General features: G+C 73.6%; 49 protein-coding genes and 3 pseudogenes (1 of these 52 only partly in view). 22 read left to right on the forward strand and 30 right to left on the reverse strand.

All coding sequences use genetic code 11. The features are described 5' to 3' along the window. Window positions 1-991, reverse strand: the 5' portion of a protein-coding gene (locus ORI94_RS15020; RefSeq protein WP_266075415.1) for a trans-sulfuration enzyme family protein. Its footprint begins 173 nt before the window's first position; only the first 991 of its 1,164 coding nucleotides appear in the window; its start codon is at window positions 989-991; its stop codon lies off the left edge, out of view. Between the two features lie 59 nt (window positions 992-1,050). On the opposite strand from ORI94_RS15020, the gene ORI94_RS15025 reads away from it, so the two are divergent. Both ORI94_RS15025 and ORI94_RS15030 read left to right on the forward strand, forming a co-directional pair. Further along, window positions 1,051-1,542 (forward strand): Lrp/AsnC family transcriptional regulator, encoded by a 492-nt coding sequence (locus ORI94_RS15025; RefSeq protein WP_266075417.1) that lies wholly within the window; start codon window positions 1,051-1,053, stop codon window positions 1,540-1,542. Window positions 1,543-1,574: 32 nt separating this feature from the next. Further along, entirely contained in the window at window positions 1,575-3,263 is a 1,689-nt protein-coding gene (locus ORI94_RS15030) for a DUF885 domain-containing protein (RefSeq protein ID WP_266075419.1), read from the forward strand. A gap of 48 nt (window positions 3,264-3,311) precedes the next feature. Here the strand turns inward: ORI94_RS15030 and ORI94_RS15035 are convergent. From ORI94_RS15035 to ORI94_RS15060, 6 genes and pseudogenes are all read right to left on the reverse strand, one after another. After that, window positions 3,312-3,530: pseudogene (locus ORI94_RS15035) on the reverse strand (hypothetical protein); the annotation flags it as partial. A 75-nt stretch (window positions 3,531-3,605) separates the two neighbouring features. After that, on the reverse strand, window positions 3,606-6,599 hold the full coding sequence (locus ORI94_RS15040) for an AAA family ATPase (RefSeq protein WP_266075420.1): 2,994 nt from the start codon (window positions 6,597-6,599) through the stop codon (window positions 3,606-3,608). Beyond that, window positions 6,596-7,759 carry an exonuclease SbcCD subunit D gene (locus ORI94_RS15045; RefSeq protein WP_266075422.1) on the reverse strand — a complete coding sequence of 388 codons (1,164 nt, stop codon included), beginning with the start codon at window positions 7,757-7,759 and terminating at the stop codon, window positions 6,596-6,598. Before ORI94_RS15045 ends, ORI94_RS15040 begins: the two co-directional genes overlap by 4 nt. Window positions 7,760-7,902: 143 nt before the next feature. Further along, window positions 7,903-8,529, reverse strand: coding sequence for a YigZ family protein (locus ORI94_RS15050; protein WP_266075424.1), 627 nt, complete (start codon window positions 8,527-8,529; stop codon window positions 7,903-7,905). 112 nt (window positions 8,530-8,641) lie between these two features. Beyond that, window positions 8,642-9,238, reverse strand: a complete 597-nt coding sequence (locus ORI94_RS15055; protein WP_266075426.1) for a SixA phosphatase family protein — start codon at window positions 9,236-9,238, stop codon at window positions 8,642-8,644. Further along, on the reverse strand, window positions 9,235-10,065 hold the full coding sequence (locus tag ORI94_RS15060; RefSeq protein WP_266075428.1) for a hypothetical protein: 831 nt from the start codon (window positions 10,063-10,065) through the stop codon (window positions 9,235-9,237). Before ORI94_RS15060 ends, ORI94_RS15055 begins: the two co-directional genes overlap by 4 nt. Before the next feature lie 145 nt (window positions 10,066-10,210). Here ORI94_RS15060 and ORI94_RS15065 point away from each other — a divergent pair, with 145 nt between their 5' ends. Both ORI94_RS15065 and ORI94_RS15070 read left to right on the forward strand, forming a co-directional pair. Further along, window positions 10,211-10,624 carry a CoA-binding protein gene (locus tag ORI94_RS15065; protein ID WP_266075430.1) on the forward strand — a complete coding sequence of 138 codons (414 nt, stop codon included), beginning with the start codon at window positions 10,211-10,213 and terminating at the stop codon, window positions 10,622-10,624. Between the two features lie 147 nt (window positions 10,625-10,771). Beyond that, window positions 10,772-11,320 (forward strand): FAD-dependent monooxygenase, encoded by a 549-nt coding sequence (locus ORI94_RS15070; RefSeq protein ID WP_266075432.1) that lies wholly within the window; start codon window positions 10,772-10,774, stop codon window positions 11,318-11,320. Between the two features lie 239 nt (window positions 11,321-11,559). Here the strand turns inward: ORI94_RS15070 and ORI94_RS15075 are convergent, their stop codons facing one another. Then, window positions 11,560-11,919, reverse strand: a complete 360-nt coding sequence (locus tag ORI94_RS15075; protein WP_266075434.1) for an ArsR/SmtB family transcription factor — start codon at window positions 11,917-11,919, stop codon at window positions 11,560-11,562. Between the two features lie 61 nt (window positions 11,920-11,980). On the opposite strand from ORI94_RS15075, the gene ORI94_RS15080 reads away from it, so the two are divergent. Beyond that, window positions 11,981-13,120 carry a cation diffusion facilitator family transporter gene (locus ORI94_RS15080; protein ID WP_266075436.1) on the forward strand — a complete coding sequence of 380 codons (1,140 nt, stop codon included), beginning with the start codon at window positions 11,981-11,983 and terminating at the stop codon, window positions 13,118-13,120. Between the two features lie 70 nt (window positions 13,121-13,190). Here the strand turns inward: ORI94_RS15080 and ORI94_RS15085 are convergent, their stop codons facing one another. Next, complete coding sequence (locus ORI94_RS15085) at window positions 13,191-13,748, reverse strand: YbaK/EbsC family protein (protein WP_266075437.1); 558 nt, start codon at window positions 13,746-13,748, stop codon at window positions 13,191-13,193. 127 nt (window positions 13,749-13,875) lie between these two features. Further along, the gene (locus ORI94_RS15090) at window positions 13,876-14,640 is read right to left on the reverse strand and encodes an acyltransferase (RefSeq protein ID WP_266075559.1); all 765 of its coding nucleotides are present in this window, start codon (window positions 14,638-14,640) and stop codon (window positions 13,876-13,878) included. Window positions 14,641-14,753: 113 nt separating this feature from the next. Between ORI94_RS15090 and ORI94_RS15095 the strand changes: the two genes are divergently transcribed. Continuing rightward, complete coding sequence (locus ORI94_RS15095; protein WP_266075439.1) at window positions 14,754-15,287, forward strand: gamma carbonic anhydrase family protein; 534 nt, start codon at window positions 14,754-14,756, stop codon at window positions 15,285-15,287. Between the two features lie 32 nt (window positions 15,288-15,319). Here the strand turns inward: ORI94_RS15095 and ORI94_RS15100 are convergent, their stop codons facing one another. Together ORI94_RS15100 and ORI94_RS15105 are read right to left on the reverse strand one after the other, a co-directional pair. Next, entirely contained in the window at window positions 15,320-17,698 is a 2,379-nt protein-coding gene (locus ORI94_RS15100) for a phosphoketolase (protein ID WP_266075441.1), read from the reverse strand. Between the two features lie 172 nt (window positions 17,699-17,870). Then, window positions 17,871-18,815 carry a universal stress protein gene (locus tag ORI94_RS15105; protein ID WP_266075443.1) on the reverse strand — a complete coding sequence of 315 codons (945 nt, stop codon included), beginning with the start codon at window positions 18,813-18,815 and terminating at the stop codon, window positions 17,871-17,873. A gap of 344 nt (window positions 18,816-19,159) precedes the next feature. On the opposite strand from ORI94_RS15105, the gene ORI94_RS15110 reads away from it, so the two are divergent. Next, a complete protein-coding gene (locus ORI94_RS15110; RefSeq protein WP_266075445.1) occupies window positions 19,160-19,624 on the forward strand; it encodes a Crp/Fnr family transcriptional regulator in 465 nt (154 codons plus the stop codon). 49 nt (window positions 19,625-19,673) lie between these two features. On the opposite strand, the gene ORI94_RS15115 is transcribed toward ORI94_RS15110, so the two are convergent. Next, window positions 19,674-20,126 (reverse strand): DUF4442 domain-containing protein, encoded by a 453-nt coding sequence (locus tag ORI94_RS15115; RefSeq protein WP_266075447.1) that lies wholly within the window; start codon window positions 20,124-20,126, stop codon window positions 19,674-19,676. 268 nt (window positions 20,127-20,394) lie between these two features. Between ORI94_RS15115 and ORI94_RS15120 the strand changes: the two genes are divergently transcribed. Continuing rightward, complete coding sequence (locus ORI94_RS15120) at window positions 20,395-21,420, forward strand: hypothetical protein (RefSeq protein WP_266075449.1); 1,026 nt, start codon at window positions 20,395-20,397, stop codon at window positions 21,418-21,420. 129 nt (window positions 21,421-21,549) lie between these two features. Next, window positions 21,550-22,851: an MFS transporter gene (locus ORI94_RS15125; RefSeq protein ID WP_266075451.1), complete on the forward strand. Its 1,302-nt coding sequence runs from the start codon at window positions 21,550-21,552 to the stop codon at window positions 22,849-22,851. On the opposite strand, the gene ORI94_RS15130 is transcribed toward ORI94_RS15125, so the two are convergent. Together ORI94_RS15130 and ORI94_RS35530 are read right to left on the reverse strand one after the other, a co-directional pair. Then, a complete protein-coding gene (locus tag ORI94_RS15130) occupies window positions 22,813-24,078 on the reverse strand; it encodes a fused MFS/spermidine synthase (RefSeq protein ID WP_416237828.1) in 1,266 nt (421 codons plus the stop codon). The two genes, ORI94_RS15125 and ORI94_RS15130, sit on opposite strands and share 39 nt — an antisense overlap. A 9-nt stretch (window positions 24,079-24,087) precedes the next feature. Further along, window positions 24,088-24,579 (reverse strand): annotated as a pseudogene (locus tag ORI94_RS35530) (EF-Tu/IF-2/RF-3 family GTPase); the annotation flags it as partial. A 163-nt stretch (window positions 24,580-24,742) separates the two neighbouring features. Here ORI94_RS35530 and ORI94_RS15140 point away from each other — a divergent pair. The 3 genes from ORI94_RS15140 (at window position 24,743) to ORI94_RS15150 (ending at window position 26,848) form a co-directional block, all read left to right on the forward strand. Next, window positions 24,743-25,519, forward strand: a complete 777-nt coding sequence (locus ORI94_RS15140) for a TVP38/TMEM64 family protein (protein WP_266075453.1) — start codon at window positions 24,743-24,745, stop codon at window positions 25,517-25,519. A gap of 168 nt (window positions 25,520-25,687) precedes the next feature. Next, window positions 25,688-26,563: an undecaprenyl-diphosphate phosphatase gene (locus ORI94_RS15145; protein ID WP_266075455.1), complete on the forward strand. Its 876-nt coding sequence runs from the start codon at window positions 25,688-25,690 to the stop codon at window positions 26,561-26,563. A gap of 105 nt (window positions 26,564-26,668) precedes the next feature. Beyond that, the gene (locus ORI94_RS15150) at window positions 26,669-26,848 is read left to right on the forward strand and encodes a hypothetical protein (RefSeq protein ID WP_266075457.1); all 180 of its coding nucleotides are present in this window, start codon (window positions 26,669-26,671) and stop codon (window positions 26,846-26,848) included. 48 nt (window positions 26,849-26,896) lie between these two features. On the opposite strand, the gene ORI94_RS15155 is transcribed toward ORI94_RS15150, so the two are convergent. Next, on the reverse strand, window positions 26,897-27,637 hold the full coding sequence (locus ORI94_RS15155) for an SDR family NAD(P)-dependent oxidoreductase (RefSeq protein ID WP_266075459.1): 741 nt from the start codon (window positions 27,635-27,637) through the stop codon (window positions 26,897-26,899). 168 nt (window positions 27,638-27,805) lie between these two features. On the opposite strand from ORI94_RS15155, the gene ORI94_RS15160 reads away from it, so the two are divergent. Next, window positions 27,806-28,294 carry a nuclear transport factor 2 family protein gene (locus ORI94_RS15160; protein ID WP_266075461.1) on the forward strand — a complete coding sequence of 163 codons (489 nt, stop codon included), beginning with the start codon at window positions 27,806-27,808 and terminating at the stop codon, window positions 28,292-28,294. A 79-nt stretch (window positions 28,295-28,373) separates the two neighbouring features. Beyond that, window positions 28,374-29,951: an apolipoprotein N-acyltransferase gene (lnt, locus tag ORI94_RS15165; RefSeq protein WP_266075463.1), complete on the forward strand. Its 1,578-nt coding sequence runs from the start codon at window positions 28,374-28,376 to the stop codon at window positions 29,949-29,951. Here lnt and ORI94_RS15170 read toward each other — a convergent pair. Together ORI94_RS15170 and ORI94_RS15175 are read right to left on the reverse strand one after the other, a co-directional pair. Next, entirely contained in the window at window positions 29,872-30,780 is a 909-nt protein-coding gene (locus tag ORI94_RS15170; RefSeq protein ID WP_266075465.1) for a Gfo/Idh/MocA family protein, read from the reverse strand. The genes lnt and ORI94_RS15170 overlap by 80 nt on opposite strands. Beyond that, a complete protein-coding gene (locus tag ORI94_RS15175) occupies window positions 30,777-32,072 on the reverse strand; it encodes an FAD-dependent monooxygenase (protein ID WP_266075467.1) in 1,296 nt (431 codons plus the stop codon). Before ORI94_RS15175 ends, ORI94_RS15170 begins: the two co-directional genes overlap by 4 nt. A gap of 112 nt (window positions 32,073-32,184) precedes the next feature. Between ORI94_RS15175 and ORI94_RS15180 the strand changes: the two genes are divergently transcribed. The 3 genes from ORI94_RS15180 to ORI94_RS15190 all read left to right on the forward strand — a co-directional run bounded on the left by ORI94_RS15180 (window position 32,185) and on the right by ORI94_RS15190 (window position 34,080). Next, window positions 32,185-32,814, forward strand: a complete 630-nt coding sequence (locus ORI94_RS15180; RefSeq protein WP_266075469.1) for a TetR/AcrR family transcriptional regulator — start codon at window positions 32,185-32,187, stop codon at window positions 32,812-32,814. Between the two features lie 69 nt (window positions 32,815-32,883). Next, the gene (locus ORI94_RS15185) at window positions 32,884-33,393 is read left to right on the forward strand and encodes a DinB family protein (RefSeq protein ID WP_266075471.1); all 510 of its coding nucleotides are present in this window, start codon (window positions 32,884-32,886) and stop codon (window positions 33,391-33,393) included. Window positions 33,394-33,591: 198 nt separating this feature from the next. Beyond that, window positions 33,592-34,080, forward strand: a complete 489-nt coding sequence (locus ORI94_RS15190) for a hypothetical protein (RefSeq protein WP_323056057.1) — start codon at window positions 33,592-33,594, stop codon at window positions 34,078-34,080. Window positions 34,081-34,093: 13 nt separating this feature from the next. On the opposite strand, the gene ORI94_RS15195 is transcribed toward ORI94_RS15190, so the two are convergent. The 5 genes from ORI94_RS15195 to fabG all read right to left on the reverse strand — a co-directional run bounded on the left by ORI94_RS15195 (window position 34,094) and on the right by fabG (window position 39,021). Then, complete coding sequence (locus tag ORI94_RS15195; RefSeq protein WP_266075476.1) at window positions 34,094-34,624, reverse strand: hypothetical protein; 531 nt, start codon at window positions 34,622-34,624, stop codon at window positions 34,094-34,096. Window positions 34,625-34,757: 133 nt separating this feature from the next. After that, entirely contained in the window at window positions 34,758-35,441 is a 684-nt protein-coding gene (gene ung / locus ORI94_RS15200) for a uracil-DNA glycosylase (RefSeq protein WP_266075478.1), read from the reverse strand. Window positions 35,442-35,519: 78 nt separating this feature from the next. Next, window positions 35,520-37,115 carry an ABC transporter substrate-binding protein gene (locus tag ORI94_RS15205; RefSeq protein ID WP_266075480.1) on the reverse strand — a complete coding sequence of 532 codons (1,596 nt, stop codon included), beginning with the start codon at window positions 37,113-37,115 and terminating at the stop codon, window positions 35,520-35,522. A 243-nt stretch (window positions 37,116-37,358) separates the two neighbouring features. Then, window positions 37,359-38,117: an SDR family oxidoreductase gene (locus tag ORI94_RS15210; RefSeq protein ID WP_266075482.1), complete on the reverse strand. Its 759-nt coding sequence runs from the start codon at window positions 38,115-38,117 to the stop codon at window positions 37,359-37,361. 139 nt (window positions 38,118-38,256) lie between these two features. After that, entirely contained in the window at window positions 38,257-39,021 is a 765-nt protein-coding gene (gene fabG / locus ORI94_RS15215; protein WP_266075484.1) for a 3-oxoacyl-ACP reductase FabG, read from the reverse strand. 306 nt (window positions 39,022-39,327) lie between these two features. Here fabG and ORI94_RS15220 point away from each other — a divergent pair, with 306 nt between their 5' ends. Next, window positions 39,328-39,771 carry an excalibur calcium-binding protein gene (locus tag ORI94_RS15220; protein WP_266075486.1) on the forward strand — a complete coding sequence of 148 codons (444 nt, stop codon included), beginning with the start codon at window positions 39,328-39,330 and terminating at the stop codon, window positions 39,769-39,771. 147 nt (window positions 39,772-39,918) lie between these two features. Here ORI94_RS15220 and ORI94_RS15225 read toward each other — a convergent pair whose 3' ends face one another. The 3 genes from ORI94_RS15225 to ORI94_RS15235 all read right to left on the reverse strand — a co-directional run bounded on the left by ORI94_RS15225 (window position 39,919) and on the right by ORI94_RS15235 (window position 41,631). After that, on the reverse strand, window positions 39,919-40,329 hold the full coding sequence (locus tag ORI94_RS15225; RefSeq protein WP_266075488.1) for a DUF3037 domain-containing protein: 411 nt from the start codon (window positions 40,327-40,329) through the stop codon (window positions 39,919-39,921). Continuing rightward, complete coding sequence (locus ORI94_RS15230; RefSeq protein ID WP_266075490.1) at window positions 40,326-41,096, reverse strand: HipA family kinase; 771 nt, start codon at window positions 41,094-41,096, stop codon at window positions 40,326-40,328. Before ORI94_RS15230 ends, ORI94_RS15225 begins: the two co-directional genes overlap by 4 nt. Before the next feature lie 292 nt (window positions 41,097-41,388). Further along, window positions 41,389-41,631, reverse strand: coding sequence for a DUF6411 family protein (locus ORI94_RS15235; protein WP_042176115.1), 243 nt, complete (start codon window positions 41,629-41,631; stop codon window positions 41,389-41,391). A gap of 327 nt (window positions 41,632-41,958) precedes the next feature. On the opposite strand from ORI94_RS15235, the gene ORI94_RS15240 reads away from it, so the two are divergent. Together ORI94_RS15240 and ORI94_RS15245 are read left to right on the forward strand one after the other, a co-directional pair. After that, window positions 41,959-42,456 (forward strand): Rieske (2Fe-2S) protein, encoded by a 498-nt coding sequence (locus tag ORI94_RS15240; protein ID WP_266075493.1) that lies wholly within the window; start codon window positions 41,959-41,961, stop codon window positions 42,454-42,456. A gap of 360 nt (window positions 42,457-42,816) precedes the next feature. Beyond that, a complete protein-coding gene (locus ORI94_RS15245; protein ID WP_266075495.1) occupies window positions 42,817-43,284 on the forward strand; it encodes a pyridoxamine 5'-phosphate oxidase family protein in 468 nt (155 codons plus the stop codon). 39 nt (window positions 43,285-43,323) lie between these two features. On the opposite strand, the gene ORI94_RS15250 is transcribed toward ORI94_RS15245, so the two are convergent. Beyond that, window positions 43,324-44,661 (reverse strand): aminotransferase class I/II-fold pyridoxal phosphate-dependent enzyme, encoded by a 1,338-nt coding sequence (locus ORI94_RS15250; RefSeq protein WP_266075497.1) that lies wholly within the window; start codon window positions 44,659-44,661, stop codon window positions 43,324-43,326. A gap of 35 nt (window positions 44,662-44,696) precedes the next feature. On the opposite strand from ORI94_RS15250, the gene ORI94_RS15255 reads away from it, so the two are divergent. Then, the gene (locus ORI94_RS15255; protein ID WP_266075563.1) at window positions 44,697-45,398 is read left to right on the forward strand and encodes a pyridoxamine 5'-phosphate oxidase family protein; all 702 of its coding nucleotides are present in this window, start codon (window positions 44,697-44,699) and stop codon (window positions 45,396-45,398) included. A gap of 89 nt (window positions 45,399-45,487) precedes the next feature. Here ORI94_RS15255 and ORI94_RS15260 read toward each other — a convergent pair whose 3' ends face one another. The 3 genes from ORI94_RS15260 to ORI94_RS15270 all read right to left on the reverse strand — a co-directional run bounded on the left by ORI94_RS15260 (window position 45,488) and on the right by ORI94_RS15270 (window position 48,397). Beyond that, on the reverse strand, window positions 45,488-46,444 hold the full coding sequence (locus tag ORI94_RS15260) for a DMT family transporter (protein WP_266075499.1): 957 nt from the start codon (window positions 46,442-46,444) through the stop codon (window positions 45,488-45,490). Window positions 46,445-46,695: 251 nt separating this feature from the next. Further along, entirely contained in the window at window positions 46,696-47,709 is a 1,014-nt protein-coding gene (locus tag ORI94_RS15265; protein WP_266075565.1) for an EamA family transporter, read from the reverse strand. A gap of 130 nt (window positions 47,710-47,839) precedes the next feature. Further along, window positions 47,840-48,397, reverse strand: coding sequence for a Clp protease N-terminal domain-containing protein (locus tag ORI94_RS15270; protein ID WP_266075501.1), 558 nt, complete (start codon window positions 48,395-48,397; stop codon window positions 47,840-47,842). Between the two features lie 96 nt (window positions 48,398-48,493). Here ORI94_RS15270 and ORI94_RS15275 point away from each other — a divergent pair. After that, window positions 48,494-48,944: pseudogene (locus tag ORI94_RS15275) on the forward strand (PhzF family phenazine biosynthesis protein); the annotation flags it as partial. Window positions 48,945-49,012: the final 68 nt, after the last annotated feature.

Raw genomic sequence — 49,012 nt, forward strand, 5'->3', positions numbered from 1 at the left:
AGTCCACGCTGCCGAGGCTCACCGCCGGGGTGATCAGCCGTACGCCGCCGATCACCGCGTGCGGGTCCCCGCGCACCTCGAAGGAGACCATCGCACCGCCGATGCGCGGGTAGTGCACACGGGCCACGCGCGGGTCGGCGGTGAGCCGGCGGGCGAGTTCGGCGGCGTTGGCGGAGGCGGCCCGGACCCGTACCGGCAGCGTCGACAGGCCCCGCAGCAGCAGGTAGCCGGCCAGCGGATGCAGCACTCCACCGGTGGCGAACCGTATCTGCCGCAGCCGCCCCGCGAACTCCTCGTCGCAGGCCACCACCCCGGCCAGGACGTCACCGTGCCCGCCGAGGTACTTGGTGGCGCTGTGCAGCACCAGCCGCGCCCCGTCCTCGGCCGGACGCTGGAGGACGGGAGTGGCGAAGGTGTTGTCGACGAGCAGCGGTACGGAGCCGCAGTCCCGGGCGAGTGCCCGCAGATCGACCTCGGTCAGGGTCGGGTTGGCCGGTGACTCCACCAGCACCAGACCGGTGTCGGGGCGCAGCGCGTCGGCCACCCCGGCCGGGTCGGTCCAGGTCACCTCGGAGCCGAGCAGTCCTGCGGTCAGCAGGTGGTCGCTGCATCCGTACAGGGGGCGTACGGCGACGACGTGGCGCAGGCCCATGGAGCCGCGCACCAGCAGGACGGCGCTGAGCGCGGCCATGCCGCTGGCGAACGCGACGGCGGCCTCGGTGCCCTCGAGGCGGGCGAGGGCGGTCTCGAAGCGGGCGACGGTCGGGTTGCCGAGCCGCCCGTAGACGGGCGGGCCCTCCGGTTCCGCGCCGGTGGCGGCGAAGGCGTCGATCCGGGCGGCCTCAGCACGGCTGTCGTGGGCGGGGTAGGTGGTGGACAGGTCGATCGGCGGGGCGTGCAGCCCCTGCCGGGCGAGGTCGTCCCGGCCGGCGTGCACGGCCTCGGTGGCGAGTGCTCTCGTGGTGCTGCGCGTGCCCATGCGTACGTCCATGCCCGAAGAGTGAACACCTGCCGGGCGGTGGGAGCCGATCTCCGTGTTACGTTCGGCCGATGAGCGATTCCGTCGTACTGGATGCGGTGGATCTTCATCTTCTGCGGCTGTTGCAGAACGACGCCCGGACGACGTACCGGGACCTCGCCGCACAGGTGGGGGTCGCGCCGTCGACCTGTCTGGACCGGGTGACCCGGCTGCGCCGCTCGGGCGTGATCCTCGGGCATCGGCTGAAGCTGGACCCGGCCAAGCTGGGGCGAGGGCTCCAGGCGCTGCTGTCGGTCCAGGTCAGACCGCACCGGCGGGAGCTGGTGGGGCCGTTCGTGGAGCGGATCCGGGCGCTGCCGGAGTCACTGACCGTCTTTCACCTGACCGGACCGGACGACTATCTGATCCATGTCGCGGTCGCGGACATGACGGATCTGCAGCGGCTGGTGCTGGACGGGTTCACGTCGCGGCGGGAGGTGGCGCGCGTGGAGACTCGGCTGATCTTCCAGCAGTGGGACTGCGGTCCCCTGCTGCCGTCTTCGCCCTCGGCTCAATCGGGGTGACGTCCGGCGGGCCGCGTACCAGGATGGTCGTCATGTCTGAGACCAGCAACCCGCTGCCCCGCGAGGTCGCCGACGCCTACGTCGACGACCTCATCGCCCTCGACCCGGTCACCGGTACGTACCTCGGCGTGCAGGAGAGTTCCAGCCGCCTGCCCGACCTCTCCCCCTCGGGCCAGGCGGCGCTCGCGGAGCTCCGGCGGGCCACGCTCGCCCGGCTCTCCGAGGCCGAGACCAGGCCCGGCGCGGACAGCGACATCGAGCGCCGCTGCGCCCGGCTGCTGCGGGAGCGGCTCACCGCGGAGATCGCCGTGCACGAGGCCGACGAAGGTCTGCGTTCGGTCGGCAACCTGGGCACGGTCGCCCACTCGGTGCGTGAGGTGTTCACCGTGACGCCGACGCAGAGCGAAGAGGACTGGGCCGCGGTCGCCGAGCGGCTGCGCGCCGTGCCGGCCGCGCTGGCGGGCTACCGGGAGTCCCTCGTGCTCGGACTGGAGCGCAGGCTGTACGCGGCTCCGCGGCCGACCGCCACCTTCGTCGGGCAGCTCACCGAGTGGGCGGACACCGGCGAGGGCCGCGGCTGGTTCGAGGACTTCGCCGCGGACGGTCCGGACGCCCTGCGCGCGGAGCTGGACGGGGCGGCCGGGGCGGCCACCGCGGCCGTGGTGGAGCTGCGGGACTGGATGCGCGACGTGTACGCGCCGGCGATCGAGGGCGCACCGGACACCGTCGGCCGGGAGCGCTACGCCCGCTGGTCCCGCTACTACAACGGCACCGACCTCGACCTGGACGAGGCGTACGCCTACGGCTGGGCCGAGTACCACCGGCTGCTCGGCGAGATGAAGAAGGAGGCCGAGAAGATCCTGCCGGGTGCCGGGACGCCGTGGGTGGCGCTGGCGCACCTCGACGAGCACGGCCGGCACATCGAGGGTGTCGACGAGGTGCGTGAGTGGCTGCAGGACCTGATGGACAAGGCGGTCGACTCGCTCGACGGCACCCACTTCGAACTCGCCGAGCGGGTGCGGAAGGTGGAGTCGCGGATCGCCCCGCCGGGCAGCGCGGCGGCACCGTACTACACACCCCCGTCGGAGGACTTCTCCCGGCCGGGCCGTACCTGGCTGCCGACCATGGGGCTGACCCGCTTCCCCGTCTACGACCTGGTGTCGACCTGGTACCACGAGGGCGTGCCCGGCCATCACCTCCAACTGGCGCAGTGGGCGCACGTCGCCGAGGACCTGTCCCGCTACCAGGCCTCCGTCGGCATGGTCAGCGCCAACGCGGAGGGCTGGGCGCTGTACGCGGAGCGGCTGATGGACGAGCTCGGGTTCCTCGCGGACGCGGAGGAGCGGCTCGGTTACCTGGACGCGCAGATGATGCGGGCCGTCCGGGTCGTCGTCGACATCGGCATGCACCTGGAGCTCGAGATTCCGGCGGACTCGCCGTTCCACCCGGGCGAGCGCTGGACGCCGGAACTGGCCGAGGAGTTCTTCGGGGCGCACAGCAGCCGTCCCGCGGACTTCGTGGAGAGCGAGCTGACCCGCTATCTGACGATCCCCGGCCAGGCCATCGGCTACAAGCTCGGCGAGCGGGCCTGGCTGCTGGGCAGGGAGAACGCCCGCAGGCGGCACGGCGATGCCTTCGACCCCAAGGCGTGGCACATGGCGGCACTGTCCCAGGGCTCACTGGGCCTGGACGACCTGGTGGACGAACTGTCGGCCCTGTGAGCCGGGCCGCCGGGGCAGGCGGCAGGCGCCGGGACGGCTCCCCCGGCGTCAGCGCCGGAGGCCGCCCTCGGAGTCGATGACCTGACCGGTGCCCCTTCCCCGAGCTCTCAACTCCGTTCGAGCAGGAGAGACCCCGATCGCCTCGTCCGTGGCCGGCCACGCGATGAGGCGGGCCGGGTCGTCGGGCACCCCCCGCCGCCCGCCGGGGAGGCGTGCGGCGACGGCGTCGGAGGTCTCGCCGGTGAGGTGGCCGGTGTCCACCGGCCCGGCTGCCCGCGCCCGGCCGCCGCTCACGTTTCCGCTGCCGCCCCGACTTCTTCCACTCGGCCGGCCGCGCCTGTCTCAGCCCACGCCGTGCGTGCGTACCGTCGAACCCGATCGGCCCTTCACCACCGCGAGTTGGGCGTGGATGCGTCGGCGCAGGTCGGCGACGTGGCTGACGATGCCCACGCTGCGGTCGCGTTCCCGCAGGGAGTCCAGGACGTCCAGCACCTCGTCGAGGGTCTGGTCGTCGAGGCTGCCGAAGCCCTCGTCGATGAAGAGGGTGTCCAGCCGGACCCCGCCGGCCTCGTCGGTGACGACGTCGGCGAGACCGAGCGCGAGGGCGAGCGAGGCGAAGAAGGTCTCGCCGCCCGAGAGGGTCGCGGTGTCCCGCTCCCGGCCGGTCCACGCGTCCACGACGTGCAGACCGAGGCCGCTGCGGCCACGGCCGCTGCGGTCGTCGGAGTGCACCAGGGTGTAACGGCCGGACGACATGCGCTGCAGCCGGGCGGTCGCCGCGGCGGCGACCTGTTCCAGGCGGGCGGCCAGGACGTAGGACTCCAGGCGCATCCTGTGCTCGTTGTCGGCGGAGGTGCCCGCGGTGAGGCCCGCCATGCGGGCCACCCGGTCGTACTCCTCGCGCAGCGGTGCCAGCCGCCGCGCCGAGGCGGTGGCCCGCGCGGAGAGCCGGTCCAGTTCGGCGCAGCGACGGGCGGCGGCGTCGCGGGCGGAGGACGCCTCGCGCACCCTGCGGTCCGCGTCCTCGGCGGTGCGCTGTGCGGCGGCGAGGTCTGCGGGGGGCTGCTGGGCGGCGGCCTCGGTTTCGGGCTCGGCGAGCACCGCGCGGACGGCGGCCTCCTGCTGCTGCCGGGCTTCCAGGCGGTGCTGCAGCGCGCGGTGGTCGGCGGGGTCGAGGAGGGCCTCGGCCGCCGCCCGCGGGGTGTCGAACCCGGCCCGGAAGGCGGCGTCCGCGAGCCTGGCATCGGCGTGTTTGAGCCGCTGCGCGGCGCCGTCGGCGAGCCGGGCGGCCTCGGCGGCGTCGGTGAGCCGCGCCGCGGCGCGCTCCAGTTGGGCGGCGCGCGCGGCCACACTGTCCGCGGGCCCCCGCGCCGTGGTCAACTCCTTCTCCAGCGCGGCCTGTTCCCGGTCCAGGCGCTCGCGGACGCCCGCCCGCGCGGCCGTCCGGACCGCCGCCTCGCGCTGTGCGGTGACCCGCCGCTCGTGCTCGTGCTCCGCCTGCCGCAGCTGTTCCTGCGCGGAGTGCAGTACCGAGGCCGCGTCCCGTGCCCGCGCGTACCGCGCCTCCAGCTCCTCCACCTCGTGGACGAGCCGGCCGGTCGGCGTGTCCCCCGCCTCCGCTCCGGCGGCGGCCAGCGCCTCGCGGACGACGCCCAGGCGCCGTTCGTCGTCGGCGCGGCGTTCCTCCGCGCTCTGATGGGCGGCGAGGGCGCGCTCCTCCGCTTCTCGGTCGACATGACCGGCGTCCTTGCGGGCGGGGGCGGGGTGTTCGGTGGCCCCGCAGACCGCGCAGGGCGTGCCGTCGGTGAGGCCCGCGGCGAGTTCTGCGGCGATGCCGGCCAGTCGCTGTTCCTTGAGGTCGAGCCAGTGCTGCTTGGCCGCGAGTGCCTGCTCCTGGGTCCTTCGGGCCTGCTCGGCGGCACGGTCGGTGTCCCCGGCCAGCTGGTCCCGCAGCCGTGCGGCGTTCAGCCGCTTGTGCGCGGGGTCGCGCTGCACCGCGAGTTCACCGGCCCTGGTCGCGGCCTCCTGCGCGGACTCGATGCGGGCCTGGAGCGCGGTACGTGTCTCGTCCCATCCGGTGAGCCAGGCGTCCGACTCCTCCAGCACGTCGTCGTCGGCGCGCTGCTGGCGGTCCAGGCCGGCCCGCTCGTCGAGGAGCTCGGCGAGCCGCCGCTCGGCCCGGCGGGCCGACCCGAGGCCGCCCAGTTCCTCGGCGGCCCGGCGTGCGGCGGCGGCGAGCCCGGCCGCGCCCGCCTCCTGATGGGCCGCGGGGAGCAGGGCACGCGTACGTGCCTCGACGGCGACCGCGTCCCGGTGTTCGGCATCGGCGGACTCCCGCAGTTCCAGGGCGGGGGCGACCGCCTCGGCCTTGCGGGAGCGGTCCAGGCGGTTCTGCGCCTCCTGCCGGGCGCCGTCTCCCTCCGCCAGCCGCGCCGCGCTCTCCCGTGCCTCGGCGAACCGGCGCTGGAGCCGGTCCCGTTCGCGTACGTCGTCCAGTGACCGGTCTGCGGCGGCCTGGGCCGATTCGGCCGCGGTGAGACGGCAGCGGGCGACGGCGAGCTGTTCGCGGGCGGTGCTGCGGGCGACGGCGGCCGCGGTCAGCACGCTCTCGGCCAGTCCCGGTTCGCCCGGCGCGAGGTCGTCGAGGGGCATGGCCTCGCCCGCTGCCTGCTGCATCCGGTGCGCTTCGGCGAGCAGGTCCGCGTCGCCGTCCCGTACCTGGGACTCGGTGGCCCGGCGACGCTCGGCGAGGTGCTTCTCCACGTCGGCGAAGCGGCGGGTGTCGAAGAGCCGGCCGAGGAGCTTGCCGCGGGCCTCGGCGTCGGCGCGCAGGAACCGCGCGAAGTCGCCCTGGGGCAGGAGGACGACCTGGCAGAACTGCTCCCGGCTCATGCCGAGGAGCTGGGTGACCTCCTCGCCGATCTCCTGGTGGGAACGGCTGAGGTCCTTCCAGGAACGGGCCACCGGGTCGTACTCGCGCAGCCAGGTCTGTGCCTTGTCGAGGGTGGTGCCGGTACCGCGCTTCTTCGGACGCTGCCAGGGCGGTTGCCGGGTGACCTCGAGCCGGCGTCCGACGACGGTGAGGTCGAGGGTGACCTCGGTACGGGTGGCGGGGGCGGCGTGGTCGCTGCGCAGGGTCATGCCCTGCCCGCTCTGCCGGGGGCCGGGGACGGAGCCGTACAGCGCGTAGCAGACGGCGTCGAGCACCGAGGTCTTGCCGGCGCCGGTGGGGCCGTGCAGCAGGAAGAGGCCCGCGGCGGACAGCTCGTCGAAATCGACGGTGAGCGAGCCGCCGAAGGGCCCGAAGGCGGTGATGTCGAGCCGGTGCAGCCTCACCGCGCCACCTCCCGTACGGCCTGGTCGGCACGGACGGCGTCGACGGCGTCCCGCAGGACGGCCCGCTCCCGCTCGTCGGGGCCGGTGCCGCGCACATGGGCGACGAAGTCCTCCGCGATCTGCTGGTCGTCGCGGCCGGCGAGGCGGCGGGCGTAGGACACCTTCGGGTCGTCGGGCGCGCGGTCGGGCTCGAAGACGAGGCTGAGGGTGTGCGGGAAGCGTTCGCCGAGCCGGGCCATCGGGTCGGCCGGGCGGACCGGGTCGGTGAGGGTGGCCTCGACCCACGCCTCGCGGTGCGGTTCGAGCCCGGGGTCGGCGAGCAGCTCCTCCAGGGTGCCGCGGATCCGGGCGAGGGCGCGCGGCACCGGGCAGTCCACCCGCTCGGCGGTGACGCCGCCGTCGGCGGCCAGGTCGACGATCCACATGCTCTTGCGGTGGTCCGCCTCGGAGAAGGAGTACGGAAGCGGGGAGCCGGAGTAGCGCACGCGCCCGGTGAGGGTCTGGCAGCCGTGCAGATGCCCGAGCGCCACGTAGTCGACGCCGTCGAAGACTCCGGCGGGTACGGCGGCGACCCCGCCCACGGTGATGTCCCGCTCGCTGTCGCTCGGTGCGCCGCCGGTGACGAAGGCGTGCGCGAGGACGACCGAGCGGGTGCCGGGCGGGCGGGCGGCGAGGTCGGCGCGGACCCGGTCCATGGCGGCGGCGAGCACCGTCTCGTGGCCCGCCTTGTCCAGTCCGAACCCGTCCTTGACGAGCGCAGGTTCCAGGTAGGGCAGTCCGTAGAAAGCGACCTCCCCGTGGATGTCGGACAGCATCACGGGGGTGCCGCTCGCCGAGGGGTCGGTCCGCAGGTGGATGCCCGCACGCCCGATGAGTCCGGCACCGACGCCGAGGCGGCGGGCCGAGTCGTGGTTGCCGGAGATCATCACCGTCGGCACGCCCAGGCCGGCGAGGCGGTGCAGGGCGTCGTCGAACAGCTCCACCGCGGCGAGCGGCGGCACGGCCCGGTCGTACACGTCTCCCGACACGACCACCGCGTCCACGGCGTGCTCGCGCACGGTCTCCACCAGGTGACCGATGAACTCGGCCTGGGCACCGAGCATGCCGACCCGGTGGAACGACCGGCCGAGGTGCCAGTCGGAAGTGTGCAGCAGTCTCATGATCCCCGAGAGTAACGGCCGGGTCCGACATCACAGCCGGAAACTTCTGTATCGCCCCGTCATGACCGGGGCCGTTCAAGCCCGTTGTACGGGCGAGGCACCCGCTGTGGCGTCATGAGCCGACGGGCGCACGGTTGCGGTCGTCACACGTCGCCGTACGTCTCACCGCCCGGTTCGAAGCGGGCGGTCCCGGCGGTCGCGTCCGCGAGCCAGGACCGGAAGGCCTCCACATCGGCGTCCGGGAGGGCGATCTCGATCGTGACCTCCTCGCCGTAGCGCACGTCCCGCACCTCGCGCCCCGTGGAGCGCAGGTCGTTCTGGACCTTGCCGGCCCGCTGGTGGTCGACGGTCACCGAGGCCAGCCGGAACCGGCGCCGGGTGAGCGTGCCGACGCTGTCCAGCGCCTCGCCGACGGCACCGCCGTACGCCCGGATGAGCCCGCCCGCGCCGAGTTTGACCCCGCCGTAGTAGCGGGTGACGACGGCGACGACGTACCGCATGTCGCGGCGCAGCAGCATCTGGAGCATGGGGACGCCCGCGGTGCCGCCGGGTTCGCCGTCGTCGCTCGCCTTCTGGACGGAGGCGTCCGCGCCGATGACGTACGCCCAGCAGTTGTGGGTGGCGTCGGCGTGTTCCTTGCGGACGGCGGCGACGAACTCCTGTGCCTCCCGCTCGGTGGCCGCCGGGGCGAGCGCGCACAGGAAGCGGGAGCGGTTGATCTCGGTCTCGTGCACACCCGCGCGGGTGACGGTGCGGTACTCGTCCTGCATCCGGCCACCCTATGCGCAGCCGTCCGGGCGGCAGGTCACGGGCTGCGGGCGAGGGGCCGGGCGGCGGGCGAGGGAGGGGCGGGGACGGGCCGGGACAGGCGGGCCGCCGGGCCTAGCGCGCGGTGCCCCGGGGTACGGTCATCGCGGTCAGCAGGGCGGTGCCGGGGGCGAGGTCTGTCCAGGCGGCGCCGCGCCAGGAGAGCACCGCGACCGCGGAGGTCGGGAACTTGGCGCGGACCCGGTCGAGCGTGTCGTCCACGTCGTCGCCGGCCAGCGTCAGGACGAGGTCGGCCAGACCCGGGTTGTGGCCGATCAGCAGCAGGGTGCCGACCTCGGCGGGCACCTCGCGCACCACGGCCAGCAGGTCGGGAACACCGGCGGCGTAGAGCCGCGGCTCGTACCGGACCGGCGGGGGCGTGTCCCACTGGGCCGCCACCGGCTCCCAGGTCCGGCGCGCGCGTACGGCGGTGGAGCACAGGACGAGGCCGGGCGGGCCCACGGTCCCGGCGATCGCGCGTCCGGCGGCGGGCGCGTCGCGTTCGCCACGCGCGGCGAGCGGACGGTCGTGGTCGGGCACGCCCTCGGGCCAGGCGGACTTGGCGTGCCGCAGCACGACCAGCCGACGCGGCGGCCCCGTCCCGGTGTCCCCGGTGCGTTCCGTGGAGCCGGTGCGTTCCGTCGGCACGGTCCCGCCGGAGGTCCCGGTCATGCCGGGGCCCCCAGGTCCCGGGTGAGGTCGAGGCCGAGCAGCCGGTCGGCGTAGGCGTACGTCTCGAAGCGGGCGCCGTCCGGCACCTCCGCGTCCTGCTCCACCGCGCGGAGTACGCGGAGCACGCCGACCGCGTCCAGGTCGTCCTCCCAGGCGGTGCGCAGGGCCACGCGCACCGTGTCGGGGACGGGCCGCGAGGGCCGGTGCGCCCAGGCGGCGACCGCACCGCGCCAGCGCCCGAGGGTGCCCGCGGCCTCGTCCAGGGCGGCGGGGTCGAGCCGCAGCGGACGGCTTCGGGGGTGCGTGAGCAGGGCGAGCCGCAGGACGGCCGGCTCGGCGAGGTCGTCCGGGGCGGTGAGGCCTGCGGGGCCGGGGGCACCAACGGAATCGGCGCGGTCGGCGCCCTCCGACGCGTCACCCGGCCCTTCCTGGTGGACGGGTGCGACGACGACACGCACTCCGTCGGGTGTCGCGCCGCCCTCGCTCACCACGTGCAGGACCTGGGCCTCCCCCAGCCCCGTACCGGCGTCCCGGTCGTCCTCGAAGGGCCGTACGCCGAGGGCGGCACCCGCGGCACGCAGTTCGGGCAGGTCCCGTTCGCCGTCGAGCAGCGCCCACACCGGGGTACCGCCGAGTTCCAGGGCGCGCACGAGCAGGTCGGCGACGAGCAGCACGCGCAGGTTCGTCGGATCGAACCCGCGCGTGTGGGCCTCGACGCGGGTGAGGCCCCGCCGGGCGGGGGTGGCGTCCACGAGTTCGCCGGTCCGGGCGTCGGTGATGCGCAGCACGAGGCGAGCGTAGGCGCACAAGCGGGTCCGCGCAGTCATCCCGCACGCTTTCGGGGGACACCGTGGCTCCGGGACGTTCCCCGTGTCCCCGGGAATCACCCCGCGCTCCGGTTCGTTGCCCAAAGGACAGCTCCCTGACGACTGCTACGGCACGACTACGGCTACGCCCCCCAGGAGGCCCACGGTGTACGGCGACGAGGCAACGGTCCGCAGGATTCTCACCGGGCTCGGCGACACCTGGGCCGTGGTGGGCCTGTCGTCGAACCGGCAGCGCGCGGCGTACGGCGTCGCCCAGGTGCTGCAGCGCTTCGGCAAGCGTGTGGTGCCGGTGCATCCGAAGGCCGAGACGGTGCACGGCGAGCAGGGGTACGCCTCCCTGGCGGACATCCCCTTCGAGGTGGACGTCGTGGATGTGTTCGTGAACAGTGAACTGGCCGGGGCCGTCGCGGACGAGGCGGTTGCCAAGGGTGCCGAGGCGATCTGGTTCCAGCTGGACGTCATCGACGAGGCGGCCTACGAACGGGCCCGCGCGGCGGGCCTGGAGATGGTGATGGACCGCTGCCCCGCGATCGAGATACCGCGGCTGGGCCAGGCCTGAGGTCCACGCCGTCCCAGGCCGTGAACAAGGGCACGACGCCTCGGCCGCAGCCGAGTGCCGTGTCGTCATGATGACCGGGTGTCGCAGCCCTTGCCCTCTCCTCTTCACACCAACTCCCTTGCTGCCCAAAGGCTTTCGGTCGCCATCGTGGGTGCCGGTCCGACCGGGCTCGTCGTGGAGTGCTCCTTCACGGCGTGCTGCGACGGGGCCCGCGGGGCGACGCGGGCCCCGTCGCGGCCCGCCGGAGCGGGCGCGTGTGGCGCGGCACGACTACGGCATCGGCCGGCCGGCGCTGCTCGCCGAGGCGCCGGTGACGGCCTGGTCTTCGGCTGCCCCCCGGACGGGTTCGCCGGCCAGAGGCCGCGCGGCCCCGAGGCGACCCGCTCCTTCCTCCAGTGCCCGCCGGGCTCCGACCCCGCAGACTGGCCGCACGAGCGGGTCCGGACGGAGATCCGGCGGCGGCCCGGTGCGGCCGGCGCACCCCCTCCGGTCGAGGGGCGGCTGATCGAGAAGCGCGTGCTGGGCATGCACGACTACGGCACCGAGCCGATGGCGTCCGGGCGCCTCCTCCCCTCCGGGGACGCGGCGCGTCCGGTCGCGCCGATCGCCGCCAAGGGCATGGTCCTCGCCCTGCACGACGTCTTCCTGCTCGGTGACGCGCCGGCCGCCCGCTTCACGACCGGCGACGACAGCTGACTGACCGGCCACTCGCAAGCATGCCTGCGGTGCGTGTGGGACCACCAGGAGTTCTCGCAGCGGCTCTCCGAGCTCTGCCACGGCACCGCGGCGGGCGAACCGTTCCGCGCGGGCACCACCCTGGCCCGGCTGCGACGTCCGTTCACGTCCCGCGCCGCGGCCGCCTCCTTCGCCGGGCAGTGTCCGGGCACGGCCGCCGCGTACCGACCGGGCGAGCGCCGGGCGCCTCTCCGGCTGCCTCAGTCGTGCGGGGGCCGGTCGTTCAGCCGGTGGTCGGCGACGTTCAGCGCCTCGTCCACCAGCCGCCGCAGATGTCCGTCGCGCAGTGAGTAGATCACCCTGCGGCCCTCCTTGCGCGTGTCCACGAGTCCCGCGAGGCGCAGCCGCGCCAGATGCTGGCTGACCGCGGGCCGCGCCGCCCCGCACACCTGCGTGAGCGTGCCGACGTCGGCCTCACCCCCGGTCAGCGCGTGCAGCAGGGTCAGCCGGGTGCGGTCGCCGAGCAGGGCCAGGAGTTCCGCGGCGAGCGCGAACTGTTCGTCGCCGGGCGTGCGTGGGTGCGCATCGTGCGCAGGTGACAGGTGCATGCGTGCGCTCATACGCACATAATGGCCCCGTGGGCGACAGCCCGTCCACCTCGCGCACCGGAAGGGGACCCACGTGAGCGACCGGCAAGAGCCCGACCAGGACCACGAGCCCGGGCACCGGCACGGCCCCAGCCCCAGCCATGAGCAGCCGCACGGGCTCCACCACCACGAGCGCGACCGTCACGGCCACGGGCGCCCCGGCGCGCCTTCCCGCCGCCACGGCCGCCTCCGGCTCGGCCACCGCCTCCGCCACCTGCTCACCCCGCACTCCCATGAGACCGCGGACAAGGTCGACTCCGCCCTCGAGTCCTCGGCCCGCGGCCTGCGGGCGCTGTGGGTCTCACTGGCGGTGCTCGGTGCGACGGCACTGGCGCAGGCGGTCGTGGTGGCCGTCTCGGGCTCGGTCGCACTGCTCGGCGACACGGTCCACAACGCCGCTGACGCCCTGACCGCCGTACCGCTCGGAATCGCCTTCGTGCTGGGCCGGCGGGCCGCCACCCGTCGCTTCACCTACGGGTACGGCCGGGCCGAGGACCTGGCGGGCATCGTGATCGTGCTGACGATCGCGGCCTCCGCGGCCTTCGCGGGCTGGACGGCGGTGGACCGCCTCCTCGACCCGCGGCCGATGAACCACGTCCCGGCGGTCGCCGTCGCCGCTCTCGTCGGCTTCGCGGGCAACGAGTGGGTGGCCCGCTACCGCATCCGGGTCGGCCGGGCCATCGGCTCGGCCGCGCTGGTCGCCGACGGGCTGCACGCCCGGACGGACGGGTTCACCTCGCTCGCCGTCCTGCTGGGCGCCGGCGGGGCGGCCCTGGGGTGGCAGCTCGCGGACCCGGTCGTGGGGCTGGCGATCACGGCGGCGATCGTCCTGGTGCTGCGGGACGCGGCGCGGGAGGTGTTCGGGCGGATGATGGACGCCGTCGACCCGGCTCTCGTGGACCGGGCCGAGCAGGCGCTGGGCGAGGTCCCCGGTGTGCGCGCGGTGGGGGAGCTGCGGCTGCGCTGGATCGGTCACCGGCTGCGGGCCGAGGTGGCGGTCGTGGTGGACGGCGGGGCGACCGTGCGGGAGGCCCACCGCGTCGCGGTCGACGCCGAGCACGCCCTGCTGCACGCGGTACCCCGGCTGACCGCGGCCCTGGTCCACGCCGATCCGGAGCCCGCCCCGGGTGAGCAGGACCCGCATCTGCCCCTGGCCCACCACGCGGCGGCATGACCGGGGCGGTCGGCGTGACCCGACCGGTGCGGGCGCCGGGCCGGCCCCGGTCTCCGTGAGCGGCCGGGGCTCAGGCCACGCCCAGCCCTTCCAGCACGACCGCGCCGGGCAGCTCGGCGAAGGCCTTGCCCGGCACCAGGAGCTTGCCCTGCCGGCGCCCGCTGCCGACGAGCACGTACGGCAGGTCGACGACGGCCGCGTCCACGAGCACCGGCCAGTCGGCGGGGAGTCCGATCGGGGTGATGCCGCCGTGCTCCATGCCGCTCTCCCCCGTCGCCGTGTCCATCGGGGCGAACGAGGCCTTGCGGGCGCCGAGCCGGCGGCGCACGACGCCGTTGACGTCGGCCCGGGTCGTGGAGGGGACGACGCAGGCGGCGAGGGTGGTCCCGCCGCCCCGTTTGCCCGCCACGACCACGCAGTTCGCCGAGCGCTCGAGCAGGTCTTGGCCGTAGTGCTCGACGAAGACCGCGGTGTCGGCCCAGCGGGGGTCCGTGTCGACGTAGAGGATCTGCTCGGCGGGGACGCTGCCGCTCCAGGCGCGGACGGCCGCGGCGACCGGCGCGGTGAGCCGGTCGAGGCATTCGGGGGCGGGGGTGGCGTGGTCGAAGGTTCCGATGGGCGCGCGCATGGCGGCACCGTAACAGCCGTGCGGCGGTCGTCGGCGTGGTGTCCCGGCGGCCGCCGGCAGCGCCGGGGCGGGGCCCCGCGCTCGCCCGGCAGGAGCCGCCCCTCCCGCGTCCTCGGGGGTGAGGACCTCAGCTCCCGGGTTCCAGCTCGGCGAGCCGGGCCACGTCCTCCTCGTCCAGCGCCGACAGCGCCCGCAGCTGCTCCGGCGTGACGCCCTCCGGGATCGGCACCGGCGCCGGCGTGCGCAGCGGCGGCTGCCAGCCCTCGCCGGGAGTCCAACGGCGTACCACCCGGGCCGGGGCGCCCGCGACCACGGCGTGGTCGGGAACCGTGCCGCGCACCACCGCGCCCGCGGCCACCACCACGTTCCGCCCGATCCGCGCGCCGGGGAGGATCACCGCCCCGGTGCCGATCCAGCAGCCGGGGCCGATCTCCACCGGGTCCATCCGCGGCCACTGCTTGCCGATGGGCTCGTGCGGATCGTCGTAGGAGTGGTTGGTGGACGTGATGTAGACGTACGGCCCGAAGTAGCAGTCGCTGCCGATGGTGACGGTGGTGTCGGCGATGACATGGCTGCCGCGGCCGAGGACGACGCCGTCCCCGAGACGCAGGATCGGGTCGGGTCCCAGCTCCAGGCCGGGCATCAGCCCGGCGGTCAGTGTGACCTGTTCGCCGATGACGCAGTGCGCGCCGAGCTGGATCCAGGGTTCGCCGAAGACGGTGCCGAGCGGGAAGGCGAGCCTGGTACCTGTTCCCATCGCGCCGAAGCGGAGGCGGCCGGGGTGTTCGGCGGTCACCGAGCCCGTGCGCTGCACCCAGGCCCAGCCCGCGTGGACCGCGCGCTGCGCGAGGCGACGCGGCCAGGACGAGAACGTGTTCCTGCTTTTCGGCACCCGCTCACCGTAGTCGCCGGGCGTGACCCCCATCCGCTGTACACCCTGTGATCTTCGCCCCACGCCTCTGGCGTACGGTGCCTGTCATCACCCGACCAGGAGGAGAGGCGACGATGACGCACAAGGCGCTGATCACCGGCATCGGCGGCAGGGAGCCCCGGCTGGACCCGACCGCCTTCGTGGCACCCACGGCCACGGTGGTCGGGGACGTGACGCTGGGGGCGGGTGCGAGCGTCTGGTACGGCGCGGTCCTGCGCGGCGACGTGGAGGCGATCGCGGTCGGCGCGAGCAGCAACGTCCAGGACAACTGCACGCTGCACGCCGACCCCGGCTTCCCCGTCACGGTCGGCGAACGCGTCTCCGTCGGGCACAACGCCGTGGTGCACGGGGCGACGGTCGGGGACGACTGCCTGATCGGCATGGGGGCCACGGTGCTCAACGGCGCGGTGATCGGCGCCGGTTCCCTGGTGGCCGCGCAGGCGCTGGTGCCGCAGGGCATGGAGGTGCCGCCGGGCTCGCTGGTCGCGGGGGTCCCGGCGAAGGTCCGGCGGGAGCTGACACAGGAGGAGCGCGCGGGGCTGACGCTCAACGGGACGGTGTACACGGATCTGGCGAAGGCGCACCGCGACGTGCACGGTGCGCCGTAGGGCCTGCCCGCACCGGCCGTGGATGACGGCGCTCAGGCGTTCCAGCTCCACTCGGCGACCTCGGGCAGGTCGGTGCCGTGCGCCCGGATCCAGTCGTGGTGCCGGGTGCGGGCGTCGGCCATCCGCTGGCGTACGGCGGCGGCGCGGACCGCGAGACCCGGGACGCGGTCGATGACGTCCATGACCAGCCGGTAGCGGTCAAGGTCGTTGCGGACCACCATGTCGAACGGCGTGGTGGTCGTCCCGGACTCCTTGTAGCCGCGGACGTGCAGGTGCTCGTGTCCGGTGCGCCGGTAGGCGAGGCGATGGATCAGCCACGGGTAGCCGTGGTAGGCGAAGATGACCGGCCTGTCGGTGGTGAACAGGCCGTCGTACTCGAAGTCGGTCATGCCGTGCGGGTGTTCCCCGTGGGGCAGCAGCCGGGTGAGGTCGACGACGTTGACGACGCGGACCGCCAGGTCCGGCAGGTGACGGCGCAGCAGCTGTGCCGCGGCCAGCACCTCCTGGGTGGGTACGTCCCCGGCACAGCCCAGCACCACGTCGGGCGTGCCGCCGTTCTCGGTGCCGGCCCAGTCCCAGACTCCGGCGCCGCGTGCGCAGTGGACGCGGGCCGCGTCCATGGACAGCCAGTCGAAGCACGGCTGCTTGCCGGCCACCACGACGTTGACGTAGTCACGACTGCGCAGCGCGTGGTCCGCGACCGACAGCAGGGTGTTGGCGTCCGGCGGCAGGTAGACCCGGACGACCTCGGGGCTCTTGTTGAGCACGTGGTCGACGAAGCCGGGGTCCTGGTGGGAGAAGCCGTTGTGGTCCTGGCGCCACACGTGCGAGGTGAGCAGGTAGTTGAGGGAGGCGATGGGGGCGCGCCAGGGCAGCTCGCGGGAGGTCCTCAGCCACTTGATGTGCTGGTTGACCATCGAGTCGACGATGTGCACGAACGCCTCGTAGCTGGAGAACAGGCCGTGCCGTCCGGTGAGCAGGTAACCCTCGAGCCAGCCCTGGCAGAGGTGTTCGGAGAGGATCTCCATCACGCGGCCGTGCGGGTCGAGGTGTTCGTCGACGTCGAGGGTGCCGGTCTGCCAGGCCTTGCCGCTGACGTCGTAGACGGCCTGCAGTCGGTTGGACGCCGTCTCGTCGGGGCCGACGAGACGGAAGTCCCGCCGGCCGGCGGTGTCCTTCATGACCTGCCTCAGGAGGTCGCCGAGGACGCGGGTGGGTTCGTGGAGGGTGGTGCCGGGCTTGTCCACGGGGACGGCGAAGTCGTCGAGGTCCGGCACCGGCAGGTCGCGGACGAGCAGCCCGCCGTTGGCGTGCGGGGTGGACCCGAGCCGGCGGGCCCCCTCGGGGACGCAGGCGAGGACGTCCGCGACGGGCCGGCCCTCGGCGTCGAACAGTTCCTCGGGCCGGTACGACCGCAGCCAGGCCTCCAACTGGTGCAGGTGCTCCGGATTCTCCCGGACCGCCGACAGCGGCACCTGGTGGGAGCGCCAGGTGTTCTCCACGGGGAGGCCGTCCACCTCGGCAGGGCCGGTCCACCCCTTCGGCGTGCGCAGCACGATCACCGGCCAGGAGACCCGCTCGGTCGCGCCGTCCTCGCGGGCGGCGCGCTGCGCCGCCGCGATGCGGTCCAGGGCGGTGTCCAGGGCCTGGGCCATCGCCCGGTGGACGAGGGCGGGGTCGTCGCCGGCGACGTGGATCGGCTCGTGGCCGTAGCCGCGCAGCAGCGCGTCGAGTTCGGCCTCGGGGATGCGGGACAGCACGGTCGGATTGGCGATCTTGTAGCCGTTGAGGTGCAGGATCGGCAGGACGGCGCCGTCGTGGACCGGGTCGAGGAACTTGTTGGAGTGCCAGGACGCGGCCAGCGGCCCGGTCTCCGCCTCGCCGTCGCCGATCACGCAGGCGACCAGCAGGCCCGGGTTGTCGAATGCGGCGCCGTAGGCGTGGGCGAGGCAGTAGCCGAGTTCGCCGCCCTCGTGGATCGAGCCGGGGACCTCCGGGGCGACGTGGCTGGGGACGCCGCCGGGGAAGGAGAACTGCCGGAAGAGCCGTGCCATGCCCGGGGCGTCACGGCCGACGTCCGGGTACTTCTCGCTGTAACTGCCCTCCAGCCAGGAGTTGGCCAGCACCGAGGGTCCGCCGTGGCCCGGCCCCCAGACGCACAGCGCGTCCAGCCCGCGTGCGCCGATGACCCGGTTCAGGTGGGTGTACACCAGGTTCAGTCCGGGTGAGGTGCCCCAGTGCCCGAGCAGCCTCGGCTTGATGTGCTCGGCCTTGAGGGGCTCGGTGAGCAACGGGTTCGCCAGCAGGTAGATCTGGCCCGCCGCCAGGTAGTTGGCGGCGCGCCAGTGGGCGTCCAGCGTGCGCAGCTCCTCGTCGGTCGGTGCGGTCCGGGTGTCCTGGTCCTCGGGCATGGCTGGCTCCGTGGGTGATCGACGCGGTGATCGGGGCATCAGGGGTGGGGTCGGGGCGGGGAGTACCAGTTTCCGCCCGCCTCATGCCCCGGTCGGCCGGACACGGGCATGTGGCGCAATCCGAGCGGGGCGCTCCCGGATCCGTCCCGTGCCCTTCCTCCGGAGGACCGGTTCAGTCGTGCGCGACGACCGCGACCGGTGCCGCGGAGTGGTGCAGGACGGCGTGGGTGATCGACCCGATGCGGATACCGAAGGGATTGCGGCGGACGCGCCGCCCGACCACGACGAGCGAGGCCTCCCGTGACGCGTCGATGAGCCGGATGGACGGGCTGCCGCCGAAGGACTCCTCCACGACGTCGACGTCCTCGAACTCCGCTCTCCAGGGGCGGAGCACCTTCGCGAGCGTCGCGGTCCGTTCCTCGGCGATCGCCCGGTAGACGTCCGGGTCGGCCGGCAGTCCGTGGACGTAGTACGGCGGCAGGTTCCAGCCGTGCAGGACGCGCAGTCCGGTGCCCCGCCGGGCGGCCTCGGCGAACGCGAAGCGGATCACCGCGTCGTCGGGCCGGTCGGCGTCCACGCCGAGCAGGACCGGCCGGTAGCGGGTCGCGGCGGACGGGATGCCCGTGGGATCCGGCTCGTGCTCGTCGGCGGCCTGCTCCCCGGCACGGACCAGGACGACGGGCCGCTCGGTACGGGCCACGACGGCGAGACCCACGGAGCCGACCAGGAATCCGGCGAAGCCGCTCATCCCGCGGGAGCCCAGCACGAGCAGCTCGGCGTCCTCGGCGGCCTTGACCAGCACCTCGTGGGGCCGGCCGGCGACCTGTTCCGTGGTGACCTCGACCCCGGGGTGCCGCAGCCGCAGCCCGGTCGCGGCCTCACCCGGCGTGGTCCCCCAGCCGTCGGCCGGGAGTGCCTCCGCCCCGCCGTCCCCCTTCTCCTGCCGGCCGGTCTGTGCGCCGGAGAACGGCGCCTGGGCGACGGGCTCCGGAAGGGGCTCCCGGACCTCGACCAGCCGGAGCGGCAGACCCCGCACCTTCGCCTCGCGGGCCGCCCACTCGGCGGCGGCCCGGCTCTCCGCGGAACCGTCGAAACCGATGGTGATGGTGCGGGGCATGACGTGTACCTCCTGTTGTCGGACCTGCTGGCCGGAACGGACCGGTATCGCTGTCGCCGAGATCACCTCCAGTATCAGTGGGCCGGCCGGCCGGCCGGCAGGGGCCACAGGTCCCCACGGGGGCCGAAGGTCCCGCCCCGGGGTACCGGCGCCGCCTCCCGGTGCCCGGCCGAGGGTCCCGCCCCGGTCCGGGGACACCGCCCCGACGGGGCCGGATGCCTTCGATCGGGGCCGTACGGCCCATGGCACCGGCGGCGGTTCCGCAGGAGGCTGAATTGCATCGGAATCACCCGCAGACCGCACCGACAGCCCGCCCCACCCCGTATCCCGCAAGGGAGGCCGCGATGTTCGCTCCCTCGTCCCCCGGCATGCCGCGTGCCCTGCCCGTCGAGCATCGGGCGAAGCTCCTGGAGACCGCCCGCGAGGTGTCCTTCCCGCAAGGGACCCGGCTGTTCGAGGAGGGTGGACGCGCGGACCGTTTCTGGGTCATCCGTACCGGCACCGTCGAGCTCGACATGCATGTCCCCGGCCGTCGGGCCGCCGTCATCGAGCGTCTCGGGCACAACGAACTCGTCGGCTGGTCCTGGCTGTACAGCCCGCACGTCTGGCATCTGGGCGCAGAGGCGGCCACCCCGGTACGGGCCTACGAGTTCGACGCCGCGGCCGTCCGCGCGATGGGAGAGGACGAGCCCGCCTTCGGGCGGGCCCTCGCCCTGTGGGTGGGCCGTGTGGTCGCCCACCGGCTGCACTCCGCCCGGGTCCGGCTGCTGGACCTGTACGGCCCTTACGGGGCGGGCAGCGGCGTCTGAACCGGACACCGGGGCCCGCGGCGGTGCGGCAGGCCACCGCCGGCAGGTGTCAGCCGCCCGGGCGCAGGGTCCAGACGACCGTCATCTCGCCGGTCACCGCACCGTCCTCGCGCCGGATCTCGATCGACACCGGGAACTCGGGGCGCCGGCCCTCGTCCAGCTCGGCCACCACTTCGGCGGGCGGCCGGCCCAGGGTCGCGGTGGCGGTGACGGGGCCCATCGCCAGCTTCCGGTAGGCGATCTCGGCGCGGACCGCGAGGGGCACCGCCCGCGCCAGCTGCTCCCCGAACGCGGCGAGCACGATGGCACCGCTCGCCGACTCCCCCAGGGTGAACATCGCGCCGGCGTGCGGGCCGCCCACGTGGTTGTGGTAGTCGCTCTGGTCCGGCAGGGACACCACGGCCCGTTCCGAAGTGGTCTCCAGGAACTGGAGGTCGAGGGTGCGGGCCATGGGCACCGTGGCGGCGAGCATCTCGCCGATGGTCGTCCGGTCGTCGCTCATGACCACACGTTACTCACGGGTAGGAGCGGCCGGCCAGGCCTCGGGACCGGCGGCCGGTCGTGCGGCGGCCTCCCTCGCGCGGCTTCCCCGGCCCGCGTGGCCGGGCCCGGACCAGCAAGGACCGCGGGGGATGCGCGAGCGCACCGGTGTCCCGACGACGTGCGGCCGCTCGGGGTTGCCTCCGGATCACTTCCGGCTCCTGGTTGCTACGTCCCTGTCAACGGGCAGTGACCGAATCGTGTCACTGGCCGGGCTAGGGTGACTCACCATGTGGCCAGGAAACCAGCCGCCCGGGGGCGAGCAGAACCCGCAGTCGAGCAATCCGTACCAGCAGCCGGGGTACCAACAGCCGAATCCGTACCAGCAGCCCGGCGCCCAGCAGCCGAACCCTTACGCGCAGCCGCAGCCGCAGCCGCAGCAGTGGGGGACGCCGGCCACCGTGGGCATGCCCCAGCCGCCGCAGGGCGGGGGCGGTGGGAAGCAGACGAAGATCGTGGCCGCCGTGGCCGCGGCGGCCGTGGTCGTGACCGCCGGTGTCACCGGCTTCCTGGTGCTGGGCGGCGACAAGGACGACACCGCCGACAAGAGGGACGCGAAGCCGTCCGTGAGCGCGTCCGAGAAGCCCTCCACGGAGCCGAGCTCCTCCGCCTCCGGCTCCGACGACAACCCGCGGGGCGGGGACGCCGAGAAGGCGACGGTTCCGGGCTGGCAGGTCGTCACGAACACGCGCTTCGGCACCAAGTTCGACGTCCCCGCCGACTGGGAGATCGAGGATCCCGGCACCAGCGTGGGCTTCGAATGGGAGGAGAAGGACGGGGAGCTGGACCGCACCACCGTCACCGCCCCCGCCTATCTGAAGTCCAAGTGGTGCACGAGCGACGACGACAAGGACGGCCGCGAGGACGACACCGCCCTCGTGACCGCCGGCACCCGTGGCGAGAACGGCGCCAAGACCTCGGACCAGGCCGCGGAGACCCGTGTGCCGTGGTGGATCTACGGCGGCTACACGCAGCCCGACAAGAAGAGCGTGAAGTCCGGGAAGCCGAAGGCGTACACGACCGCCTCGGGCATCAAGGGCAGTGTCGTCACGGCGCACTCGGAGAACACGCCCCAGAACGGCACGTGCGACAGCGAGGGCAAGGCGATCACCTTCGGGTTCAAGAACGGTGCCGGGGACTTCGTCACCTGGAACCTGTACGGCGCCAAGGGCGTCGAGGACGAGATCCCGGAGGAGACCGTGCAGAAGATCCTCAGCACGGTACGCCTCACCGAGGAGGCACCGACCGAGTCGTAGCGGGCAGGTGGGCCGAGGGCTCCTCCGGCCGTTTCCCGCCCTCGGGGCGACGGGAAACGGCCGGAGGAGCCCTCGGCGCGTGGGGCGGCGCATTTGGCAAGTCGGCCCCGCTCCGGCGATAGTCACGGGGTGCCGACCACCGCCTCCTCCTCCCGGCGTCCTGCCTGGGCGGGCCGCAACTACACGCTGCTGACCGCGTCCGCCGTGGTGACGAGCCTGGGCAGTCACGGTGCGCTGATCGCCTCCGCGTTCGCGGTGCTGGGCGCGGGCGGGGACGGCGGCGACGTGGGCCTGGTGGCCGCCGCCCGCACCCTGCCGCTGGTGCTGTTCCTGCTGATCGGCGGCGCCGTCGCGGACCGGCTGCCGCGCCACCGTGTGATGGTCGCGGCCAATGTCCTCAACTGTGTCTCGCAGGCCGCGTTCGCGGCGCTGGTCCTGGCGGGCGAGGCCCAGATGTGGCAGATGATGCTGCTCAGCGCACTCGGAGGAGTCGGCCAGGCGTTCTTCGGGCCGGCCGCCGAGGGCATGCTGCTCTCCTCCGTCGAGGGCGAGCAGGCCGGCCGGGCGTTCGCGGTGTTCCGGATGGCGATGCAGGGCGCGACACTCGGCGGCGCCGCCCTCGGCGGTCTGATGATCGCGGCGATGGGACCGGGCTGGGTGCTCGCGGCGGACGCGGCGGCCTTCGCCGCCGCGGCGGCCCTGCGGGCCTTCCTCGACGTGAAGCACATACCCCCGCGCGCCCCGGGCGGCGGTCTGCTCGCCGACCTCCGGGACGGCTGGCGGGAGTTCTCCGGCCGGCCCTGGCTGTGGGGCATCGTCGTCCAGTTCTCCGTCGCCAACGCCGTGGTCGGCGCCGCCGACGCGGTCTACGGTCCGCTCGTCGCCCGGGACCATCTGGGCGGCGCGGCGCCCTGGGGTCTGGCCCTGGCCTTCTTCGGGGCCGGCACGGTGCTGGGCGCGCTGCTGATGACCCGCTGGAAACCGCGCCGCCTGCTGTTCGTCGGCACCCTGTGCGTGTTCCCGCTGGCCCTGCCGTCCGCCGCGCTGGCGGTGCCGGTACCGGTGGCGGTGCTGTGCGCGGTGATGTGCGTGACCGGTGTGACCGTCGAGGTGTTCGGGGTTTCCTGGATGACGGCGCTTCACCAGGAGATCCCGGAGGAGAAACTGTCCCGGGTGTCGGCCTACGACTGGTTCGGGTCCGTCGCCCTGGTGCCGGCCACGATGGCGCTGGCGGGACCCGCCGAGACCGCGTTCGGCCGCACGGAGGCGCTGTGGGGCTGTGCCGCGCTGGTCGTCGTGGTCACGGCGGCGGTGCTGTGCGTGCCGGACGTACGCCGCCTGCGGCGCCGGACGGTGCCTGTCACCGGGTCGGCCCCGGTCGCCGGCAAGGGGTCAGCCGATGCCGAACGCCCCGTCGGGGGGCTCGGGTGACGGTACGGCGTCCTCGTCCCGCACCGGCCGCGCCCCGCCGGTGAAGTCCCGCAGGGCCGCGCCGTGCTCGACGCGGGCCGGGAAGGCGTCGGCCGCGGTACGGCGGGCCAGGGCGACGAGGTCGAGGGGACGGTGCGCTGCGGCGAGGACGGTGTTGCCGAAACGGCGTCCGCGCAGCACTCCCGGTTCGGCGATCAGCACCAGCTCCTCGAACACCGTTCCCAGCGTGGCCAGTTGGGAGCGCAGGAAGGCGAAGGGGGCCGCGTCGGCGAGGTTGCCGAGGTAGACGCCGTCGGCCCTCAGGACGCGGGCGGCCTCACGGGCGTACGCGACGGAGGTCAGGTGCGCCGGGACGCGTGAGCCGCCGAAGACGTCGGCGACGAGGACGTCCGCGGAGGCGTCGGGAGCGCTCTCCAGCCAGGCCCGGGCGTCCGCGGCGTGCAGCGTGATGTCCGCGCCCTCGGGCAGTGGCAGCTGCCCGGCGACCAGGTCCAGCAGTTCCCCGTCGAACTCGACGACGTCCTGCCGGGAGCCGGGGCGGGTCGCGGCCAGGTAGCGGGGCAGGGTGAGCGCGCCGCCGCCGAGGTGCAGTGCGTCCAACGGGTGCCCCGGCTCGGCGAGGGTGTCCAGCACGTGCCCGAGCCGCCGGGTGTACTCGAACTCCAGATGGGCCGGCTCGTCCAGGTCGACGTAGGACTGCGGTGCCCCGTCGACCGTCAGCAGCCACGCCCGTTCCCGGTCGACGTCGGGCATCAGCTTCGCGGTGCCGTGACCGACGGGGCGGGTGACGGGTATCGGCTCGTTCATCGTCCCATTGTGCCGTCGCACGGCCGGGCGCCCGCCCCGTGCGGGTGCGGGCGCCCGGCGTGCCCCCAGGACCGGGCCGGGGCCGGGGCCCCGGCCCCGGAACTTTGGGGTCGGGACTCGGCGGGCCGCCGTCACCGTGCCGGCCCCGGCGGCCCGCCCGCCCTCACGGACGGCGGAACCGGGCCCGGGCTCCAGGGGCGTCTCGCGCCCCGGCTCCACGCTCATCGTGACCGTGTCGCCGGGCCGCGCGACCGCCGCCTCCCCGAGGCCGATGTCGCCGACGACGTCCGCGGTGCGGATGCAGAACTGCGGCCGGTAGCCGGTCGGCACCAGAGCCGCACGGCCGCCCCCGCGGGCCGGCAGTACGTACACCTGCGCCGTGAACCTCCGGTTCGGCACCACGCTGCCCGGTGCGGCCATCACATGTCCGCGTCGCACCGCGTCCCGCGTCGCACCGCGCAGCAGGAGCGCCGCGTCGTCCCCGACCGGTGCCTCCTGCATCGGCTTGCCGAACGTCTCCAGGCCGGTCACCACGGACTCCACCCCGGCACCGAGCACTTCGACGCGGTCGCCGGGACGGACCGTGCCGCGCTCCACCGCGCCGGTGAGCACGGTGTCCCGGCCGGTGAGGGTGAGCACGTTCTCCACCGGTAGCGGGAACGGCGCCTCCACGTACCGCTCGGGCAGGGGCACACAGGTGTCCACCGCGTCGAGCAGGGCCGGGACCCCGAGGAACCTGCCGGCCCTCTCCCTGGGGGCCGGCGGGCGTTCCGGGGAAGGTCGGCTTCGGACGCCGTCGACAGCAGAAGCGGCTGCGGCTGCGGGCGCTGCGAGAACTGCGGGAACTGCGGGAACACGGACGGCAGTCTTCGGGGCATCCGCGGTCGCGGATGCTGCGAGGAGGAAGGCGTGCCGGAACATGTCGTCGGTTCCGGCGACCACGGCGCCAGGCGTCGAACGGTTTTCCGCGGTACACGGGCGGGCCGTCCTGCGCGGTGGTCACGCACCGGGTGTTCCGGTCGCTGCGGCACGTATGAGACGCACGCTACGGCGTCCGGTCGCATTCGTCGGTTAGTGTCGCCGGATGCTCGATGCCACCAACCGCTCTGGGGGCACCGCTACTGCCTCTCCCCGGGCCTCCGCCGCACAGCTCACCGCCGTCGTCCCCGCGGCGGCCTCCTCGGCGGGCCTCACCGCCCGCTGCGCCAGATTCCTGCTGTCCCCCTGGTCGCGCCTGTCCCTGCTGGTCGTGCTGCTCGCCTCCGCGGCCTCGGCGATGCTGCTGCTGGAGCCGCAGAGACTGCTGACCGACGGCCTGCCGCCGCAGCTCGGCGGCGCCGCGGCGGTCGTGGCGTACGCGGTGGCCTACGGGGTGTGCACGGTGGCGTTCGTACCGCGCCCGATCCTGAACCTCGCGGCGGGCGCGCTGTTCGGCAGCCAGTGGGGGCTCGGCGCCGCGCTGGGCGGCACGGTGCTCGGTGCCGGGCTCGCGTTCTGCCTCGGGCGGGCCCTCGGCCAGGACGCGCTGCGTCCACTGCTGCGAGGACGCTGGCTGAAGGCGGCGGACAACCAGCTGAGCCGGCACGGCTTCCGCTCGATACTGGCGGCGCGGCTGTTCCCGGGGGTGCCGTTCGCCGCGTCGAACTACTGCGCCGCCGTCTCCCGGATGGGTCTGCTGCCGTTCCTGCTGGCGACGGGGCTCGGCTCGGTCCCGAACACCGCCGCCTACGTCGTCGCCGGTGCCCGCGCCTCGACACCGACGTCCCCGGCCTTCCTGATCGCGCTGGCCTGCATCACCGTGCCGGGCCTGCTGGGCGCGGTGGTGGCGTGGCGCAAGCGGCACCAGCTGCGGGCACGGTGAGACGGCGCCGGGCACCGGTCCGGCCCTGTGCCCGGCCCCTGGCGTCAAAGTCGTCATCTTGGGGCGCTACTGTTCGCACTCGGTACGCGTGATCGTCGATCACTGCCCACGGCACTTCGGCGTGCCCGTCCTCCTCTTCCGCGATCGGCACTTGGACACCACTGCCTCATGTCTTGGTTTGAATCTCTCATCCTCGGACTCGTCCAAGGGCTGACCGAGTTCCTCCCCGTCTCCTCCAGCGCGCACCTGCGGCTGACCGCGGCCTTCTCCGGCTGGGAGGACCCCGGCGCGGCGTTCACCGCGATCACCCAGATCGGTACCGAAGCCGCCGTGCTGATCTACTTCCGCAAGGACATCGCGCGGATCCTGTCGGCCTGGACCCGCTCGCTCACCAACAAGGAGCTGCGCCGGGACCCCGACGCGCGGATGGGCTGGCTCGTCATCGTCGGCTCGCTCCCGATCGGAGTTCTCGGCCTGACGCTGAAGGACCAGATCGAGGGGCCGTTCCGCGACCTGCGGCTCACCGCGGCGATGCTGATCGGCATGGGCATCGTCCTCGGTGTCGCCGACCGGCTTGCGGCGCGGGACGAGCGGGGTGGCCGGCACCGCACGCCCAAGCAGCTCAAGTCGCTCGACAACCTGACCGTCAAGGACGGCCTGATCTACGGGTTCTGCCAGGCCCTGGCGCTCATCCCGGGTGTCTCCCGCTCCGGCGCGACCATCAGCGGCGGTCTGTTCATGGGCTACAAGCGCGAGGCAGCGGCCCGTTACTCGTTCCTGCTCGCGATTCCCGCCGTGCTCGCCTCCGGTCTCTTCGAGCTGAAGGACGCCACCGAGGGCGGTCACGTCACCTGGGGCCCGACGATCTTCGCGACGGTCGTCGCCTTCGCGGTCGGCTACGCGGTGATCGCGTGGTTCATGAAGTTCATCACCACCAAGAGCTTCATGCCGTTCGTCTGGTACCGCATCGCGCTCGGTGTCGTCATCATCGTCCTGGTGGCCACGGGCGCCCTCAGCCCGCACGCGGCGGAGTCCGCGCACTGACCCGGCGTCCGCGACCCGGCCGTCCGCGGGGACGTGACCGAACCCATAGGTGACAGGTAGCCGTCCGGTAGCGCGCTGTCAGTGCGTGGCCCTAGGCTGTTCGGCATGTCCCCCGATTCCGTGACCCCTGGTTCCGCGCGGTCGGCCGCTGAGGTCAACGAGCGCATCCGAGCACTGTGGCTGCGCTCGGGCGGTTCCCTGTCGGCTCAGGAGCGCGCGGAGTACGAGCTTCTGGTGGTCGAGTGGGCGGCGGCGATCCGCGGCCAGGTCGTCAAGGCGGCCTGACCCCCCGCCGCCGCGTCGGCCCGCCACGCACCGGCGACGGGCACGCGCTCAGCGCCCGCCCGCCACCCGCAGCACCGCCCCCGTCGCGTACGAGGCGTCCGGCGACATCAGCCAGGCGACGGCCGCGGCGATCTCCTCCGGCTGTCCCGGGCGGCCCAGCGGCACCGTGGCACCGGCCTGCCGGGCCCGGTCCGGGGCGCCCATGGCGGCATGCATCTCCGTGTCGATCACGCCCGGCGCGACCGCGTTGACGCGGATGCCGGCCGGACCGAGCTCCTTGGCGAGTCCCACCGTGAGGGCGTCGACGGCTGCCTTGGTCGCCGCGTAGTGGACGTACTCGCCGGGGCTGCCGAGGGTGGCCGCACCCGACGAGATGTTCACGATGGCACCCTCGCCCCGGGGCGTCATGAGCTGTGCGGCGCGGCGCGAACACAGCAGCGTCCCCGTCAGGTTGACGTCCACGACCCGGCGCAGGGTCGCGGTGTCGACATCGGTGAACCGTCCCAGCGGCCCGGTCACCGCCGCGTTGTTCACCAGCCCTGTCACCGGCCCCAGTTCCCGCTCCGCCGCGTCGAAGAGACGCTCGACGTCCGCCTCGTCGGAGGTGTCCCCCCGTACGGTGACGGCCCGGGCCCCGGCCGCACGTACTCCCTCCGCCACCCCCTCCGCCGCCGAGGCGTCCCGCACGTACCCCACCACCACGTCGTGCCCCTCCCCCGCGAGCCGCAGGCAGACAGCGGCCCCGATCCCCCGGCCACCACCGGTCACCACAGTGACAAGCCTCTTCACATGAACCTCCGAACCACCGGCCCGTCCCGACAACCGGAGATCCACAGCCTGGCACACCCACGGCCCCGCTCCTACGTGCCGCCGGCTGGAGGGAAGCACGGACTCACGCCGGGTGAACATCTGCGCGGGGCTCTTGGTTCCGGGCCCCCGATGGCCAACACTGAGCCGATGACGCAGCGTGTGGAGCTTGCGACCGTGCGGGACAGGCTGGCCGTGGACGAGATCGTCACCGAGTACGCGGTGGCGGTCGACGACGGGGACTGGGAGGCGTACCGGGCGCTGTTCGCCCCGGGCGGGCGGGCCGACTACCGCTCGGCCGGCGGCATCGAGGGCGACGCCGGGAAGGTGGCGGCGTGGCTCGCGGAGAGCCTGCGGGGGTTCCCGGTGCGGCAGCATCTGATCGTGAACCGGCGGGTGCGCTTCGGGGTCTGGGAGCAGGACACCGGTGACACGGCCCGTGTACAGGCCGACTACGTGAGCCCGATGGGTACGGCCACCGACGGCGAGGGCGGGTCGGCCGCGCCGGATTTCGTGTGCGGGGGCCGGTACGCGTTCGGGATGCTGCGCACGGACGAGGGCTGGCGGTTGGACGAGCTGATCGTGCGCGAGAAGTGGCGGCGCCTGCCTGCCCGGTCCGCGGCGCCCGTGGTCGGCTGAGCCGGCGCCTCCTGTCCCGGATCCTGTCCGGGACGCACACTGGAGGCACGTACGGGTGGGGAGCGGGTAGGAGGTGCCGGTGAAGACGTTCAGCCCCTGGCTCGCCTCCCCGTGGCGGCGCTCGGCCGTCGCCGCGGTCGCGGGCGCCCTGCCCGTACTGGCGTTCCCGGCGCCGTCCCTGTGGTGGTTCGCCTATGTCGCGCTGGTGCCGTGGATCGCGCTGGCGCGCACTGCGCCCACCGGCCGGCGTGCCGCGTTCGACGGATGGTGGGGCGGGTTCGGCTTCATGCTCGCGATGCACCACTGGCTGCTGCCGAACCTGCATGTGTTCACGTTCGTTCTCGCGGCCCTGCTCGGTGCGCTGTGGGCGCCCTGGGGGTGGCTGGTGCGGCGGCTGCTGGGCGGGGCGCCGCCGCGGGGGCGGGTCGTGACCGCTCTGGTCGTGCTGCCGTCGGCCTGGCTGGCCGCCGAACTGGTCCGTTCCTGGGAGGCTCTGGGCGGCCCCTGGGGCGTGCTCGGCGCGAGTCAGTGGCAGGTGACGGCGGCACTGCGGCTGGCGTCGGTCGGCGGGGTGTGGCTGCTCAGCTTCCTGGTGGTGCTCCTGAACGTCGCCGTGGCCGTGCTGCTCACGGTCCGGCGGGCGCGGGTCCCGGCCGTGACCGGTCTGGTCGCCGTGGGCGTGGTCACGGCATCCGTTTGGGCGGGCGCGCCCGTCGCGGAGGCCGGCGGACGGGCGAGGATCGCGGTCGTCCAGCCGGGTGTCGTCGCCGGGCCGGACAGTGCGGACCGGCGCTTCGACCGCGAGGTACGGCTCACCCGCCAACTCGCGGGCCAAGGCGTCGACCTGGTCGTCTGGGGCGAGAGCAGCGTCGGTTTCGACCTCGGTGCCCGGCCCGACCTGGCGCGGCGGCTCGCCGCGCTGTCCCGCACCACGGGCGCCGAGATCCTGGTCAACGTGGACGCGCGGCGCTCCGACCGGCCCGGCATCTACAAGAGTTCGGTGCTGGTCGGCCCCGACGGCCTCACCGGGGACCGGTACGACAAGATGCGCCTGGTTCCGTTCGGTGAGTACATCCCGGCCCGCTCCCTGCTGGGGTGGGTGACGTCCGTGGGTGAGGCGGCGGGCGAGGACCGCAGGCGCGGTACCGGGCAGGTGGTGATGGACGCGGGGGCCGGGCTGCGCATCGGCCCCATGGTGTGCTTCGAGTCCGCGTTCCCGGACATCAGCCGGAATCTGGCCGAGGACGGCGCCGATGTACTGCTCGCCCAGTCGTCGACGTCGACCTTCCAGCAGAGCTGGGCGCCCGAGCAGCACGCCTCGCTGGCCGCGCTGCGCGCCGCCGAGACCGGGCGTCCGATGGTCCACGCGACGCTGACCGGTGTGTCCGCCGTCCACGGCCCGGACGGCGGACGGGCCGGGCCGTGGCTCGGTACGGACACGAGCACCACGCAGGTGTACGACGTCCCTCTCGCCCACGGCACCACGCCCTACGTCCGCTTCGGCGACTGGCCACTGTACGCGGCGCTGCTGGTCCTGGCCGCGTGGGGGACCACCGAGACCGTACGGAGCGTACGGCTCAGGCGGCGGCCCGCTCCTGGACCTCCCGCACCACACGCTCGCACAGCTCATGGGTCGCCAGCGCGTCCCGGGCACTGAGCGTCCTGCCCTCGCCGACCGCGCCCAGGAAGGCGAGCACCGCCTGCTCGATACCGCGCTGGCGCGCCACCGGCACCCAGTCGCCGCGCCGGCGCACGGTCGGCTGGCCCTTGTGGTCGATCACCTCCGCGAGGTTGACCACCTGCCGCTTGGTGTCCTGACCGGAGACCTCGAGGATCTCCTCGGCCGAGCCGCTGAGCCTGTTCATCACTCCGAGTGCGGTGAAGCCGTCCCCTGCGAGCTGGAGCACCACGTGGTGCAGCAGCCCGCTCCCGGTGCGGGCCCGCACGGTCACGTCGTCGACCGGGCCGGGCACCAGGAAGCGCAGGGTGTCGACGACGTGGATGAAGTCGTCGAGGATCATCGTGCGCGGGTCCTCGGGCAGCCCGACCCGGTTCTTCTGCAGCAGGATCAGCTCGCGCGGGTGGTCGGCGCACTGCGCGTAACCGGGGGCGAAGCGTCGGTTGAAGCCGACGGCGAGGCTGGTGCCCCGCTCCTCGGCGAGGGCGACGAGCCGTGCGGAGTCGGCGAGTTCGTAGGCGAGCGGCTTGTCGACGTACGTCGGTACGCCCGCTTCGAGCAGCCGGGTCACGATCTTCGGGTGGACCTGGGTCGGGGCGTGCACGAAGGCGGCGTCGAGGCCTTGCGCGAGCAGGGCGTCGAGGTCGGCGTGCCGCTGTCCGGGCGGGAGGTGGAGGCCGTCGGCGACGCGGGCGAGCGTCGCGGGGGTGCGGGTCTGCAGGTGCAGTTCCACTCCGGGCCGGGTGGCGAGCACCGGAAGGTAGGCCTTCTGCGCGATGTCACCGAGTCCGATACAGCCGACCTTCACGGGGTGTCCTCCTCCAGCGGTTGCCTGTCAGGTGCACGGTCAGGGGCACGGCTCCTGTCACGCACGTCGTCACCGCGGTGACCGTCACGGCTCTGGTCACTGTCGTGGTCCGCCCCGAAGAATACGGTGTCCTCCACCGGCGGACGCCAGGAGGCGACCTCGTCGAAGCTCCGCAGGAGCAGGGACGGAACGGCCTTCGAGAGCGCGGCGGTCACGGTGTCGCGTACGGCGGTCCCGGCACGGTTGGTCATCAGGCCGAGGCGGGCCGCCCGCACCGCCCGGCGGGCGATGCCGGTCGTACGGGGCAGCCGGTCCGCGGTGTACGCGGGCAGGTCGTCGGCGTGGTGGGCGAGGGTGACCGCGTCCTCGACGGCCTGGTTGCCACCCTGGCCGAGGGTGGGCGGCATCGCGTGCGCGGCGTCGCCGACCAGAGCGACCCGGCCGTGGTGGTAGGCCGGCAGCGGCTCGGTGATGTGGTGGACGTCGTGCCGCAGCACGTCCTCGGGGCGGACGGCGGCCAGCACGGCGGGGACCGGCTCGTGCCAGTCGCCGTAGCGGCGCAGCAGTTCGGCGCGCTCGTCGTCGGGGGCGTGTTCCCCGGCGGGGGCCAGGGCGGCGGCGTACGCGTAGACCCGGCCGTCCTTGAGTGGATGGGTGCCCCAGAGGCGGCCCGGGCCCCAGGTCTCGTGCGGGGCGAACCGCACGCCCGGCAGCGGGACCACCACCCGCCAGGTGGTGAAGCCGGAGTAGACGGGCCCGGGGTGGTGCGGGAAGAGCGTGTGGCGCACGGCGGAGCGGATGCCGTCGGCGGCCACCACCAGGTCGGCCTCGAGTTCGCCGTCGGGGGTGCTCACACGGGCGGGCCGGTCGGGGTCACCGGGGTCTCCCGGATCGACGAGGCGCGCGGCGGCGGCCGTGCGGACGGTGTCCGGCGGGAGCTGCCCGGCCAGGTGACCGATGAGGGTGGCGCGGTGGAGCAGGACGAGAGGCCCGCCGAAGCGTTCGGCCGCGGCGGCCGCGCTGGACCGGGCGAGCCAGCGTCCGCCCGGTGCGCGCAGCCCTCCGTCGCCCTGCCAGGCGGACAGGGCGCGGATCTCGTCGCCGAGCCCGATGACGTCCAGTCCGCGCAGCGCGTTGGGCGCGAGGGAGAGGGCGGCGCCGACCGGCTCCAGGGAGCCGGCCCGTTCCAGGACGGTCACCCTCACCCCGCGCCGCTGCAGGGCGACCGCCGCGGTCAGACCACCGATCCCTCCGCCGATCACAACGGCCCGCTTCACCTGTGCCTGTGCCATGGCTGCCTCCTCGGTTCCCGGTCGGTCGGCTCCCGCACACCGTCACTACACATGTAGTGACCACTCCGGCCGACTGTACTACAGCCGTAGTGAAGCGGGTAGTTTGACCACCATGCCCGTACGTACCGCACGCACCGCAGGCGCTTCCCGTGCCGATCTCGTCGCCGACGCCGCTCTCGCCCTGCTCGCCGAGCGCGGGATGCGCGGCCTCACCCACCGGGCGGTCGACGAGGCGGCCGGGCTCCCCCAGGGCTCCACCTCGAACGTGGCGCGCACCCGGCAGAGGCTGCTGGAGCTGGTGGTGCGGCGGCTCGCCGAGCGGGAGGCGCGGGTCCTCGGACTGCACGAGATGCCGGCCCCGCGAGCCGGGGCCGGCTCGTCGGCCGAGGTGACCGACGCGATGGCGCTCGCCACCCACCGCGCCCTGACCCTGAACCGGGAACTGACCCTCGCCCGCTACGAACTGGCCCTGGAGGCCACCCGCCGCCCCGAACTGCGGGCTCACTTCGACGCGGCCGGTGCCCTGTTCCGCGACCGGCTCACCGGCCTGGTCACCGGGCTCGGATCCACGGACCCGGACCGGCACGCGCTGTCGCTGATCGCCTGGGCGGACGGGCTGATGTTCTCCTGCGTGGCCGGGTCCTTCAGCGCGCGCGTACCGACCCTGGAGGAGGTGCGGGTGAGCCTGCGGGAGCTGCTGGACGGAATGCTCTCCGCCCGACGAACACCTGACGAACGCTGATGAGCCCTGAGGAACGCCTGTCAACAAAACGCCTGGCGGCGGGCCCCCTCGGCCGTAAAGGATGCGGGCATGACAACCCGACGCCACGAACCCGCCACCGACGCCGACGACCGCACCATGCTGGAGGGCTGGCTCGACTACCACCGTCAGACCCTCGCCTGGAAGTGCGGGGGTCTGACCGACGAGCAACTGCGCACCGCCTCGGTGCCACCGTCCGAGCTGTCGCTGATGGGGCTGGTGCGGCACATGGCGGACGTCGAGCGCGGCTGGTACCGCAGGGTGCTCGCGGACGAGGACGCCGGCCCGCTCCATTACAGCGAGGCCGACCCGGACGGCGAGTTCCACCTCACCGGCACGGAGACCTGGCAGGAGGTGTACGCCGTCTGGCAGGCCGAGATCGGCACCGCCCGGCGCAACGCGGCCGGCTTCGGTCTGGACGACCTGGCCAAAGGGCGCCACAGGTCCGGCGAACGGTTCACCCTGCGCTGGATCCACACGCACATGATCGAGGAGTACGCGCGTCACAACGGCCACGCCGACCTGCTCCGCGAGCGCCTCGACGGCACCACCGGCGACTGACGACGACGCCGGGCCGGCCCGGTGCCGCCCGGCATCACTGCCGGCCCGCTCCCCTCTCCCCGCTCCGGCCGGGCCGGTCAACCGCACGTAAACCCGCCGCACTCCCCTGCCCCCGTACGGGGCCGGAGATCACCCGTGCGGGGCATCCTCCGCCCGTCCACCGGACCCCGGAGGGCCGGAGACTGCAGAGTGACGTGGGTGCATCGAAAGACGACCGCAGTAACGCTGCTGGTGACCGCGGCGGTCTCCGCCCTCGCGGGCTGTGTGACGGTTCAGCGTCCCTCCGAGCCCGGTCCGCCCGCGGGCGCGGCCCGGTTGTCGGAGCCGCGCCCGGACGGCCGGACGCGGGAGGTGGTGCAGGCACCGGCACGCGAGGCCCTGGAGATGATCGCCCCGTCCCGGCCCACCGAGCCGCCCGCTTCCGCCTCGCGCCGTGCCACCCCCACGGCACCCGCACCGGAACGGACCGCGCCGTCCGACGGCCAGAACCCGCGGCCGGGTGCCGACGGCCCGGCCGTCGGCAGAACCGCACCACCAGCACCCGCCGCGGAGGTCTCCGAGGCCGCGGGGGCCATCCGCGACGACCTCGGCGGGCAGGCGGACGTCTGCGCCCTGGGCAAGGAGTACGGCCGCTGGCCCGCGGACAGTCCTCAGGCAGCCATCTGCGAGAAGACGTACGGGCGTTGACCGCCGCAGCGACCTACGGACGCTGTCTCGGCGGCCCCCACCTCCCGGCCGTCCCGCCCCCCTCGTCCAGCCGGATCTCCATGCGCCGGATGGCGGCCCGGACCCTGTCGCCGTAGGAGTCGTCGGCAAGGGCACGGGCGGCTCCGCGGGCCCGGTGGAGGTGGGCTCGGGCGGCGTCGGGGCGGGCGAGCCGGACGTAGTCGGCGGCGAGGTTGAGGTGCAGGGAGGGATAGAGGGCGCGCACCGCGGGCATGCCCTCGTACCCTGCGGGGCGTTCGGCGGCCGCTTCGCCCTCGGCCTCGTTCGCCGCCGCCAACGCCCTCAGGTCCCAAGCGAGTTCGTCCTCGGGGTCGTCCTGGGTGTCGGCCAGGTAGTGGGCCAGTGTGCAGCGGTGCAGGGCGTCACCGTGGACGCCGATCTCCGCCCACAGCCCGAGGAGACGATGCCTCGCCTCCTCGCGGTCCCCCGCATGGTGCAGCATCACGACCTGCCCGATCCGCGTCAGCACGGAATCCGGCGCCACCTGCTCCTGTCGGTCCGCCACCACGCCCTCCGCACCGCTCGCCGGATCGTCCCCGCCGACGCTACGGCAGGCGGGGACGATCCGGGTCGAACCGCCCCGCGACGCACCGGACCTCCCCCGCCGGCGGGAACCGGGCCCGACCCGACGGACAGGGTCAGCCCAGGTCCGGGACGGCCCAGTCGATCGGCTCATGGCCCTGCGCGGCCACCGCCTCGTTGATCTGCGTGAACGGACGGGAGCCGAAGAACTTCTTCGCCGACAGCGGTGACGGATGGGCTCCCTTGACCACCACATGCCGGCTCTCGTCGATCAGCGGCAGCTTCTTCTGCGCGTAGTTCCCCCACAGTACGAACACCGCCGGGTCGGGCCGGTCGGCCACGGCTCGGATCACCGCGTCGGTGAACCTCTCCCAGCCCCGCCCCTTGTGCGAGTTGGCCTCGCCGCCGCGTACCGTGAGCACCGCGTTGAGCAGCAGTACGCCCTGTTCGGCCCACGGCATCAGATAGCCGTTGTCCGGGATCGGTGTGCCCAGCTCGGCGTGCATCTCCTTGTAGATGTTCCGCAGCGACGGCGGGATCCGCACTCCGGGCCGCACCGAGAAGCACAGACCGTGGCCCTGCCCCTCGCCGTGGTAGGGGTCCTGACCGAGGATCAGGACCTTCACCTTGTCGTAGGGCGTCGCGTCCAGCGCCGCGAAGACCTCCTCGCGGGGCGGATGGACGGGACCCTTCGCCCGCTCCTCCTCGACGAACTCCGTCAGCTCCTTGAAGTAGGGCTGCTGCAGTTCGTCGCCCAGAACCCCGCGCCAGGACTTGGGCAGCATGGCGATGTCGGTCACGTCAACGTCCTCACGATTGCGGTCACTTCCCGGCCTCAGAACCTACAGGCGACCGCTGACAACCGCCCCTCGGACCGGCTACCAGCTGGTCTTGCGGGAGAGCTGCCACAACATCATGATCGTCGACGGGTCCAGCGCCCGCTCCGCGCCCGAGATGTCCCGGCTCGTCGCGACGTACTGCCGGCCCTGCCACAGCGGCAGCAGCCGCGCGTCGTCCACCAGGATCTGCTGGGCCTCCTCGAAGTCCTTCACGACGTTGCCCCGGTCGCTCTCCCGGCGGGAACGGGGCAGCAGGACATTGCTGATCTCGTTCGCCTCGTACGGCGTACCGAGCGCGTTCCGCTCGCCGATGAACGGGGCGATGAAGTTGTCGGCATCCGGGAAGTCGGGGGACCAGCCGCGCCCGAACACCGGGTACTCGCCCTTCTGGTAGCCCTCGACGTACGTCTTCCAGGGGCGGCTCTCGAGAGTGATCTCGAACAGCCCGGAGGCCTCCAGCTGGCGCTCCAGCTCCTTGAACTCCAGCTTGGTCTCGGAGCCGTAGCGGTCCGTGGTGTACCAGAGGGTGAGTGGCACCGGTTCGGTGATGCCCGCCTCGGTGAGGATCCTCCGGGCCTTGTCGACGCTGGGGTCGCCGTAGTCGTCGAAGAAGCCGGTGGTGTGGCCGGCCAGTCCCTTGGGGACCATCGAGTACAGCGGGTCGACGGTGTCCCGGTAGATCTTGTGCGCGATCGCTCCCCGGTCGACGACCTGGGCGACGGCCTGGCGCACCGGCTTCTTGCCGGCCCACGGGTCCTTCGGGTTGAACACCAGGTAGCTGATGCTGGTGCCGACGCCCTCCACCAGCTTGATCTCCTCCTCCTTGGAGGCCTCGCCCTGGAATTCGATGACGTCGTCCGCGGCGAGACCCCGGTAGGTGAGGTCGACCCGGTCCTCCCGCAGCGACTCGACCATCTCGGCGGATTCCTGGAAGTAGCGGACCGTCACGGCCTTGTTCCGCCGTTCGGCGTAGCCCTTGTACCGCTCGTTGCGGACGAGCCGGGCCTCGTCGCCCTGCTCGTACGACTCGAGGACGTACGGCCCGGACCCGACGATGCCGGACTCCTCGCGCAGGGCCCTGGCCGGGTAGGCCTTCGGGGAGACGATCGACAGGGCCGGGGTGGCGAGCACGAACGGGAACGTCGCGTCGGGCTTGTTGAGGTGGAAGACCACCTCGCGGTCGTTCGGCGCCTGCACCCGTTCGAGGCTGCCCAGCAGACCGGCCGGACCGCCGTTCACGTTGATCCTGCGGATCCGGTCGACGGAGTACTTGACCGCCTTGGCGTCGAGCGTGCTGCCGTCGGAGAACTTCAGCCCCCCGCGCAGTTCGCAGCGGAACACCTGGTGGGAGCTGTCGGAGAACTCGCAGCCCGCGGCGGCGTCCGGCTGGGGCGTGCTCGCGCCGACCGGGTAGCTCAGCAGCGTCTGGTAGATGTTGCGGAACAGCTCCCAGGAACTGTCCCAGGAGGCCGCGGGGTCGAGTGTGCTCGGCGGGCTGGTCGTCCCCACGACGATCGGCACGTCGTCGTCCGGAGTGTCGGACGTCAGCACACCGCACCCGGTGGACAAGGACGACATCGACGCGAGGGACGCGATGGCCGCCACCCCTCGCAGGCATCGGTTCCGCTTGAACACGCGCACGCTCCTCGATCTGCCGTCCCAAGAGTCGGCAGACGATACCGCGCTGTTTCCGCCCCGGACCCCCCTTCGTACGCACGTCGAGATCAACTCGTTGTAGATCATGCGGTTACTCTGTGTTGACTACGTTGTCATCGGTCCGCCCGTCTTTGAAAACGCCGGAACGGGCGCCGTTTCGTCAACGGACGCCCGTACCGGAGCAATCGTGGCCCGCGCCACATCGGCTCAGCCCACGTCGGCTCAGCGCACGCCGGCGTTCAAAAGGATGCCGCCGTCGACCACCAGGGTCTGGCCGGTGACCCAGTCCGACTGGTCCGAGGTGAGGAACGCGGCGGCGCCGCCGATGTCGGCCGGCACACCGAGCCGGCCCAGCGGGTAGGACGCGGCGACCTCCTCCTCCCGGCCCTCGTACAGCGCCTGCGCGAACTTGGTCTTCACCACCGCCGGGGCGATCGCGTTGACCCGCACCCGCGGCGCGAACTCGTGCGCCAGCTGCCCCGTCAGGTTGATCAGCGCCGCCTTGCTGACGCCGTACGCGGCGATGAGGGGCGAGGGCGTGACGCCCGCGAGGGAGGCGATGTTGACGATCGCCCCGCCGTTGTCCTTCTGCCAGGCGTGCCAGGTGCGCTGGGCGAAACCGAGCGCCGAGATCACGTTGGTCTCGAACACCTTGCGCGCCACGTCCAGGTCGAGGTCGGCGATCGGCCCGAACACCGGATTGGTTCCGGCGTTGTTGACGAGGAAGTCGACCCGGCCGAAGGCCTCCATCGTGCGCTCGACGGCGACGGCCTGGTGGGCCTCGTCGTGCGCCTTGCCCGCCACGCCGATGACCCGGTCGGCGCCGAGCTTCTCGACGGCTTCCTCGAGGGCGTCCTCGCCCCGGCCGGTGATGCAGACGCGGTCACCGCGCGCCACCAGCGCCTCGGCGACGCCGAGCCCGATGCCGCGGCTGGCGCCGGTGACCAGGGCGACCCTGCCCGAGAGTTCCACTGAAGTCATGTCCGTATTCCCCAGTCGTGTCTAGTCGTGTCTAGTCGTGCCTGGTCGTCCCTGGCGGTTCCTGCTCGTCGCAGCCGACCGGCCGTTGCCCCGGGCCGCCCACGAGCGGTCCCCCGGCCGTCCCGGGCCACGGCGTTCCTCAGTCGAGCGGGCCGCCCGCCACGTACAGCACCTGGCCGGAGACGAATCCGGCGGCCTCACCGGTGAAGAAGGCGATGGCGTTGGCGATGTCCTCCGGCTCGCCGACCCGGGCCACCGGGATCTGGGTGGCGGCGGCGGCCTTGAAGTCGTCGAAACCCATGCCCACGCGGTCGGCGGTGGCCCTGGTCATCTCGGTGGCGATGAATCCGGGGGCGACGGAGTTGGCGGTCACGCCGAACTTGCCGAGCTCCTTGGCGAGGGTCTTGGTGAAGCCCTGCAGGCCGGCCTTGGCCGCGGAGTAGTTGACCTGGCCGCGGTTGCCGAGCGCGGAGGAGGAGGAGAGGTTGACGATGCGGCCGAAGCCGGCGTCCACCATGTGCTTCTGGCAGGCCTTCGACATCAGGAAGGCACCGCGCAGGTGCACGTTCATGACCGTGTCCCAGTCGGAGGCGCTCATCTTGAACAGCAGGTTGTCGCGCAGCACGCCCGCGTTGTTGACCAGGATGGTCGGCGCGCCGAGTTCCTCGGCGATCCTGGCGACGGCGGCCTCGACCTGCGTCTCGTCGGAGACGTCGCAGCCGACCGCGAGGGCCCTGCCACCGGCGGTGGTGATCTTCTCGACGGTGTCCTTGCAGGCTCCCTCGTCGAGGTCGATCACGGCGACCGCGCGACCCTCGGCGGCCAGTCGTACGGCGGTGGCGGCGCCGATACCGCGCGCGGCACCGGTGACGACGGCGACCCGCTGCTGCTCAGTGGTGGACATCGCTGCTTCTCCTCGACCTTGGACCTTCGGATGCGGCTCCTGCGACCCGCCCGGATGGGTGAGCGACCGCTTAGTACCTTCAGCAGACGTGACGCTAGAAGCCCTGGCACCCGGTGTCAACGGCCCACCCTGCCGTGTGATCCGTTCCCCGGCCCGCAGGGCCCCGGGCACACCACGCCGGCCCGGGGCCGCCCCATGCCCGGGCCCCTTGTTTACCACCCGATCGGCCCATGGTCGCGCGCCCCGGCGCGGGGGCGCGCCTAGCGTCGAAGCACGAGCCACTTGTGGCCGGAAAGGAGGCGCGCCATGCGCCGACGCACCGGTGCCCTCGGCATACTCGTCGCGCTCGCCGCGACACTGCCGGTGGCCCACACCGCTCACGCCCAGGACCTGGACTGCGCGGACTTCACCTACCAGGAGGAAGCGCAAGCCCTGTTCAACCTCGACCGGAGCGACCCCAACCGGCTCGACGAGGACCAGGGCCCCGACGACAACATCGCCTGTGAGGCCCTGCCCCGCCGCGACGACACCCTCACCTCCTCCACCAGCGCTCCCCGCGCGACGGCCACCACCGCCGCGTCCGCGACTCCCCCCGCACCCGCCACGGTCGCGCCGACGCGCGGTGTGGAGGGTGGGCTGGGCGGCTCGTCGGCCGCCGGACCGAGCGAGTGGGAGACCGGAGTCGGCCTGGCCTTCGCGGCCGGCGCCCTCGCCACGACCGGGTACCTGGTGAAGCGCCGCCGCACCTGACGCGCGGGCCGGCGCGCGTACGTCCGTACGCCCCTCCCCTGCCCGCCCCCGTGCCCTGCGGGCGGCGGGCCGTCGCAGCCTTCCCCCTGCGGCGGCCCGCCGCGGTGGTTCGCCGTGCCGACCGGTTCCTGGCGCCGCCTCTCCGGGTCACCTCACGAGCAGGTCGAGCAACCGCCGCACCTCGGCCGCCGGATCAGCGGTGAGCCCGGTGTGCACGGGGCCGGGCTGGACGATGGTGGAGCGCGGGGCGATCAGCCAGCGGAATCGCCGCCCCGCATCGTCGCCCGCGGCCTGACCCGCCGCGTTCCCGCCCGCGCACACGCCCTCGACGGCACGCAGCGCGGCCCGGACGCCGGCCAGGTCCACGTGCGGGTCGAGGGCCAGCAGCCGGGACGTGTCGAGGTGGGTAGCGGCCCCGACGAACGCCTCGTGACGGCAGTACACGATCACCCCGGCGTTGACGCACTCGCCCCGTTCGACCCGCGGCACGACCCGCAGCAGCGCGTACTCGAAGACGCGCAGGTCGCTCCGGTCACTGCGGTCGCTGTGGTCCCTCACCGGTCCGCCTCCTCCCCGAGGCCGTGGACCCGCTCGTGGACGGTGGCCGCACGGGCGAGCAGGGCGCGCGCGTAGGCCTGCCGGAGCTCGTCCGGCGTGTCGAATCCGGGCTCGCCGGCCAGCCACACGTCGGGGATCTCCGCGGTGACCTCGGCGAGCAGGTCCGCGGTGACGCGCGGTGCGAGTTTTGCCGCCGCGGCGGCCACGTCCGGCCCGAAGGACCTCAGGGCGTGGTCGGAGGCGTCGTAGGGGCGGGCGACGGAGCGCTCCGCGCCGGGCCAGTTGTGGTGCCAGATCATGGCCGCGCCGTGGTCGACGAGCCAGAGTTCACCACGTCGGCGCAGCAGGTTGGGGTTGCGCCAGGAACGGTCGACGTTGTTCACCAGCGCGTCGAACCAGACGACCCGACCGGCCTCCTCGGGGCCGACCCCGAAGGCGAGCGGGTCGAAGCCGAGCGCCCCGGAGAGGAAGTCCATGCCCAGATTGGTGCCCCCGCTGGACTTGAGGAGCCCCTGCACCTGTTCGTCGGGCTCGCCGAGCCCGAGGGCCGGGTCGAGGTCCACCGTGACCAGACGCGGTACCCGGAACCCCAGCCGCCGGGCGAGTTCCCCGCAGACGACCTCGGCGACCAGCGTCTTGCGCCCCTGCCCCGCACCGGTGAACTTCAGGACGTAGGTGCCGAGGTCGTCGCCCTCGATCAGTCCCGGCAGCGAACCGCCCTCCCGCAGGGGGGTGATGTAGCGGATCGCGGTGACCTCGGTCAGCATTTCCCCAGGCTACGCGATCCCTTGGCCTTGTCATCCACGACCTCTTCACGCCCCCGTGCTCCGGGGAGTCGACTGCGGTCGTCCCCCGGGGGGATCCGGGGAGCTTCGGCCGGCGCTCCGCCCTCCCTGCTCCCGAGCAGTCCGTCGGCCGAGATCGGCCCCTCGTCCCGGCCCCTGGCCCCGCACCCGGCGCGAAGTGAGCGCAGGAAGCAGTGCGGTTGCGGGCAGGGGCCGTGCCGACGACGGGCGGGACCGACCACTGTCCGGAGCGCTGTCTCCTCAACCGCCGGGATCAGAACGGCATGCGCCCCCTGGCCCGGCGGCCGGCTGAGCCGCTGCGGCCCAGAGCACGGGAGCTGGAGCGGAAGGGCTTGCTGAACAGCCGGCCCAGCGGCCCGGGAGCCTTGGAGCCGGCCCGGGAGCCGACGCCCATGGTGCGCTGCGCACCGTTCTGTGGATGCCGCGACAGGCGGGGCACCAGGAAGGCGAGTACCGCCAGTACGACGCAGAGGGCGATGATGCCTGCGATAACCATGTCGTGTCTCCTGAGTCGGGACTTTGGGCGGCCGTCACCCGTGTAGTCCCTCATGCCCCCTGCACGACCTCACACGCCCGGCGTTTTCCTCGACTCCGCACCGTCCTGTTCACGGAATGAGTGACGGCAGGCCGGCTACGGCGTCGTACGCTCACGTCACGTCGGCTGCCTGCCGGGCAGCGGGCGCGTGCTCCGACAGGGAAACGACAGCTGTGGCTCACGTCCGTCAGACCGTGTGCGGGGCAAGCTCGGCAGTGCCTGAACAGCGAGGGCACACCGACCGTACCTCTCCCCAGATCACGCAACCCCCGGAAGGGACATCACCGCATGAGCAGGGCATCGCATCAGCTCGCATCGGGACCGGCCCGTCGAACCGTCGTGGCGGCGGCCGGAGCGGCGGGCCTCGCCGTCGCGCTGACCGCCTGCGGAGGCTCCGACGAGTCCGCCGGCTCGTCGGACTCCGCAGCCCCCGGCGACTCCCCGGACACCGGGAAAGCGACCGGCGACGGTCCGGGCGAGGAGGGCAACGAGGGCGCCGGTGCCGCGCTCGCCTCGGTCACCGACATCCCCGAGGGCGGCGGAAAGGTCTTCGCCGACAGCAAAGTGGTGGTCACCCAGCCGACGGCGGGCGAGTTCAAGGCGTTCTCGGCCACCTGCACCCACCAGGGGTGCGCGGTGAAGAGCGTCGCCGACGGGGTCATCAACTGCCCCTGTCACAACAGCAACTTCTCGATCGCCGACGGCAGTGTGCAGAGCGGCCCGGCGACCAAGCCGCTGCCCGCCATGGAGATCACCGTCAGCGGGGACTCGATCACGCTCGCGTGAGCCGTCGGTGCCGGACCGTACGGCGCCGACGGCCCCTGCGGGCCGGCTCCCCGGCCGTGGGGGGGGGGGGGGGGGCCCCCCCCGGGGGGGGGGGGGGCCCGCCGGGGGGGGGGGGGGGGGGCCCCCCCCACGGCCGGGGCGTGACGGACGCTCACGGGGTGCGGTCGACGGGCACGGCCACGTCGGCAAGGGCGCGGTTCGACCGCCGTACGGGCAGCCGCTCGGCAGTGCGGTTCCCCCGGTCGGCGGTGGCCGGGAGGAAAGGCCGGTCACCCTTGCGTGCGGAAGGAGGACGACCCATCCTTTCCTGACGTGATGTCAGAGGATCTCTCTGACACGACGTGAGAGAAGAGGGGCCGCATGACCGCCACGCAGCGCCGGGGCCGGAAGATCATGATGACGCCGGGCGAACTGGACGACTTCCTCACCGCTCAGCGCACCTGCCGGGTGGCCACGGTGTCGGCCGACGGCACACCGCATGTCAGCACGCTCTGGTTCGCCTGGGACGGCACCTCGCTGTGGCTGTACTCCGTGGTCCGCTCCAGGCGCTGGGCGGACCTGCGCCGAAACCGGCGGGTGGCGATCGTCGTGGACACCGGCGAGGAGTACGACGAGTTGCGCGGTGCCGAGCTGTCCGGGCAGGCGGAGTTCGTGGGCGAGATACCCCGCACCGGCGAGCTCTGTGCCGAACTCGACGTTCCCGAGACACTGTTCGCACGCAAGAACTTCGACCTCGACGAGATTCCGCACGACGGCCGGCACGCCTGGATACGGCTCACCCCGGAGAAGACCGTGTCCTGGGACTTCCGGAAACTGGGCGCGCGGTAGCGGGCGGGGCCGGGGCCGGTCCGGACCCCCGCGCCTGCCCTAGGCAAACGTCCTGGCCTCCTCCGCCCGAGGTCCGATGGCCGCGCCGATGGCCTCGCTCAAGGGTCCGATGTCGTCCGCGGCGAGTGTCGACACGGTGACGCGGATGCCGGGCGGGGCGCTCATCCGGAAACGGGCGCCGGGCGCCACCGCCCAACCCGTGTGCAGCAGCCGTGCGACGGCGCCGGTCTCGTCCGGCACGGGCACCCACACGTTCATGCCGCTGCGTCCGTGCGCCGTGATCCCCTGCCGGGCCAGCGCCCCGATCAGGGCGTTCCGGCGCCGCCCGTACCGCGCCGCCACCGCCGCCGGGTCCACCGTGCCGCCGGTCCAGAGCCGGAGGACCGCGCGCTGGACCGTGCGGCTGACCCAGCCCGGCCCGAGCCGCTGCCGTCCGCGTACCCGGTCGATGGTGACCGGGTCCCCGGTGAGCACGGCGAGCCGCAGGTCGGGACCGTACGCCTTGGCCACCGAGCGGACGAAGGCCCAGCTGCGAGTGGTACCGGCGAGTGGGTGCAGGGGCAGGTCGACGATGTGATGCCCGTGGTCGTCCTCGATCAGCAGCGTCTCCGGGTGGTCCGTGAGCACCGCCCGCAGGGCCCGCGCACGTGCCGCGCTCAGCGCGGCACCGGTCGGGTTCTGCGCCCGGTCCGTGACGATCAGCGCGCGTGCCCCGCCGGTCAGGGCCTGCCGCACGGCGCCGGGGAGCGGCCCCTCGTCGTCGACACCGACCGGGACGGTCCGCAGGCCGAGCGCCGGAACGAGGTCGAGCACACTGCCCCATCCGGGATCCTCCACCGCCACCGCGTCGCCCTGCCGGAGGTGGGCCGCGAGCACCCGCTCCATGGCGTCGAGGGCGCCTGAGGTCACGGTGACCGGGCCGTCGGGGACGCCGTCGGCGTCCAGTCCGGCGCGGGCGAAGCGGACCAGCCCGGGCTCCACGGGTGCGTGCCCGTAGAGCACCGGTTCCCGGTCGCCCTGCTCGGCCGCGGCGGCGAAGGCCTCGGCCAGCGGAGGCAACAGCGTGGGGTCGGGGTTGCCGTCGGAAAGGTCCCGTACGCCCTGCGGGACCTCCACCCGGACGGCGTCGCGCGCCGTGGTGGCCGGTTTGGGCCGCACCCGGCTCCCCCGACGGCCCGCGGTCTCGATCACCCCGCGCTCGCGCAGGGTCCGGTACGCGAACGCGACGGTGTTGGGGTTCACCCCGAGCCGTTCCGCCAGCTCCCGCATCGACGGAAGCAGGTCCCCCGGCCGAAGCGCCCCTTCGCCCACCGCGCGCTCGATGCTCGCTGAAATCTCCGCAGCGCGCCGACCCGTGATCCGATACTCTCCTAGCACAAAGCCAAGTATGCACTAGTGCAATGGAGGACGCCATGCCGGGGATCCGGCCGCCGCAGCAGCCCGCCGACACCGCCGCCCGTACCGACAGCTACCGGCCCACCGAGCGCACGGTTCCCACCCGCTCGCCGGACCGCGCCGCGTACGACAGGAACCTGGTGCACGCGATACTCGACGAGGGCTACGTCTGCCACCTCGGTTTCGTCCGCGACGACGCGCCGGTGGTGCTGCCCACGCTGTACGCCCGGGTCGGCGAGCGTCTCTACGTGCACGGTTCGACGGGCTCGCGCCCGCTGCGCGCGGCGGGTCTGGCCGACCCGGGACTCCCGGTCTGCCTGACCGTCACCCACGTGGACGGACTGGTGCTGGCCCGCTCGGCGTTCCACCACTCGATCAACTACCGCTCGGTGGTGGTGCACGGTCCCGCGTACGACGTGACCGACACCGAGGAGAAGCGGCAGGCGCTGGACGCCCTCGTCGACCACGTCGTCCCCGGCCGCGCCGCCGACTCCCGTCCGGCGAACAGGAAGGAACTGGCCGCCACGGCGGTGATCCGCCTCGATCTGACCGAGGTCTCCGCCAAGCTCCGCACCGGCGGCGTGAACGACGAGCCCGAGGACCTCGCCCTCCCCCACTGGGCCGGCGTCGTCCCCCTGGTCCGCTCCTACGGCACCCCGCTCGCCGACCCCGCCCTGCCGGCCGGCACGGAGCCGCCGAAGTACCTGGCGACCCTGTGACGCCTCGGCGCGCGCCGGGGGCGGGGCCCACCCCAGAGGGTCGTCCGAAGGGCCTCTCCCGAAGGCATCTCTCCTGAGATCCTGCGCCGTCACGCCGGCGTCGCGCCTCCCTCCGCCCTGCCGGCCCGCGCGCCCCGCGCCTCGTCGATCGCGAGCCCCGCGACCGAACCGAGCATCAGCAGGGTGCCGGCCAGCATGGCCGGGGTGAGCCGCTCGCCGAGCAGGGCGACGGCGAGCACCGCCGCGCTCACCGGTTCGAGAAGCATGATCACGGACACGGTGGCCGACCGTACGACTGCCGCGCCCGCGAAGTACAGGCCGTAGGCGAGGGCCGTCGGGACCGCTGCGACGTACACCAGGAGGCACAGCAGCAGACCGGGATCGCCGGTGTACGGCACCAGCCCTTCGACCGCGGCGAACGGCAGCAGCAGCACGCTGGTGACGGCGAACGCCCCGACGGTCGTGCCGGAGGCGTCCAGCCCGCCGTTCCGCCCCCACCGCCGGGTGAGCAGGGTCATCGTCGAGTAGCCGCCCGCGGACAGGAGCGCGAGCAGGATGCCCCACGGGTCCGCAGTCGCCTCCCCGTCGCCGAGGACGAGCACGGCGAGCCCGGCGAGCGCCCCCACGACGGCGGCGGCCCCGCCCCGCCCGAGCCGCTCCCCCAGGAACAGCCGTGCGCCGAGTGCGATCAGCACGGGTCCGGCGCCGAGGGTGACGACGGTGGCCACGGCGAGTCCCGTGGCGGCGACGGCGGCGAAGTAGGCCGTCTGGAACACGGCGAGCCCCACCCCGGTGGCCACGGCCCGCCGCACCCGGGGGCCCGGCGCCCCGGTCACGACGGTGCGGGCTCGCGGGACCAGCATCCTGGCACCGAGCAGCAGCGCCAGGCCGGTCGCGCAGCGCCAGAAGGAGAGGGCGACCGGTCCCATGTCACTGGTCCGGTAGACCAGTGACGCGGCGGCGCCCGCGGTGCCCCAGGCGGCACCGGCGACGATCAGATAGAGCAGGCCTCGCCCGACGGGCAGGCCGGTGACGGTGTTCGACACGTGTTCTCTCCGCGGTTGCACACAGGTACGCGCGCGTACGCACCGCTCACGGAGGTGCCTGCGCTGCGCGAAAGGCCGGAAGGGAGCCCCGGATCAGGCCCGGACGGAACCGGTCCCGCGGGGCCCGCGGGCTGCGTCTGCGGGCAGCACCACGACGCCCGGAGACAGCGCGCCGGGCGTGGGGAGCTCGGGGCCCGCCTCAGACGGCGGGCGGCGGAAGAACACGTGCGCGCGCATGCATGATCAGCACCCTAGAGCGGCGGTCCCGGCGTGGACAACTCCTTTTCGGCTCCCCCGCTCGCCACCGGACGGCCGGGGCTTGTGGCCGGTGCCGAGGACTGGGCGACGAACGCACCCGCCAGGACCACCACGCCGCCGATGATCTGTGGCGCCGACAGGTGCTCGCCGAGCAGGACCCAGGCCAGTACGGTGGCGACGACGGCTTCGAGGCAGGCCACCACCCCGGCGACCTGCGGCGAGAGCCGGCGCACGGAGAGCACGCCGGTACCGTACGCGGCGACCGTGGCGACGAGGACGATCCAGGCGAGCAGCGCGAAGGCCGCGACCGGGGTGCCGTCCATGCGCGCACTGCCCGCGAGCACCGACCAGTCCATGGACCACGGACGGGCGACAACGGTGAGGACGGCGGCGCCGGCGAGCAGACCGTAGGCGGTCACACCGAGCGGGTCCGGCGCCCGGTCGCCGTGGTCGCCGCCCTGGTCGGAGAGGACGAAGTAGCCGACCTGGCAGCAGGCGGCGCCGAGCGCGAGCAGCAGTCCGACGAGGTCGAAGCCGAGGCCCGACCACACCTCCACGACACAGGCCAGTCCGCCCACCGCCAGCACCACACCGACCGCCGCCGCCCGGGTCACCGGCCGCCGCTGCACGAACCGTACCCAGCCGAGGACGAGCGCGGGCGCCAGGTACTCGACGAGCAGCGCCACGCCGACGGGGACACGGGAAATGGCGGCGAAGTAGAAGGCCTGGACCCCGGCGACGGCGAACAGACCGAACCCGGCGAGCAGCGCCGGGTGGCTGCGCAGAAGTCCCCGGTGGCGCACGGCCACCGGCAGCATGACCAGGGCCGCGCCCGCCGCCCTCAGCCACACGACGTGCAGCGGGTCCAGGCCCGCCTCGATCAGCGGTTTGGCGGCGACTCCTGATCCGCCGAAGGCCACCGCGGACAGGAGCGCGAGGCCGAGCCCGACGCCCTTCCCGCGGGCGGCCCGGGCGTTCCGGGTGCTGGCAGAGGTAGGCACCGGCACATGATGCCAGGCGCCGACAGGAGCGTCACCCCTCATGACACCTGTCTCACGAGCCGGACGTGCGGCCCGGGGCCGGGTGAGGGGAGGACATCCGCCGACGGGCGGGAGCCGCCCGGCCCTCACCGCGTCCTCAGCCCTCCCGCCTCTCGGTGGGCAGGGGATCGCCGGCCCATGCCGCATGGAGACGGGCGAGGACGTCGCGGTGGCCGATTCCGGCGTGCTCGAGCACCTCCACCGCCCGTGCCTGCGGGTCCGCGATGATCGCCGCGAGCAGATCCACACCGCGCGCGGGCCCGCCATGACGTGCGGCGCGTTCACGGGCGCACTGCAGGCCGGCCGCCGCCGGCGGCGAGAACCCGGGGGTCCGCACCACCACCGGAACGGAGCCGGAGTCCTCGACGGTGCTCTGCCGGCCCAGGCCGTAACCGATGCTGCGCTGGACCAGGTAGCCGAGCAGCCGGGCGATGCGCCGGCCCTCGCCGAGGACCGCGCGCACCTCGGCGTCGGACTCCAGCAGCGAGTGCAGCAGATGGGCGGTGTCGGTCTGCCGGTCCGCGTCCCTGACCGCTCTGCGGCGGGCACCGCCGACCACCGCCAGCTCCACACCGAGGCCGGCACCGTGTTCCGCGCGGTGACTGACCCGCTCCTGGGCCTGGTGGGCCGACAGCCTGGGGGCACGGTGCTGCACGCCTCCCACCCTGCCGTAAGGACGGCTACGGAATCCGGGCCGGCATCCTGGGATTGGCCTTGGTCTGCGGCTTCCCCGACGCCCTACCGTCGGGGGATGCGCATGCGAATCGTCGACGCCTTCACCGACCGGCCCTTCACCGGAAACCCGGCCGGAGTCCTGCTCCTGGACACGGACGCCTTCCCGGACGAGGGCTGGCTCCAGAGGGTCGCCCTGGAGGTCAATCACGCCGAGACCGCCTTCGCACACCCGCTGCCCGAGGGCGGGGAGGCCGACTGGGCGCTGCGCTGGTTCACTCCCGCCGCCGAGGTGGCGATGTGCGGCCACGCGACCCTCGCCACCGCCCACGTCCTGCACACCACCGGTGCTCACAAGGGCCCCGTCCGGTTCTCCACCCGCAGTGGCGTTCTCGTCGCGGCGCCGGCCGAGGACGGCTCCGTGACCATGGACTTCCCCACGGCCCCGCTCACCCCGCTCGACCTGCCCGAAGGGTTCGCCGAGGCGCTGGGGACCGAGCCGCTCACGGTCCTCGACACCGGTCCGCGGGGGGGGGGGGGGGGGGGGGCGGGGGGGCGGGGCCGCGCGCGCGCGCCCCCCGGCCGGGCCCCCCCCCCC

Origin of the sequence: Streptomyces sp. NEAU-W12 (assembly GCF_026242095.1) — a bacterium.
Lineage (GTDB): Bacteria > Actinomycetota > Actinomycetes > Streptomycetales > Streptomycetaceae > Streptomyces.

What these genes read in the sequence shown, in the direction of transcription:
- ORI94_RS15145 (WP_266075455.1), top strand. Translation starts at nt 25,688, where the DNA reads ATGTCTTGGTTTGAATCTCTCATCCTCGGACTCGTCCAAGGGCTGACC.
- ORI94_RS15210 (WP_266075482.1), bottom strand. Translation starts at nt 38,117, where the DNA reads ATGACTTCAGTGGAACTCTCGGGCAGGGTCGCCCTGGTCACCGGCGCC.
- ORI94_RS15235 (WP_042176115.1), bottom strand. Translation starts at nt 41,631, where the DNA reads ATGGTTATCGCAGGCATCATCGCCCTCTGCGTCGTACTGGCGGTACTC.
- ORI94_RS15045 (WP_266075422.1), bottom strand. Translation starts at nt 7,759, where the DNA reads ATGAGACTGCTGCACACTTCCGACTGGCACCTCGGCCGGTCGTTCCAC.
- ORI94_RS15240 (WP_266075493.1), top strand. Translation starts at nt 41,959, where the DNA reads ATGAGCAGGGCATCGCATCAGCTCGCATCGGGACCGGCCCGTCGAACC.
- ORI94_RS15055 (WP_266075426.1), bottom strand. Translation starts at nt 9,238, where the DNA reads ATGACCGGGACCTCCGGCGGGACCGTGCCGACGGAACGCACCGGCTCC.
- ORI94_RS15115 (WP_266075447.1), bottom strand. Translation starts at nt 20,126, where the DNA reads ATGAGCGACGACCGGACGACCATCGGCGAGATGCTCGCCGCCACGGTG.
- ORI94_RS15180 (WP_266075469.1), top strand. Translation starts at nt 32,185, where the DNA reads ATGCCCGTACGTACCGCACGCACCGCAGGCGCTTCCCGTGCCGATCTC.
- ORI94_RS15175 (WP_266075467.1), bottom strand. Translation starts at nt 32,072, where the DNA reads ATGGCACAGGCACAGGTGAAGCGGGCCGTTGTGATCGGCGGAGGGATC.
- fabG (WP_266075484.1), bottom strand. Translation starts at nt 39,021, where the DNA reads ATGTCCACCACTGAGCAGCAGCGGGTCGCCGTCGTCACCGGTGCCGCG.
- ORI94_RS15120 (WP_266075449.1), top strand. Translation starts at nt 20,395, where the DNA reads ATGTGGCCAGGAAACCAGCCGCCCGGGGGCGAGCAGAACCCGCAGTCG.
- ORI94_RS15085 (WP_266075437.1), bottom strand. Translation starts at nt 13,748, where the DNA reads ATGCGCGCGCCCATCGGAACCTTCGACCACGCCACCCCCGCCCCCGAA.
- ORI94_RS15150 (WP_266075457.1), top strand. Translation starts at nt 26,669, where the DNA reads ATGTCCCCCGATTCCGTGACCCCTGGTTCCGCGCGGTCGGCCGCTGAG.
- ORI94_RS15185 (WP_266075471.1), top strand. Translation starts at nt 32,884, where the DNA reads ATGACAACCCGACGCCACGAACCCGCCACCGACGCCGACGACCGCACC.
- ORI94_RS15110 (WP_266075445.1), top strand. Translation starts at nt 19,160, where the DNA reads ATGTTCGCTCCCTCGTCCCCCGGCATGCCGCGTGCCCTGCCCGTCGAG.
- ORI94_RS15095 (WP_266075439.1), top strand. Translation starts at nt 14,754, where the DNA reads ATGACGCACAAGGCGCTGATCACCGGCATCGGCGGCAGGGAGCCCCGG.
- ORI94_RS15025 (WP_266075417.1), top strand. Translation starts at nt 1,051, where the DNA reads ATGAGCGATTCCGTCGTACTGGATGCGGTGGATCTTCATCTTCTGCGG.
- ORI94_RS15060 (WP_266075428.1), bottom strand. Translation starts at nt 10,065, where the DNA reads ATGACTGCGCGGACCCGCTTGTGCGCCTACGCTCGCCTCGTGCTGCGC.
- ORI94_RS15255 (WP_266075563.1), top strand. Translation starts at nt 44,697, where the DNA reads ATGCCGGGGATCCGGCCGCCGCAGCAGCCCGCCGACACCGCCGCCCGT.
- ORI94_RS15220 (WP_266075486.1), top strand. Translation starts at nt 39,328, where the DNA reads ATGCGCCGACGCACCGGTGCCCTCGGCATACTCGTCGCGCTCGCCGCG.
- ORI94_RS15050 (WP_266075424.1), bottom strand. Translation starts at nt 8,529, where the DNA reads ATGCAGGACGAGTACCGCACCGTCACCCGCGCGGGTGTGCACGAGACC.
- ORI94_RS15100 (WP_266075441.1), bottom strand. Translation starts at nt 17,698, where the DNA reads ATGCCCGAGGACCAGGACACCCGGACCGCACCGACCGACGAGGAGCTG.
- ORI94_RS15105 (WP_266075443.1), bottom strand. Translation starts at nt 18,815, where the DNA reads ATGCCCCGCACCATCACCATCGGTTTCGACGGTTCCGCGGAGAGCCGG.
- ORI94_RS15030 (WP_266075419.1), top strand. Translation starts at nt 1,575, where the DNA reads ATGTCTGAGACCAGCAACCCGCTGCCCCGCGAGGTCGCCGACGCCTAC.
- ORI94_RS15130 (WP_416237828.1), bottom strand. Translation starts at nt 24,078, where the DNA reads ATGGCCGCACCGGGCAGCGTGGTGCCGAACCGGAGGTTCACGGCGCAG.
- ORI94_RS15160 (WP_266075461.1), top strand. Translation starts at nt 27,806, where the DNA reads ATGACGCAGCGTGTGGAGCTTGCGACCGTGCGGGACAGGCTGGCCGTG.
- ORI94_RS15245 (WP_266075495.1), top strand. Translation starts at nt 42,817, where the DNA reads ATGACCGCCACGCAGCGCCGGGGCCGGAAGATCATGATGACGCCGGGC.
- ORI94_RS15140 (WP_266075453.1), top strand. Translation starts at nt 24,743, where the DNA reads ATGCTCGATGCCACCAACCGCTCTGGGGGCACCGCTACTGCCTCTCCC.
- ORI94_RS15075 (WP_266075434.1), bottom strand. Translation starts at nt 11,919, where the DNA reads ATGAGCGCACGCATGCACCTGTCACCTGCGCACGATGCGCACCCACGC.
- ORI94_RS15230 (WP_266075490.1), bottom strand. Translation starts at nt 41,096, where the DNA reads ATGCTGACCGAGGTCACCGCGATCCGCTACATCACCCCCCTGCGGGAG.